This window comes from Helicobacter macacae MIT 99-5501 (assembly GCF_000507845.1).
Lineage (GTDB): Bacteria > Campylobacterota > Campylobacteria > Campylobacterales > Helicobacteraceae > Helicobacter_B > Helicobacter_B macacae.
Map to the genome: position 1 here is coordinate 115344 of NZ_KI669454.1, position 57671 is coordinate 173014.

General features: G+C 42.0%; 48 protein-coding genes (2 of these 48 cut by a window edge). 32 read left to right on the forward strand and 16 right to left on the reverse strand.

Going from position 1 to position 57671, the window contains the following annotated elements; translation table 11 throughout:
• Positions 1-271, reverse strand: partial view of a hypothetical protein gene (locus HMPREF2086_RS00535; RefSeq protein WP_148374448.1) — the 5' portion only. It extends 161 nt beyond the left edge of the window; 271 of the gene's 432 nt are visible here — the first part of the coding sequence; it begins with the start codon at positions 269-271; its stop codon lies beyond the left edge, outside the window.
• A gap of 53 nt (positions 272-324) precedes the next feature.
• On the opposite strand from HMPREF2086_RS00535, the gene HMPREF2086_RS00540 reads away from it, so the two are divergent.
• Positions 325-1260 carry an ABC transporter permease subunit gene (locus tag HMPREF2086_RS00540; RefSeq protein WP_023926769.1) on the forward strand — a complete coding sequence of 312 codons (936 nt, stop codon included), beginning with the start codon at positions 325-327 and terminating at the stop codon, positions 1258-1260.
• 334 nt (positions 1261-1594) lie between these two features.
• On the opposite strand, the gene HMPREF2086_RS12485 is transcribed toward HMPREF2086_RS00540, so the two are convergent.
• Both HMPREF2086_RS12485 and HMPREF2086_RS00550 read right to left on the reverse strand, forming a co-directional pair.
• Entirely contained in the window at positions 1595-3391 is a 1797-nt protein-coding gene (locus HMPREF2086_RS12485; protein WP_051397588.1) for an Eco57I restriction-modification methylase domain-containing protein, read from the reverse strand.
• On the reverse strand, positions 3339-5327 hold the full coding sequence (locus HMPREF2086_RS00550) for a type IIG restriction enzyme/methyltransferase (RefSeq protein WP_023926771.1): 1989 nt from the start codon (positions 5325-5327) through the stop codon (positions 3339-3341). The genes HMPREF2086_RS12485 and HMPREF2086_RS00550 overlap by 53 nt, the downstream gene beginning before the upstream one ends.
• Before the next feature lie 298 nt (positions 5328-5625).
• Between HMPREF2086_RS00550 and nikC the strand changes: the two genes are divergently transcribed.
• Both nikC and HMPREF2086_RS10495 read left to right on the forward strand, forming a co-directional pair.
• Positions 5626-6684, forward strand: coding sequence for a nickel ABC transporter permease subunit NikC (gene nikC / locus HMPREF2086_RS00560; protein ID WP_023926772.1), 1059 nt, complete (start codon positions 5626-5628; stop codon positions 6682-6684).
• The gene (locus HMPREF2086_RS10495) at positions 6681-9059 is read left to right on the forward strand and encodes an ABC transporter ATP-binding protein (RefSeq protein WP_023926773.1); all 2379 of its coding nucleotides are present in this window, start codon (positions 6681-6683) and stop codon (positions 9057-9059) included. Before nikC ends, HMPREF2086_RS10495 begins: the two co-directional genes overlap by 4 nt.
• 143 nt (positions 9060-9202) lie before the next feature.
• Here the strand turns inward: HMPREF2086_RS10495 and HMPREF2086_RS12240 are convergent, their stop codons facing one another.
• On the reverse strand, positions 9203-9334 hold the full coding sequence (locus HMPREF2086_RS12240; RefSeq protein WP_023926774.1) for a hypothetical protein: 132 nt from the start codon (positions 9332-9334) through the stop codon (positions 9203-9205).
• Entirely contained in the window at positions 9334-9612 is a 279-nt protein-coding gene (locus tag HMPREF2086_RS00570) for a hypothetical protein (RefSeq protein WP_034560204.1), read from the reverse strand. Before HMPREF2086_RS00570 ends, HMPREF2086_RS12240 begins: the two co-directional genes overlap by 1 nt.
• Positions 9613-9672: 60 nt before the next feature.
• On the opposite strand from HMPREF2086_RS00570, the gene HMPREF2086_RS00575 reads away from it, so the two are divergent.
• From HMPREF2086_RS00575 to HMPREF2086_RS11095, 3 genes are read left to right on the forward strand one after another with little or no spacing between them, the layout of a single operon-like run.
• Entirely contained in the window at positions 9673-11505 is a 1833-nt protein-coding gene (locus tag HMPREF2086_RS00575; protein ID WP_023926776.1) for a DUF2779 domain-containing protein, read from the forward strand.
• A gap of 49 nt (positions 11506-11554) precedes the next feature.
• On the forward strand, positions 11555-13249 hold the full coding sequence (locus tag HMPREF2086_RS00580; protein WP_023926777.1) for a DUF262 domain-containing protein: 1695 nt from the start codon (positions 11555-11557) through the stop codon (positions 13247-13249).
• 17 nt (positions 13250-13266) lie between these two features.
• A complete protein-coding gene (locus tag HMPREF2086_RS11095; protein WP_023926778.1) occupies positions 13267-13431 on the forward strand; it encodes an HTH domain-containing protein in 165 nt (54 codons plus the stop codon).
• A 357-nt stretch (positions 13432-13788) separates the two neighbouring features.
• Here HMPREF2086_RS11095 and HMPREF2086_RS00585 read toward each other — a convergent pair whose 3' ends face one another.
• The gene (locus tag HMPREF2086_RS00585) at positions 13789-14541 is read right to left on the reverse strand and encodes an outer membrane beta-barrel protein (RefSeq protein ID WP_023926779.1); all 753 of its coding nucleotides are present in this window, start codon (positions 14539-14541) and stop codon (positions 13789-13791) included.
• A 546-nt stretch (positions 14542-15087) separates the two neighbouring features.
• On the opposite strand from HMPREF2086_RS00585, the gene pseH reads away from it, so the two are divergent.
• From pseH to HMPREF2086_RS00630, 10 genes are all read left to right on the forward strand, one after another.
• A complete protein-coding gene (gene pseH / locus HMPREF2086_RS00590; RefSeq protein WP_023926780.1) occupies positions 15088-15726 on the forward strand; it encodes a UDP-4-amino-4,6-dideoxy-N-acetyl-beta-L-altrosamine N-acetyltransferase in 639 nt (212 codons plus the stop codon).
• Between the two features lie 104 nt (positions 15727-15830).
• Positions 15831-16988: a pseudaminic acid synthase gene (gene pseI, locus HMPREF2086_RS00595; protein ID WP_034560540.1), complete on the forward strand. Its 1158-nt coding sequence runs from the start codon at positions 15831-15833 to the stop codon at positions 16986-16988.
• A gap of 271 nt (positions 16989-17259) precedes the next feature.
• Positions 17260-18537: a UDP-N-acetylglucosamine 1-carboxyvinyltransferase gene (gene murA / locus HMPREF2086_RS00600; protein WP_023926782.1), complete on the forward strand. Its 1278-nt coding sequence runs from the start codon at positions 17260-17262 to the stop codon at positions 18535-18537.
• Positions 18538-18663: 126 nt separating this feature from the next.
• Complete coding sequence (locus HMPREF2086_RS00605; protein ID WP_023926783.1) at positions 18664-19578, forward strand: AEC family transporter; 915 nt, start codon at positions 18664-18666, stop codon at positions 19576-19578.
• A gap of 11 nt (positions 19579-19589) precedes the next feature.
• Entirely contained in the window at positions 19590-19832 is a 243-nt protein-coding gene (locus tag HMPREF2086_RS00610) for a hypothetical protein (protein WP_148374449.1), read from the forward strand.
• A 7-nt stretch (positions 19833-19839) separates the two neighbouring features.
• Positions 19840-19971, forward strand: coding sequence for a hypothetical protein (locus HMPREF2086_RS12245; protein ID WP_269549992.1), 132 nt, complete (start codon positions 19840-19842; stop codon positions 19969-19971).
• Positions 19972-20153: 182 nt separating this feature from the next.
• Complete coding sequence (locus HMPREF2086_RS00615; protein ID WP_023926784.1) at positions 20154-21374, forward strand: 2,3,4,5-tetrahydropyridine-2,6-carboxylate N-succinyltransferase; 1221 nt, start codon at positions 20154-20156, stop codon at positions 21372-21374.
• Positions 21375-21488: 114 nt separating this feature from the next.
• On the forward strand, positions 21489-22529 hold the full coding sequence (gene hemE / locus HMPREF2086_RS00620; RefSeq protein ID WP_023926785.1) for a uroporphyrinogen decarboxylase: 1041 nt from the start codon (positions 21489-21491) through the stop codon (positions 22527-22529).
• Positions 22530-22599: 70 nt separating this feature from the next.
• Positions 22600-23757 carry an asparaginase gene (locus HMPREF2086_RS00625; RefSeq protein ID WP_023926786.1) on the forward strand — a complete coding sequence of 386 codons (1158 nt, stop codon included), beginning with the start codon at positions 22600-22602 and terminating at the stop codon, positions 23755-23757.
• A gap of 282 nt (positions 23758-24039) precedes the next feature.
• Positions 24040-24339: a hypothetical protein gene (locus tag HMPREF2086_RS00630; protein ID WP_023926787.1), complete on the forward strand. Its 300-nt coding sequence runs from the start codon at positions 24040-24042 to the stop codon at positions 24337-24339.
• Positions 24340-24647: 308 nt separating this feature from the next.
• Here the strand turns inward: HMPREF2086_RS00630 and HMPREF2086_RS10500 are convergent, their stop codons facing one another.
• On the reverse strand, positions 24648-25421 hold the full coding sequence (locus HMPREF2086_RS10500; RefSeq protein WP_023926788.1) for an outer membrane beta-barrel protein: 774 nt from the start codon (positions 25419-25421) through the stop codon (positions 24648-24650).
• A gap of 239 nt (positions 25422-25660) precedes the next feature.
• Here HMPREF2086_RS10500 and HMPREF2086_RS11290 point away from each other — a divergent pair, with 239 nt between their 5' ends.
• Positions 25661-25840 carry a hypothetical protein gene (locus HMPREF2086_RS11290; RefSeq protein ID WP_148374450.1) on the forward strand — a complete coding sequence of 60 codons (180 nt, stop codon included), beginning with the start codon at positions 25661-25663 and terminating at the stop codon, positions 25838-25840.
• 129 nt (positions 25841-25969) lie between these two features.
• Here the strand turns inward: HMPREF2086_RS11290 and HMPREF2086_RS10505 are convergent, their stop codons facing one another.
• Positions 25970-27655 (reverse strand): vWA domain-containing protein, encoded by a 1686-nt coding sequence (locus HMPREF2086_RS10505; RefSeq protein WP_023926789.1) that lies wholly within the window; start codon positions 27653-27655, stop codon positions 25970-25972.
• 17 nt (positions 27656-27672) lie between these two features.
• Positions 27673-28938: an AAA family ATPase gene (locus HMPREF2086_RS00645; RefSeq protein WP_023926790.1), complete on the reverse strand. Its 1266-nt coding sequence runs from the start codon at positions 28936-28938 to the stop codon at positions 27673-27675.
• Between the two features lie 365 nt (positions 28939-29303).
• Between HMPREF2086_RS00645 and HMPREF2086_RS10510 the strand changes: the two genes are divergently transcribed.
• Both HMPREF2086_RS10510 and HMPREF2086_RS00655 read left to right on the forward strand, forming a co-directional pair.
• Positions 29304-30869 (forward strand): MiaB/RimO family radical SAM methylthiotransferase, encoded by a 1566-nt coding sequence (locus HMPREF2086_RS10510; protein WP_267902083.1) that lies wholly within the window; start codon positions 29304-29306, stop codon positions 30867-30869.
• Between the two features lie 13 nt (positions 30870-30882).
• The gene (locus HMPREF2086_RS00655) at positions 30883-32004 is read left to right on the forward strand and encodes a Gfo/Idh/MocA family protein (RefSeq protein WP_023926792.1); all 1122 of its coding nucleotides are present in this window, start codon (positions 30883-30885) and stop codon (positions 32002-32004) included.
• Between the two features lie 196 nt (positions 32005-32200).
• On the opposite strand, the gene HMPREF2086_RS00660 is transcribed toward HMPREF2086_RS00655, so the two are convergent.
• Entirely contained in the window at positions 32201-33409 is a 1209-nt protein-coding gene (locus HMPREF2086_RS00660) for a cytochrome-c peroxidase (protein ID WP_023926793.1), read from the reverse strand.
• A 263-nt stretch (positions 33410-33672) separates the two neighbouring features.
• Here HMPREF2086_RS00660 and HMPREF2086_RS00665 point away from each other — a divergent pair, with 263 nt between their 5' ends.
• The gene (locus HMPREF2086_RS00665; protein ID WP_023926794.1) at positions 33673-34014 is read left to right on the forward strand and encodes an LPD3 domain-containing protein; all 342 of its coding nucleotides are present in this window, start codon (positions 33673-33675) and stop codon (positions 34012-34014) included.
• 264 nt (positions 34015-34278) lie between these two features.
• Here HMPREF2086_RS00665 and HMPREF2086_RS11295 read toward each other — a convergent pair whose 3' ends face one another.
• On the reverse strand, positions 34279-34443 hold the full coding sequence (locus tag HMPREF2086_RS11295; protein WP_156921299.1) for a hypothetical protein: 165 nt from the start codon (positions 34441-34443) through the stop codon (positions 34279-34281).
• On the opposite strand from HMPREF2086_RS11295, the gene HMPREF2086_RS00670 reads away from it, so the two are divergent.
• Together HMPREF2086_RS00670 and fumC are read left to right on the forward strand one after the other, a co-directional pair.
• Entirely contained in the window at positions 34388-35812 is a 1425-nt protein-coding gene (locus HMPREF2086_RS00670) for a DASS family sodium-coupled anion symporter (RefSeq protein WP_051397589.1), read from the forward strand. The two genes, HMPREF2086_RS11295 and HMPREF2086_RS00670, sit on opposite strands and share 56 nt — an antisense overlap.
• Before the next feature lie 194 nt (positions 35813-36006).
• Positions 36007-37416, forward strand: coding sequence for a class II fumarate hydratase (gene fumC, locus HMPREF2086_RS00675; protein ID WP_023926796.1), 1410 nt, complete (start codon positions 36007-36009; stop codon positions 37414-37416).
• 161 nt (positions 37417-37577) lie between these two features.
• Here the strand turns inward: fumC and HMPREF2086_RS00680 are convergent, their stop codons facing one another.
• Complete coding sequence (locus tag HMPREF2086_RS00680) at positions 37578-38807, reverse strand: DUF1561 family protein (protein WP_023926797.1); 1230 nt, start codon at positions 38805-38807, stop codon at positions 37578-37580.
• 532 nt (positions 38808-39339) lie between these two features.
• Here HMPREF2086_RS00680 and HMPREF2086_RS10515 point away from each other — a divergent pair.
• The 4 genes from HMPREF2086_RS10515 (at position 39340) to tcuB (ending at position 45701) form a co-directional block, all read left to right on the forward strand.
• Positions 39340-41241, forward strand: coding sequence for a hypothetical protein (locus tag HMPREF2086_RS10515; RefSeq protein ID WP_023926798.1), 1902 nt, complete (start codon positions 39340-39342; stop codon positions 41239-41241).
• 318 nt (positions 41242-41559) lie between these two features.
• Complete coding sequence (gene tcuC, locus HMPREF2086_RS00695; RefSeq protein WP_023926799.1) at positions 41560-42870, forward strand: MFS transporter; 1311 nt, start codon at positions 41560-41562, stop codon at positions 42868-42870.
• A 50-nt stretch (positions 42871-42920) separates the two neighbouring features.
• Positions 42921-44384: an FAD-dependent tricarballylate dehydrogenase TcuA gene (gene tcuA / locus HMPREF2086_RS00700; protein WP_023926800.1), complete on the forward strand. Its 1464-nt coding sequence runs from the start codon at positions 42921-42923 to the stop codon at positions 44382-44384.
• Between the two features lie 60 nt (positions 44385-44444).
• Positions 44445-45701 (forward strand): tricarballylate utilization 4Fe-4S protein TcuB, encoded by a 1257-nt coding sequence (tcuB, locus tag HMPREF2086_RS00705; RefSeq protein ID WP_023926801.1) that lies wholly within the window; start codon positions 44445-44447, stop codon positions 45699-45701.
• A gap of 154 nt (positions 45702-45855) precedes the next feature.
• Here the strand turns inward: tcuB and HMPREF2086_RS00710 are convergent, their stop codons facing one another.
• The 4 genes from HMPREF2086_RS00710 to murJ form a co-directional block, all read right to left on the reverse strand.
• Positions 45856-46245 carry a type II toxin-antitoxin system PemK/MazF family toxin gene (locus HMPREF2086_RS00710; protein ID WP_023926802.1) on the reverse strand — a complete coding sequence of 130 codons (390 nt, stop codon included), beginning with the start codon at positions 46243-46245 and terminating at the stop codon, positions 45856-45858.
• Positions 46246-46268: 23 nt separating this feature from the next.
• Positions 46269-46511: an AbrB/MazE/SpoVT family DNA-binding domain-containing protein gene (locus tag HMPREF2086_RS00715; RefSeq protein WP_023926803.1), complete on the reverse strand. Its 243-nt coding sequence runs from the start codon at positions 46509-46511 to the stop codon at positions 46269-46271.
• Between the two features lie 298 nt (positions 46512-46809).
• Positions 46810-48267: a cysteine--tRNA ligase gene (gene cysS / locus HMPREF2086_RS00720; RefSeq protein WP_023926804.1), complete on the reverse strand. Its 1458-nt coding sequence runs from the start codon at positions 48265-48267 to the stop codon at positions 46810-46812.
• 169 nt (positions 48268-48436) lie between these two features.
• Entirely contained in the window at positions 48437-49969 is a 1533-nt protein-coding gene (murJ, locus tag HMPREF2086_RS00725; protein WP_023926805.1) for a murein biosynthesis integral membrane protein MurJ, read from the reverse strand.
• Positions 49970-50243: 274 nt separating this feature from the next.
• On the opposite strand from murJ, the gene fliW reads away from it, so the two are divergent.
• The 6 genes from fliW to HMPREF2086_RS00755 all read left to right on the forward strand — a co-directional run.
• Positions 50244-50657 (forward strand): flagellar assembly protein FliW, encoded by a 414-nt coding sequence (gene fliW, locus HMPREF2086_RS00730; RefSeq protein WP_023926806.1) that lies wholly within the window; start codon positions 50244-50246, stop codon positions 50655-50657.
• A gap of 33 nt (positions 50658-50690) precedes the next feature.
• Positions 50691-52040 (forward strand): glycosyltransferase, encoded by a 1350-nt coding sequence (locus HMPREF2086_RS00735; RefSeq protein WP_023926807.1) that lies wholly within the window; start codon positions 50691-50693, stop codon positions 52038-52040.
• A gap of 124 nt (positions 52041-52164) precedes the next feature.
• Positions 52165-53466: a glycosyltransferase family 2 protein gene (locus HMPREF2086_RS00740; protein WP_023926808.1), complete on the forward strand. Its 1302-nt coding sequence runs from the start codon at positions 52165-52167 to the stop codon at positions 53464-53466.
• A 53-nt stretch (positions 53467-53519) separates the two neighbouring features.
• Positions 53520-55433: a glucosyltransferase domain-containing protein gene (locus tag HMPREF2086_RS00745; RefSeq protein WP_023926809.1), complete on the forward strand. Its 1914-nt coding sequence runs from the start codon at positions 53520-53522 to the stop codon at positions 55431-55433.
• Positions 55434-55469: 36 nt separating this feature from the next.
• Positions 55470-56456, forward strand: coding sequence for a type I glyceraldehyde-3-phosphate dehydrogenase (gap, locus tag HMPREF2086_RS00750; RefSeq protein ID WP_023926810.1), 987 nt, complete (start codon positions 55470-55472; stop codon positions 56454-56456).
• A gap of 146 nt (positions 56457-56602) precedes the next feature.
• Positions 56603-57671: the 5' portion of a hypothetical protein gene (locus HMPREF2086_RS00755; RefSeq protein WP_023926811.1), read on the forward strand. The gene runs 383 nt beyond the window's last position; the window shows 1069 of its 1452 coding nt (coding positions 1-1069); its start codon is at positions 56603-56605; its stop codon lies off the right edge, out of view.

A 57671-nucleotide genomic window follows, 5' to 3' on the forward strand; every position in this document is an offset into this window, starting at 1 on the left:
TAAATGCTGGTAAAAACTCTTCTTTGACATTTTCGATAATAAGCGTCATCTGCCTCTCCAAAATGTGAATTTCCCTAGCATTATAGCGTAAAATTGTGCAATGCTTTGGATTGTGGCGAAATAGATAGCCAAATATCAAGCAATGACAAAAATACGCTAGAATGTAGCGATATGAATTATCAAATGCTTTGTGGATACAACGCAAAATCGCTAAATTGCCACGAAAAAATATCGCAAGAATAGCGCAAAAAACAACGCCAAAAAAAAGCATAAAAAGTAGCCAAATAGCGCGAAGTCCAAAAAAGAAGCCCAAAAGGAGTAAGTTTGAAAAAATATATCGCCCTGCGCCTGCTTTCCACTATCCCTATCGTGCTTGTTACTTCGTTTGTGATTTTTGTGCTTTTGCGCGTTTGTGGGAGCGACCCTGTGGCGAGCTACTTGCTAAACTCCCAGCTTCCTGCCACGCCAGAGATTATCGCGCAGCTTCGTGCGGAGTTTGGGCTTGATAAGCCGATTTTGCAGCAGTATGCCGCGTGGCTAGGGGGCGCGATAAAGCTAGATTTTGGCACTAGCTATATGAGCGGACGGGCGGTGGCTAGCGACTTTGCGGAGTTTTTGCCCGTGAGTGCGGCACTTATCGCGTGTGGGCTTGGTATCGTTTGTCTTGGCTCGGTGGTGCTAGGAATCCTAAGTGCGAGGTTTGCAAACACCGCGCTAGATTTCATAATCCGCGCGTTTTGCTTCATCGGCGTGTCTATGCCCAATTTTTGGCTTGCGTTTTTGCTTATGCTTTTTTTTAGCTTGCACTTGGGGTGGCTAGCCCCGCTTGGGCTTGAGGAGGGGGCTAGGAGCTTTATCCTCCCTGCGATAAGCATCTCGCTAATGTCGCTTTGCATAAACACGCGCCTTGTGCGGGCAAATATGCTCGAAGTGGCTAAAGAGCGACATATCCTCTATGCGAGGCTTCGCGGGCTTCCTAGTGGCGTTATCACTATTAAGCATATTTTTTATAACGCCTCGCTTCCCATCATCACGGCTATGGGTATGCACTTAGGCGAGCTGCTAGGCGCGGCACTCGTGGTGGAGAATATCTATGCCCTGCCCGGTATCGGGCTGTATGCTATCCAAGCTATCGCAAACCACGACTACCCCGTGATAGAGTGCTTTTTTGTGCTTATGTGCGTGGTGTTTGTGCTAAGCAACGCACTTATCGACATCATCTACGCGCTACTAGACCCAAGACTTGCTAGGGAGAGGTAAGGGGGCGGTGGTTTTTGCTGTTTTTGGGCTTTTATAATCTTGTTGTTTCTTTGTCATTTTGAACATTCGCAAAAATGCGAAAAAATCTCTATGTGGCTTTTGTCATTCTTGGTTTTCGTAAGAAAACGAAGAATCCACTAAATCTATGCCCTTTGAGATACTTCGGGCTTTGCCCTCAGTATGACAAGATAAAGTGTTGTATGTCAAAAGTGGAAAGCGTTATGACAAGGTGGAGTGTCAAGTGATAAAAAAACCTTAATTATGGCAAGAAGTGGTGTGTCAGTATGACAAAATAGTATGCTTTGGTTTGTGAGTCTTAATTTGCCTTAGTTTTTTAGTCTTTGGAATTTGTGCGGAATTCTAGCTCGTAGTTTATGATAAACTCCATTTCCTCCGTGCTTAAGCCATAGAGTGGGCAAATGAGCCTATCGATTTCATCTATGATATGTTTTGATTTTCTTATTTTGTAGGTTTTCACGCCGTTGCTATAATCGTGGTTTTTCTCAATATCTTTTTCGTATTTGCTACCTAGCTTTTCCAATAGCTTGATTTGTTCATTGCTAAATTTTGGTATAGGGAATCTCTCAAACTCGTAAATATAACTATCTCTATTGTTTGAATAAGCATTTCTAAACCAATAAAAAAGTGTGCTTGAAAGAATCGCTACAATAGCCTTAGAATTTATCGCGCTAAAGTTTGACTCGGTAGTTGATTTTATCGTTGAATAGCTTGTGTATAAATCGTAATATCCACCGCCTGTATTTCTAAAATACACCTTTTGTTTTCCACTCATAAGTTTCTTAAGCGTTTGTTTTTGGGCATAAACTTTTTGCATTATATCTTTTTCAATCGGCAATCCTATTTTGCAAAACGCTCCGTCTTGGACAAAATCAAGCGAATTTACAAAACTCATATCTTTCATAACATTTTCTATTGATTGGTTTGAGTATCGCCTATTTACTTTTGTCGTCATTAGATTTTTTGTCTTTGAAAATGTTTTTGTGCAACTTATGATAGAGGTTCTTTGCTCGGCGTGAGGAAATATTTTAACAGGGCGATGTCCATAGCTACTTACTTTTATAAACTCGCAATTTTCTAAAAGCATTTTATGCAAATCAATGTTTGATTTACTGCTTGTTATGGTAATTGGCACAATATAGCCAAGATTGCGATTTTGCGCTAGCAGAGTAAAGCCCTTTTCGATAAATAGCTTGTAAGTATCGCCCGTATCGGCGTATAGATAGCGTTTTTGTTTTTTGCAAAAGTCTTTTTGCTCCTTGCTAAGTAGATTTCCATAAGGCGGATTGCCGATGATTAAGTCAAACCCCATAAAATCGCCATTTGCGTCTAATACTTCGGGGAATTCAAATCGCCATTCAAAGTATTCTTTTGCTTGTGTTTTGATAGTTTCATAAGATTTCATAGACTCTACTAGGGCGATGAAGTCTTTTTCTGCAAATCCGCGCGGGTCATCTTGCTTGGGAATATCAAGGGTTTTGTGAAACTCAAATGCCTTAAACAAGTAGTCATTGAGCTTTTCTATCCATTCTTGTAGCTCTTTTTTGTTGGCATTTGGCACTTTTGCGTTATCCACTCCATTATAACCATAAGTCTTTAGATAGCTTGCAAAAATGCTTTTAAATTCTCGATATGTCGGGTGGGTTTTGACAAAGAGATTGAGTATGAAGCCTTTGGCAGAATTTATCTCACTCTTTAGTGAAGCCCTCAAATCATCGTCTTTTTCGTCTTTGTAGGCATTTGTCGCTTTTTTGTATTTCTCTATTTCTCTGGGGAGTTTGACTTTTAGGTCGTTTAGAATCGCTTTTATTTCAAGGGCGTTTATTTTGTGTCCCTCACCGCCTGATAATAGTGTGGCGTTGTCTTTGCTAAGCAGGTCTTTAAGCTGTGCTTCTAGCTTGTCTTTGCTGATGTTTAGCTCAATGTTTGAGATAAGGCTATTGCCACACTTTATGTTTATGTCGATATTTGGCAGGGTTTGCATTTGATGAATGCTTGAATCAAGATTTTTTGTGTAGCCTTTGTCATTTGGCAGTAGATAGTAGCTGTTTTTAAGCAATTCAATCCAAAGTCGCAATTTGCAGATTTCTACGGAATTTGGATTTATATCCACGCCAAAGAGGTTGTTTTCGATTATGGATTTTTTTTAAGCTAAAAAGTTCTTTTTGGATTTTGTGGCTTGGCTCAGTTTCGCTTTTGGGTTTAGTGTAGGAAAAATCGCTCAAGTAGAGCTCATCACCGATAATTTGTAGCTTGTTTTTCAAAATCTCATTGCTTAAAAGCCCCAAATCATAGTGGATTTTAATCATTTGGTTTAGGACAGAAACGAGGAAATGCCCGCTTCCCACCGCAGGGTCGCAAATAAGCGTGGTTTTTAGAAAATCTTTGTATTTTTGCTTTATGCTCTCTCTATCGCGACTTTGCCTCATTTCTCTTGTGATTTCAGACTCTATGTCGGCTATATTTTTGCACTGCCACTGCGGGTTTGCTTCGTTAAATTTGCGCAAAATGACTTGCTCTAGATTTTCCTCACACATATAGCTTGTAATCGCACTTGGCGTGTAAAAACTCCCGTCTTTATAAGCGTTTATGCGCTCAAAGACATTGCCTAGCACGCTTGCATTTATCAGCGTATCGGCTTCGTATTCTTCCCCACTACCGAAGTCATATCTATCCAAAAAGTCCAAAAGATAGCGCAAAAGCGGGATTTTATTTTGCACTTGGTGCTTTTGCCTTTTGTTGTATTCTTTGTAGGGGAGGAGTTCTTTATCGTTGCTTAGGGTTTGTATGCGGATAAGTTTGTGCTCTATTTGGCTTGGATTGAACAGCGATGAGTTGAGGTAGGGGAGATGAAAAAATGGCGAATCTTTATCGCGCTCATCGTGAGGCTTGGCAAATACCTTGAAAAATAGATTTTCTAGCGTTTGAAAATCTTGTATGTTTTTGGTGTTTAGAAACCTAGCGTTTGCTTTGCGGGATTCTTTGCCAGAAGTGGTTGGGCTAAAGCGAATGAGATTTGCCTCGATGAGTTTAAGAAAGAGGATTCTATTTAACCAAACGATGATAAGTGAGATAATGTTTTCTTGGGTTTTGTCCTCTTGGTGTGGTATGTTTTCATAGATATTTTCATACAACGCGCCACTTACATTGTTGGGGATAATTTTGTTTGTTTCTTTGTTGTCTTTTGTTTTTTCTACTTCTAAGCCAAGAATGTAGAGCAACTCTTTATAAAACGCTTCGTTAATCTCGCTTTTGTGGATATATTTATCAAGCAAAAATTCAGGCGCAAATGCTTTGAAAAAGGGCTTAATATTGCATTTATCATCTTTTAGGTGTTGCAGATTTAGTAGTAGGGGCTTAAGCTGTGCGCTGAAATTCTCGCTACCAAAATATTGCTTAAGCTCGGCATAAAAATCTTTGTTGCGCTTTTGGGATTCTTGGTCTAAATCGTTTTTGATTAAGGATTTGTATCGCTCATAAAAGCCCTTGATATAGTCATTTTGATAAAAATATTTTTCAAATTCTGCTTCATCAAAAAAGAAAAACTCATAAAAATCTGTGATGATGATATATTTCACTTCAGATCGTTTGTGTAGCTCTTTGGCTCGCTCCTTTTCTCGCAGATAATACAAAACGCACTCGTGCAAGGCAGTTGTGTTGGCATTATTTGCGCTTATCATTTCGCTACTTTTGGGCTTTTTGGCTTCAAGTATGCACGCGACATTCTCATCTTTTTTAAGCACAAAATCCACACTTCCCGCCACGCTACCAAAGTAATTTTGCTTATACCCTGCTTCAAACTCATCGCTTTGGTAATGGCTTAGCTTAAATGCTCTAAGTTTGCCAAAAAGCTCATCTATGAGGGTGTCTTTTAGTATGTCTGGCTCATCTTTGTGCAAGACTTGCTCTAGTTTTGGGAGATAGTGCTTTGTTATAAGTTCTTTGAAAGATTGTTGCTGCTGCTCGGGGATTTTTGAATTATAATACAGCTCGCCACCAAGAAAACTTTGGACTTCTTGTGGGCTTAGTCTAGGATTTATTTGCAACATTTTTTGCGCCCTTTTGTCAAGTTTTGCGCATTATAGCATTATTTTGTATGCTTTATTGGCTTTATGAGAGTTTGCTTTTTGCGTGTGGTTATGGCGGGTGAGCTTAGATGAGGTGGTGGGGTATTGTGGCTTAGGTAAAGTGATTTATTGTGGGGTGATTTTGCGGAGGCGTTGCTGTGGTGTGTTTTGATTTTGTGATTTTTGTATAGTAAAATGATGATTTTGTTTTGCAAAATTTGGCTCTAAATATGGCAAATAAACTCCCAAAAGCACAAACAAAGGCAATAAAAGGCAAGAAATGATACAACCAAACACACCGCAATCTAGCACACAAAGCACAAATCCCCCCGATAGTCCCAACAGCCCACATAGTCAAAAGGCTACACCCACACAAAATAAGCCCACAAATCCCACGCCACGCAAATCCTCGCAAAGCAAAATCGTGCAAGACAAAATCCCACCCAAAGCCACAAAAACCACACAAACTATGCTCCCCAAAACGCAAGCTAAAGCCACGACAAAAACAAATCACACCAAAGTAAAGCGGCTTAGCCTGCTTGGCAAATGCGCGTTTTTCGCGCTCGCAGTTATCGTGCTTGGTGCGGTGTTTTTGCCATTTTTTGCGCCTTATTCGCCTGATTTTATGGATTTGGATAGCATACTCTCTCCCGCCTCAAGTGCGCATATTCTGGGCACTGACCATTTGGGGAGGGATATTTATACGCGGCTTATTTTTGGTGCTAGGCTCTCACTTGGCTCGGTGGCGATTATCCTAGCACTTGTGCTAGCACTTGGCATCGGTATCGGCTCGGCTTGCGCGCTCTATGGTGGGCGCGTAGATAGTGTGGTTATGCGGGTGTGTGATATGTTTTTGTCTATGCCTACGGCGGTTTTGTCCCTGCTTTTTATCGCTGCTCTTGGCGTGGGGCTAGCAAATGTCATCATCGCCATCGCGCTTACGCACTGGGCGTGGTATGCCCGCCTTGTGCACTCACTTTGCTTAAGCCTAAAAAGCAAGGAGTTTGTGGCACTTTTCGCCGTGCAGGGGGCGAGCAAATGGCAAAGCTACAAGGCAAATATGCTTACTCCCATAGCGAGCCAATGCCTAGTGCTTGCCACAATGGATATAGGGCATTTTATGCTGCATATCGCGGGGCTGTCCTTTCTAGGGCTTGGCGTGCAAGCACCGCAGGCAGAATGGGGCGTAATGCTAAGCGAGGGCAAGGAGTATATGTGGAGCAATGCCGAGCTGCTGCTCTATCCCGGGCTAGCACTCTTTGTGTGCGTGGCGGTGTGCAATGTGCTGGGTGATAGCTTGAGGGATTACTTTGATGTGAATGTGTGGGAATCAAAATGAGAAAATCTAATAACTGCGCGGTGCGAAGTGAGAGTGCGACTAAGGGTGCAAATTCGCCCAAAAGCCTAGAGTTGCGCAATCTCTGCATAGCAAATGGCGATAGGATTTTGCTAGAGGGTGTGGGGTTTGAGATAGTCGCGGGGCAGACTACCGCGCTTATTGGTGCTAGCGGTTCTGGCAAATCCCTAAGTGCGCTCGCCCTGCAAGGAATCATAGCGCGAAACCTTAGGCGCATAAGTGGCGAGGTGCTACTAGATGGGCGTGTGCTAAATGAGCGCGAGATAGCGCAGGGGCGCGGGAAGCTCTACTCAAGTATCTTGCAAAATCCGCGCACTTGCTTCAATCCGCTTCTAAGCCTAAAATCCCACATAAAAGAGAGCCTAAACGCGCTAGGCAGGGAGTATGTGAGCGATGAGGTGGAGTCTGCCCTGCGCGAGGTGGGGCTAGAGAGTAGCGCACTTTTCCACTATCCGCACGAGCTAAGCGGGGGAATGCTGCAAAGGGCGATGATAGCTATCTCGCTACTTAGCGGGGCGCGATATATCATCGCTGATGAGGCGACTACGGACTTGGATATGGTGGTGGAGAGGAGGATTTTGGAACTACTAAAGAGGCTGCAAAAAGCGCGAGGACTAGGCGTGCTGCTGATAAGCCACGATAAGAAAGTAGTAGAGTTTATGAGCGATAGGGTGTGTAGGATTGAGCGGGGGAGAATGTGTGGGAGTGGGGGCAATTTGTCTGCGGGTATCCATTTGGCAAATCCCTCCGCCCCGCTTCACTGCGGCGCACACTTAAGTGCGCCTCATTCGCAAGGCGAAGCGATTTACCAAAGCAACACCTCACATACTTCGATTGTGGCGGGGGATGGTGGGCAGAATTTGCAAAAAAACACAATCTCTTGTCATACTGAGGCTTTAGCCGAAGTATCTCAAAAAAGCAAATCTAGTGAAGCCTCTTTGGAAAGCGAAGATTCTTTAGAAAGCAAACACGGCACGGATTTTTTGGAAGCCAAAAATAAGAGATATTTCACTAACACTCAATATGACGAAATTATTTGTTGCAATAGCGGAAACAAGGAGAGCGAAACTGCTAATGGAAATAAAGGGGACGGAAATAACACGCATTCTAGCCCCTCTGTGCGGGGGCTACACTCTTCCCCCTCCCTTGCGGAGGGGGTTAGGGGGTGGGTAAAATCCTGTGATAACAAGCAAAACGCACTCATCGCGCATAATGTAAGCAAATCTTTTTCGCGCTACACACTCTTTGGCAAGAGAGAAAAGCGCGTGCTGTCCTCCGTGTCTTTGCGCGTGGGGGAGAGGGAGCGTGTGGCACTGCTAGGCAAAAGTGGCTCGGGCAAAAGCACGCTAGCAAAGATTTTAAGCGGGCTAGAGGGCGTGGATTTTATGCCAAATACGCCTAAAAATGACAGCGCGAAATCTGCAAAATCTAGTGCGAAGTGTGAAGCCAAAACTCACGGTCTGCATAATGAAGATTCAGAATTTAAAGCAGATTTTGGTGGGGTTGCCCGTGAGTTTAGACAGAATTTTGGCAAGGAGTTTAGCGGGGGTTTGAGTGCGGATTGTTGCGCGGGACTAGGTGGAGAATTTAGCGCGGATTTGCGCGGTGGGGTGTATCTCAATGGCAAAGAGATTTGGCACACAAAGCCTCGATTTGCGCGGACAAAAAACACAGGGCGGAAAAACACAGGGCTGGAAAATGCGAGCGTAAAAAATGCGTGGATAGAAAATCCTAAAAATCTGCTGGCAAAGATTTTTAGCCCGATAAACGCGAGCACAAATAACGCCGATAAAAGCGAGCAAAGCAACGCGATTAACCTCTCAAACCTCGCACAGCGTAGGGAGTTTTATAAGCAAGTGCAAATCCTTTTCCAAGACCCGATAGGCTCGCTAAATCCGCGCCTAAAATTGCGCGAGTCGCTATGCGTGCCACTGCGCTACTTGCTAGGCTTGCAAGATAGGCAGGCACAAGAATCGCGGATTTTGCCTTTGCTAGCGCGTCTAGGGCTAGATGAGGGACTGCTAGAGGCTTATCCTGCTATGCTTTCTGGCGGGCAGGCGGCGAGATTTTGCCTAGCGCGTGCGCTGCTAGCGCGTCCCAAATACATCATACTTGATGAGAGCACTTCTAGCCTAGATGAGCGCGTGGAGGGCGAGATACTCGCACTTCTAAAAGAGCTGCAAGAGGAGGAGGGGCTAGGTGTGTTGCTTATCACACATAGTGCGAGGCTTGCGAGGAAGTTTTGTGAGAAAATCTACATAATGGAGTGCGGGGAAATCATCGAGGAAGTGCATAGTAGCGGGGCTTTTAGGAGTGATTTTGGGGCACAGCTTGATAGGCTTAGTGGGTTTGTGTAAGCGGGACTTGAAGTATAGAATTTAAAGGCAAGGCTTTGAAGTGCAAAATCGCTTTAAGTGCGAAAAAATCGCGTAAAAATTGCTTTGAGTGCGAAAATCAACCACCCCAAAACAATCAGCCTTAAGAAATCAGCCAAAACCCACTAAAAATCAGCTTTTTTAGAATCGGTGTCTTTTGGCTTTGGCATTCCTGTGGGGAACGCGAATGTTTTGACAATGATAGCAGACATAATCGCAAACATTGCAAGGCAAAACCATAGTGAAAAGGTTACCATTAGTCCTCCTTTAGTTGATTTAGGTATTTGTTATACCATAGGCATAGCACGGCTATCACAGCGCAAGCAAGCACCATACCGACCCACAAAATCACAAGTTTGGTAAGCGTGAGGTTTTCGGCATTGACAAAGAGATATGAAATCATACCAAGCAGGGCAAGCCCAAAGGCAGATATAACTTTCTCTAGGTTGTTTAGGATTCTCTCAAGTTTTTTCATAAGCGCGATTATAGCGCAGTTTTGAGTTTGATAGGATAATAAATTTGCGACTTTATTCACAAGCAAAATCTATCAGCGCACGCGGGATTTTGACAAAAATAGACAAAAACGGACAATCAAATGTCCATCTGCAATGCCACCAAAAAAGCACACAAAAATTTTAGCGGACAATCAAATGTCCGTTTTGCTCGGTATAATGTCTCTCACAAAAACAAAGGAGAGCAAATGCCACGCACAATACACACTCACAGCGCAACCAAACAAGTAGAAAACACCACAGCAAGTAAGACACACAATGCAAAGGCACGCGCAACCGTGATAGATAAAAGTAACCACGACAAGCAAACCCACGCAACAATCACAAACAAAAATCTAAGCCAATCAAATCAAGCCCACACAATAAAGGACACAACAAAACCCACAAAACCCACAAGCCAAATGCCAACCACCAAACCCCACTCCTTGCACCTCTCCAAGTCCCAATACCTGCGTGGCGTGCAGTGCCACAAGCGACTTTGGCTGTATAAATACAAGCGCGAACTGCTAGATGAGCCCACGCCCTCCCAACTAGCGCGATTTCAAGCGGGCAATGAAGTGGGCGAGCTTGCCCTAAAATTATTTGATTGCAAAGAAAAAATCGCCTTTAGCGAGGGGGACTTTAGCGCGAAAATCGCTAGGACAAAAGAGCTTGTGAAAAGCGGTGCGCACTCCATTGCCGAAGCAACTTTTTCGCACAACGGCGTTCTAGTAATGGTGGATATTTTGCAAATCACGGCGGACGGGCTTATCATAAACGAAGTCAAATCTAGCACGGGACTAAAGAGCGTGCATATCGATGATTTGGCGGTGCAGTATTTCGTGCTAAGTGGCGCGGGGCATAAAGTCATCGGTGCAAATCTCGTGCATATCGATAGCACATACACACGCAAAGGTGTGCTTGAAGTGGAAAAGCTATTTGCTAAAATCGATTGCCTGCAAGCCGTGCTTGAGAAGCAAAGCGAGGTAGAGCAAAATCTGTGTGAATTTGAGAAGATTCTAGAAGACAGCACAAACGCGCCAAACATAGCGATAGGCACGCAGTGTGATTGCCCTTATGAGTGCGATTTTAAGGGCGTTTGCTGGAGTGGCGTGGCAGATGAAAATAGCATTTTTGAGATTTCGCGCCTTGATTGGCGCACCAAATTCGCGCTCTATCATAGTGGCATTGCGCGTTTTAGCGACATTAAGGACTTTAGCGCGTTTAGCGCATCGCAAATCTTGCAAATACAATGTGCGCTAGATAACGCCACACATATCGACAAACCCGCGATTCAAGCGTTTCTAGCCACGCTCCGCTATCCCGTGTATCATTTGGACTTTGAGACATTCCAAGAAGCCGTGCCTAGCTTTGACTCGCAGTGTCCGTATATGCAAGTGCCCTTTCAGTATTCGTTGCATATCGATTATGGCGGAGGCGATGAAAGTATCGAGCATAGAGAGTTTTTGGCGGACTCGCAGGGCGACCCTAGAGTCGTGCTTGTGGAGTCGCTTGTGCGAGACATTCCGCGAGGTGCGTTTATTTTGGCGTATAATGCGAGTTTTGAAAAGGGCGTGATGAAAAGGTTAGCTTTGACTTTCCCGCAGTATGCGGAGATTTTGGAGCATTTTTGTGAAAATACGGCGGACTTGATGACGCCTTTTGCGCAAAAAGCCTACTACCACCCCGCTATGCGCGGGAGCTACTCGATAAAGGCAGTGCTACCCGCGCTTATGCCAGAAATGGAGCAGGCGTATAAGGATTTAGAGCTAGTGCATAATGGCGGGGAGGCTATGGAGGCGTTCCCCGCGCTAAAGGCTATGGATAGGGCAAATCGCTGGGCATATCGGCGCGCGCTTTTGGCATACTGCAAACTTGACACTTTGGCAATGGTAAAGGTGCTAGGGAAGCTACGGGAAGTGGCGGAAAATGATTAAGTTTGGTTTGATATAATTTGAACTTATATTAAATTTAAGGAGTAAAAAAATGGCGCAAAAAATAGATGCACAAGAAAAAAGCGTATTAGAGTATTTGTCAAAAAGTAAATTTTTGATACCTATGTATCAAAGACCTTATACTTGGGGCGAAGACGAGTGTGATGAGCTATGGAATGACATAGAAACCTTTTTTATGGAAAACAAGGATAAAGATGATGACGATATAAAATATTTTCTAGGTTCTATCGTTTTGTATGACAGCAATGGCAAGTTAAATATTATAGATGGACAACAAAGGACAACAACGCTAAATTTGTTTATTTGCGCTTTATATGACAAAGCAGTTCATCAAAAAGGCGATATTAAGCAATTAGTCTCGGATTTAGAATCTTGCTTGTGGAATCCAGACAAAAAAAGCGGTGAGGTGGATTATTCTAAATTTCGACTAGAAAGCGAAGTTATCAATGAAGCTGATGATGAAATGCTACACTCCATTTTAAGCAGAAAATATGTTTTATGTGATGAAAAAGATTTTGAAAAAACGATAAAAAATTCTAAATCAAATTACGAAAAAAATTATTTATTTTTTATTCAAAAATCCAATGAATTTGCAAAAAATAATCCAAAACTTTGGGAGGATTTTTGTTTAGCCGTATTGCATAAATGTTTTGTATTACCTATGGAATGTCAAGGTAAAAATGAAGACGATAGATTTGATAGTGCTTTAAGGATTTTTAACACTCTTAATAATAGAGGTATTCCACTTTCTGATGCAGATATATTTAAAGGAGAAATTATAAAAAATAAAAAATCTCAAGATGAAAGAAAGGAATTTATAGATAATTGGAAAGAAATTGAATTTAAATCAGACATACAATTTTTGTTTCAACAATATATGCACATTATTCGTGCTAAAAACGGTGAAAAGGATAATGTTATTGGTTTGCGACCTTTCTTTATGCAGAAATATAAAGGGATTTTGGCTAAACCTGAAACTATGGAGGATATTAAGGAATTAAGCGAATATTGGAGTGGCAGTTATGATGATAATTACACGCTAAAACATCATCAGTTTTGGGATATTCTTGGCGAATTCCCTAATGACTATTGGAAATATTTAGATTCCGCTTTATTTTTATATTGCAGAGATAATAAATTGAAGCATAGTGAAGTATTAGAAACTTATATGTCCAAAATTACCGCCAACATAATGGTAAAATTCATTGATAAGCCAACTATTTCTGTTGTCAAACCACTTATTTTTAGCGGATATGTCTCTCTTTATAAAAATGGTGTGTTAGATTTTGATACAAATACAAAACAAATTTTGGAAAATGAAAGTTTGTTCAAACAACAATTTTTTAGGGCTACTAAACTTATTCCGTCTCTTTTGTGTTTGTATAATTATTTAAAATATGAACAACACGAAATCATTCGTGGCGTGCATATAGAGCATATTTTTCCGCAAAAATGGCAGAATACAAATTACAATGGTTGGGATAGACAAGATGCCAAAGAGTTTTTAGAACATATTGGCAATAAAATGTGGCTTGAGGAAAAGATAAATATACAAGCAGGAAATGGTTATTTTGGTAGAAAAAAAGAAAAGTATAAAAAATCGAATTTATTGGAGGCGCAAGATTTAGCAAACTATCCCAAAGATGATTGGCTAAAAGAGGATATTGAAAAACGAGGCGAGGAAATTTATCAAAGACTTTTTAAATTCTTTAAAGAAAATATTTAAATAAAGGAATCTGTGCTATGAACTCTCCCCGCACTACGCGAATCAATCTCCTTTATGAGCGACTAAAAAGTGCGAATGGCGCACGACTAGGCGAACTAGCAAAAGAGCTTGGCGTAAGCACCAAAACACTACAACGCGATTTTAAAGAATTGCAAAAACTAGGCGCATACAAAGTTGGGTAGTTTGTGCTTTGATAAATCTTAATAAAAATGCGGACAAAAACGCGCGAGTGATGATTTGCAAGGCGATGCAATTAAGCACAAAATCTTGCTAGCGAAGCTATGCGAAGTAGAATCAACACTAGCAAAATTTGATTAAAATCTAATTTATGTTGCTTTTGTCCTGCAATGTTTGTGTGCGTAATAGCGATTGCGCTTAAGCGCGGAATCTGCATTGCTATATTTTGCGCTCATTTAGCACAAACTAAGCAAGCACAATCCCCCCAAAATCACTAAAAATGTCAAATCACTAAAAAGCCAACGCACAAAATCACAAAAATTGCAAAAACAGAAAGCTACCAAATCAACGAACAAAATCCACTAAAAGCTAAAAGTATAGCGAGCAGTTATGCTATATGGGTGGTGTATGCTGGTTTTTTCGCTCGAAGTCGATAAGTATGTATCTCCACCACCATTGAATCGCTCTTGGTATGTTTTATCAAACAGCTTCGTAGCTAGAAATGGCACGCGTGCGACTATCTCTACGCCGTGATTTTTGGCGATATTTGCTCGCAAGCCCACATTTAGCGCGACATCAAAGCCATTTTTGCTTAAGCTCCAGCCCTGCTGATAACTATCAATAAGTTTTTGGTAGTCATTTATGGATTTTCCTACCCAGCTTGTCCCGCCAATCCCAAGCCCTACAAACCCACCAAAATCTAGGCTTTCTTGTGCGATGAAATTCCCTAGAAAATCCACATTTACGCCGTAGTTTATCATCGTAGCGCTTACATTTTTCCATTGCGCAGATACGCCACTCCTTGTCGTGCTAAGCGAGGCGTGCATAGCACTTAAGCTCGCATAGTAGCGCAATCCAAGATAAGGGGTAAAAAATTGCTTATAGCCAGCTACAATCCCGTATTTCACTCCTCCTCCGCTGTATTTGAGGGTATATGGTCTGCCACCTTGAATCTGTCCTGTGGTTAGATTTTGTTCGCTATAAGAGGTTTTATACTCCACACTAGCTCCACCATATCCCACTTCAGCTCCTAGAAATACACCGCTTTGCTCAGCAAAAGCGACATTGCCTAAAGCAAGCGCGACACTTGCGACTATGATTTTACTTTGTTTCATCTTTTTCCTTTGTGAGTAGAATCTTAAGCCCACCCAAAGACAAATCTAAAAAAATCTAAACTCTTTGGATAAGTCATTTAAGGGGGCAAAAGTAGGGTTTGATTTTACCCCCCCCCCTTATTAAAAAATGCTTAAATCTATAAGATTTTTGACATTTTTTGGCAAAAAATATAAAAATTTTTAAAAGCCGTGATTTTTAGGGATTTTACAATGGAGGGGGTTTTTGGTAGTGAGTGGAGATTTTGGGGGAAGCGATTGGAGGTGGTAACGAAAAGTTAGTGTTATTGGATATGACAAGCGATAGCGCGTGATTGCCTTGCTACATTTTACCTTGCCATATCGCTTCTATTTGCTCTGCTAGATTTGACAATCTTTTATCCACTTGTGATAATGCTTTGGCTATAATTTGGAATCTAAAAGTGCAAAAAAGCTATGCTTAATTCACGCACAAAATCACATAGCCAAACAAAGCCAAATCACAAAAACCTACAAAATACAAGCATAATCAAAGCCTACAAATAGCCAAGATAACGAGGTGGTAGCCAAATGGCAAAAAACTTTTTTTATAATGAGATTTACGCCCTAGACTTTACTCTTATGGACAAAAAAGATTCTCTCTATGTCTTGCAAATGCGCAATCACGCGCAAGTCGCGCAGTATATGTATTCTAGTCATATCAGCAAGCAGGGGCATACAGACTTCATAAAGGGACTAAAAAACAACCAAAAATCCGCTTATTGGCTACTAAAAAAAGGGGGCGAGATTTTGGGTGTGGCTTCTCTCTCTCGTATCAATCTCACGCACAAAAACGCCTACATAGGAATCTATAAAAATCCGTTTTTGGACGCTTGTGCGCAGGCAAAAGTGTTAGCGAAATCTACTTGCACAGGGCTTTCTAGCCACGCTATTGGCGATTCTGCGAGTAACTCTAGTGGCACTTCTAGCGATAGTTTTGTAGGAATTTCTGTGGGTGCGGAGATTTTGGCGACACTAGAGCATATAGCATTTAGCGAGTTTTGCTTGCATTCCTTGCACCTAGAAGTGCTAGAGTCAAACGCAAAAGCGATAAGATTTTATGAAAAAAACGGCTATAAATACGGCGGTAAGCTAGTAGACTTCATCTACCGAAATGAGTTTTATCACAATGCACTGCTTTATAGCAAAATCTCGCCACTTGGTTTTTAGAAGGAATCTAGCAAATGCCACATATCACACAAACCACACAAAATCGCTCTACTAGCCACGCTAATCCCACTAATTCCGCTTGCTCTGCAAACCAAGCAAATCAAGTGCTAAAGCCACCCCTGCTAGTTGCAGAGATTTCAGCAAATCATAATCAAAATCTAGCCCTAGCCCTAAAAACCATAGAATCAGCCAAAAGAGCGGGTGCGGACTTTGTCAAGCTACAAACTTACACGCCAGATTCTCTTACCATAGATTCTAGTGCGCCCTACTTTCGCATAGATAGTGGCACGGCGTGGGATGGGCAGACGCTATATGAGCTATACAAGCAGGCGTATACGCCTTTTGAGTGGCACGAGGAGCTTTTTGCGCACGCTCGTGCTATGGGCATAGGGATATTTAGCTCGCCTTTTTGCGCACGCGGGGTGGAGCTACTAGAGAAGCTAGAGTGTCCAATGTATAAAATCGCTAGTTTTGAAATCACTGATATTGCCCTCATCTCGCTTGTGGCTAGCACGCGCAAGCCTATCATCATATCCACAGGCATAGCCACTCACGAGCTCATAGTAGACGCGCTAGAGGCGTGCGAGAGGGCGGGAAATAGCGACATTACGCTACTTCACTGCATAAGTGAGTATCCAGCCAAGCTAGAAGATGCAAATATCCTTGCTATGCCAAATCTTGCTAGATATGGCGTAAAATATGGGCTTAGCGACCACACTATCGGCTTAAATGAGGGCGATAGGGGGTGTGCGGATTTGTGTGCGATACTTGCAGCAAGTCTAGGTGCGAGTATGATAGAAAAGCACTTCATTATCTCGCGCTCTTTGGGTGGAGTCGACTCACATTTCAGTATGGAGGAAGTGGAGTTTGCCACTATGGCAAATCGTGTGAGGGCAGTTAGCGTGGCTATGGGTGGGTCTTTGGCTAAGCAGGATTTTGCAAATACGGATAATGTTTTTGCAAAATCTATAAAATATAGTGATTTTGCCAGCACTACAAAGGGAGCAAAAACCAAAAACAATCCCAAAAGCCACACCATAAGCCAAGATGAAATCATAAATTATAAGTCAAAAAGCCCCTTTGCTCGCTCACTATTTGTCTGTGAAGATATAGCAAAGGGAGGGGTTCTAAATACGCAAAATATCCGCTCTATCCGCCCTAGTGATGGACTGCCACCAAGATATTTGCCTAAGATTTTGGGTGCAAAAGCTACGCGTGATTTGAAAAGAGGCGAGCCACTAAAGATAGGGGATTTTGAGTAGATTTGAGCGGTGGTTTTGGTAAGAATTTATAGATAAGATTTCATAAATAGGGACATAAATAAAGGATTGTAAATAGAATCTAAAAGAAAATTTACATACAATTTTATGGCTTGCAATTTTTAAGATTTACAATTTCAAAAAATTCACATTTTTAAAACCCGCAGTTTTTACAAAATCTAATTCAAGCCTCATAAATATGAAAGCCTTATATCGTAGCACTGCTAATTCTACAACGCTTGCAAAACTTATAAAAATCCCAAAAAGGAGCAAAATGGACTATCTAAAGATACAAGGCATAGAAAATCCTGCCTCCGCGCTAAAAGGCGAAGTCGCCATATCAGGTGCAAAAAACGCCGCTCTACCGCTACTATGCGCTACCCTGCTAGCCAAAAACGAAGTCATCATAGATAACATCCCAAATGTCGCAGATGTAAAGACACTTGCCAAACTTTTGGAGCATTTAGGGTGCAATATGGAGTGGCAGGATTCTCATTGCTTAAAAATCGATGCCCATCACATTATCCACACAAAAGCGATTTATGACATTGTGCGCAAGATGCGTGCTTCTATCCTTGTGCTAGGACCATTGCTAGCGCGTATGAGAATGTGTGAGGTGAGCCTGCCCGGGGGCTGTGCGATAGGGGCTAGACCTGTGGATTTGCATATACTAGCTATGCAAAAAATGGGCGCGGAGATAAATTTAAGTGGTGGGTATATCATCGCAAATGCCAAAAAAGGACTAAAGGGTGCAAAAATCGTGTTTGATAAAATCACCGTTACAGGCTGTGAAAATGTGCTTATGGCAGCAGCACTTGCTAAGGGCAAAACCCAAATCATAAACGCCGCTAGAGAACCAGAGGTAGTCCAGCTCTGCGAAGTGCTAGCAAGCGCGGGCGTGGAGATAGATGGCATAGGAAGCGATGTGCTAGAAGTGAGGGGTGTAGATGGGGAGGCTTTGGAGCTAGAGCCATTTAGCGTTATCCCCGATAGAATCGAAGCGGGGACTTATCTTTGTGCGGGGGCGATTACCAATAGTCATATAAGCATAGCAAAGGCAAATCAAGCTCATCTCCAAGCTGTGCTTGACAAACTAAAAGAAATCGGCTTTGGCATAGAATGTGAGGGGGATAAAATCAGCATTTTACCTGCTAGGCAAATGAGTAGCTTTGAGGTAACTACGGCTGAATTTCCTGCATTTCCTACTGATATGCAGGCACAATTTATGGCACTAGCTACGCAGTGCAGTGGCACAAGCTCGATAGAGGAGAGGCTGTTTGAAAATCGCTTTATGCACATAAGCGAGCTAAAGCGACTAGGGGCAAATATCCGCCTAAAAGGCAATACTGCTTTGGTAAAGGGAAAGACAAATCTTGTGGGGGCAGATGTGATGGCGACAGATTTGCGTGCTTCTAGTGCGCTTGTGCTTGCAGGACTTGTCGCCAAAGGCGAAACCCGCGTGCATAGAATCTACCACCTTGATAGAGGATATGAATCACTAGAATCCAAGCTAAACGCACTAAACGCGGATATAACTAGAGCAAGTGAGTAGATTTGCAAGTGAGTAAAATGATAAAAAAGCTAAATGACATTGCAAAAATAGTGCGAAATCAAATCAAACGCACCAAATTTTGCACACAAAAGCCACAAATAGATTTTAGCATTTAAGAGGTGAAATATGCTTGTAGCAATTTATAGTGTTTTGCTTTTTATCGCGCTTGGATACTTCGCCAAGCGAGCGAGAATGCTAGGGAATCGTCAGGGCAATATCTTGCTGGGATTTTTGCTAAATTTCTCCCTGCCAAGCGCGATATTTAAGGGCGTATATCACTCTAGGCTTGATGTAGAGCTTATGCTAAGCCTTTTTGGTGCGCTTGCTTGCTCTATTTTGGGAGCTGTTTTGGTGCTGTGTTTGGCTTTGTATGTTTTGCGGTTTGGCAGGGAAGTGGCGATTACTATGTCATTTTTGACTTGCTTGCACAATACCCTGTTTCTAGGTGTGCCTATGGTGGAGGGTGCGCTAGGGAGCGAAGCTGCGCACAATGCGATACTCTTTGACCAATTTTGCACGGGACTACCTCTAGCCATACTTACCCCTATCATTATGAGCCTAAGTGGCAAAGGTGTCTTTAGTGTGCGCTCTGTGGGGATACGCCTTTTTCAAAACCCTCTTTTTCTAGCTATGCTAAGTGGATTTGCGCTAAAGGCACTTCCCTTTAGCTTGCCCCAAGAGATTTTCGCGCCGATATATGCGCTAGCGGCGTGTGCTACGCCTGTGGCACTATTTGCCATAGGGGTGCAGCTAAGCTTTGGCGATGTGCGGCTAGAGTGGAAAAAAGCGGGGATAATCCTAGTGGTTTCTATGCTAGTGATTCCTGCGATATATCTATGCTCGCTACATATATTTGGCGTAAATATCAACAGCAATCACAAAATGGCACTACTAGAATCATCTATGCCACCTCTTATCAGCTCCGCAGCGGTAATCGCCCGCGCAGAGCTAAACAACAAAATCGCCGTAGCAAGTATCGTTATGGGCATATTTTTTAGCGCACTTACCACACCACTTTGGGTGTATCTATCAGGACTCTAAGTGAGCGGGCTTTGTCATTGCAAGTTTTGAGAAAATCGTGGTTGTCATCATTGCGAGAATCTGCGTTAGCAGACTTAAAGCAATCCATTTTTGGCTTATGGATTGCTTTAAGCCGCTTCACTCCCTCACAATCACAAAGCCCTCGTCATTGCGAGCAAAGCCAAGCAATCCATAGAAATAAAATCACGCCACTTAGTCTAGCCAAAATCCTAAAAGCCGCCATTGCGATTGAGCGTGAGCTAGCGACTATCTAAACTAGTTATGTCTAAAGATGATTTTGCAGATAATGCTATGATTTTTAGACATTATGAAGCGTGGCTTAGTGTAGGCTTGTGCTATAAAATCACTAGGCAAACAACCAAAATCCAAAAATTACGCTACAATTTCGCCTAGCTTTTGGACAAAAGTCAAAGATAATTGTAGAAAAAGAAATGATAGGACTATTTACTTCAGCATTTGCGCTTTTTGGTGCGCTGTTTTGCGCTGTTTTTATCGGCAAGGTTTTGACTTCAAAAGAGTAATAACTAAGTCAGACCAAGCCAAAATCAAAATAATCTAAAATAAGGAGAAAAACGATGGGCAAACTTGATGAATTTAAAGATTTTGTAGCGGGGATTCAGCGTGAGAAAGGCTACAAAGCCCCACTAGGATTTGGGATTGCTAGGCTTGAGTATGGGCAAAAAAGTGGCGCGGTGCTAAGTGCGACTTATCCTACGATAAATTGGGGTGGGGAAAATCTAGGTAGCTATGCTGTGCTACTAGAAGCGGCTAGGCGTTCAAACCTCATCACAGAGAGTGAGAACGAAGCACTTTATGAGGTAAATGAAGCCTTTATCCACAAGGCTTTGGAGCTGTATGAGCCGTTTTTGAGTGAAGCACTAAACGACCCAAATGCTCACAAAAATATCCAAGTGATTTTGGCTCTACGCGAAGCTATGGCGGAATCTATGTTGCGCGATTCTCGTGGGGTGGAGAAGTTTAGGTTTTGCATAGTGTATAAAGATGTGGAGTGCGAGAGCGTGGAGAGCGCGTATATGAAGCTCCTAGCCCTCTCTCTTGGCAAAGCTCCTTTGCGCTCGCTAAACCTCAATGGAATCTTTGGACTACTTAGCAATGTCGCTTGGAGTGGCAATACTCCTTATGAGCTAGAGTATCTGCGCGAAGCTGAAGTGGCTTTGAAGATTCGTGGGGAGTTTCCCTCTATTGACTTTGTGGATAAATTCCCGCGCTATCTTATGCAGGTAGTCCCCCAATACGACAATATCCGCTTGCTAGATTCTGCAAAAACTCGCTTTGGTGCGTATCTAGGAAGTGGTGGCTATACGCAAATGCCCGGTGCTAGCTATGTGAATTTCAACGCAGGTGCGCTAGGCGCGTGTATGAATGAGGGCAGAATCAGCTCTAGTGTCATTGTGGGAGAGGGCACAGATGTGGGAGGTGGAGCTAGCATACTAGGCGTGCTTAGCGGTGGCAATAGTGCGCCAATCAGCATTGGCAAAAACTGCTTACTTGGTGTGAATAGCTCCACAGGGATTTCGCTAGGTGATGGCTGCATCGTAGATGGTGGGATTGCTGTGCTAGCAGGCACAATCTTTAGAATCGACAAAGCAGAAGCCGAAAAAATAGCAGAGGCAAACGAGCAAAATGGCGGGTTTAAAATCAATGACAATTCTCTGTATAAAGGGCGTGAGCTAAGTGGCAAAAACGGCGTGCATTTCCGCCAAGACTCCAAAAGTGGCGAGATGATAGCCTTTCGCTCCAATCGCAAAATCGAGCTAAACAAAAATCTGCACTAGATTTGAGTAAAAAGGCTAGTGAGATTTGACACAATTAAGACTATGCAAAATGTGCTAACCAAAAAACAAGTAAAAACAACAAGACTTCACACCAAAATCTAAAAAGAGCAACTTATGATTTTCATTGACGCGTGCTTGAGAAAAGAAACCCCTTATACTCCTGTATGGCTTATGCGTCAAGCAGGACGCTACCTTAGCGAATACAAAGCCACGCGCGCAAAGGCTGGAAGTTTCCTAGAGCTATGCCAAAGTGTAGAGCTTGCCACAGAGGTAACCCTCCAACCCATAGAAATCCTAAATGTCGATGCGGCAATCATCTTTAGTGATATTTTGGTTGTCCCGCTTGCTATGGGACTTCCACTAGAGTTTTTAGCAGGCGAGGGACCGCACTTTTTGCGAACTATAAGAGAATCTAGCGATATAGATTCTCTAAAGGTAAGTGCATACAAAGACTTGGACTATGTCTATGATGCTATCTCTACCACTCGTGCAAAACTGCCAAAAGACAAAGCACTTATAGGGTTTTGTGGCTCGCCTTGGACGCTAGCTACATATATGATAGAGGGGCAGGGTAGCAAGACTTATGCCTTTAGCAAAAAGCTAGCATATCAAAATCCACAGCTACTTCACACGCTTCTATCAAGGCTTAGCGATGAGCTAGTATCCTACCTAAAGTCCCAAATCCGCGCAGGTGCAAACGCTGTGCAAATCTTTGACTCGTGGGCTGCTGCGCTAGAGCCAAGCGCGTATATGGAGTTTAGCTTCAAATATATGCTAGCCATAGCCCGCGAAGTCAAAAAAGAGTATCCAAATACCCCTGTTATGATATTTCCTAAAGGCGTGGGAGGGCTGCTTGAATATATAGCAGATGAGTGTGCGACAAATGCGGGGTTTGAAGTGTTTGGAGTAGATTGGGGGGTGAGTATGGCTAGGGCAAAGTCGATTTTGGGAGATAGATTTGTGCTGCAGGGCAATCTAGAGCCCTCTCGCCTTTACTCTCGCACTTCTATGGAGGAGGGGGTAGAGGAGATTTTGCGCGTGATGGGCAATCGTGCAGGACATATCTTTAATCTAGGGCACGGAATGTTGCCAGATTTGCCTAGAGAAAATGCCATAGAGCTAGTCAAAATGGTGCAAGAAAAAACCAAACGATAGAATAAAACTACTTAAGAAAACTCCAAAACCTCCCCGCAAAAACTCCCTTAAAATAACCAAACTTAAAAAAATGCCAAAATCTACCAAAACCTCCTCTAAATCCCAAAAAGATACCAAGCCACATATCGCTATCCTAGCCACAGGTGGCACTATCGCAGGGCTAGCAGACTTAAGCACCAAAGAGTGCAGGACAAACCATAGCGATGAGTATAGTGCGGGTGTGCTTAGCATAGATGAGATTTTGGACTCGCTTGCAAAAAAGGGCTACAAAAAGCACAAAAAGGCAAAAAAATCCCTCCAAAACCTAGCCCACATATCCACAAAGCAAATCGCAAATATTGATAGCGCGGATATGGGCGATGAGGTGTGGCTAGCCCTTGCTAGAGAGATAGAGATGGCTTTTGAGGGCGAAGTAGATGGCATAGTCATCACTCACGGCACAGATACGCTTGAAGAGAGTGCTTACTTTCTCCACCTAGTAGCAAAAACTCAAAAGCCTATTGTCCTAGTGGGAGCTATGCGTCCTGCAAATGTGCCAAACTCTGATGGTGGCAAAAATCTCTACAATGCCATAGCCCTAGCCGCGCACAAAGACGCAAAAGGCGTGATGATAACTATGGCAGGGAAAATCCTATCCCCACGCTACGCTAGCAAAGCCCACACTCATAGACTAGATGCTTTTTGCGCACCTAGCGTGCTAGGAAGCGTGCGCAATGGTAAAGTGAAGTTTACCAAAATGCCAAAATCCCCAAATCTCTCAACGCTACCAAAGCTAGCCAAAAAATCCACCAATCTATCAAAATCCAAAAAACCCTCTAAGGCATTTTTGCAGCCATTTTTGCAAAATAGCGCGCCATTTTGCGTGCGTGATTGTCTAGCGTTGCCAAAGGTGGATATTTTGTATAGTTATAGCAATGACGGAAGCGCGGTAGCTGCAAAAGCATTTTTTGTGAGCGGAGTGCAGGGCTTAGTCATCGCAGGCAGTGGGGCGGGCAGTATCCACCAAGCACACAAAAACGCACTAAAAGAGCTTATTTTGCAAGGGGTTGTTGTCGTGGTTAGCTCGCGTATAAACGGGGGGCGCGTGGTGCTAAAAGAAGCTGATAAAAAGGCTGGATTTGTAAGTGCTGGGGAGCTAAACCCACAAAAAGCCCGCGTGCTACTAATGCTTTGCCTAACTCGCACTCGCGACAAAGCCAAAATCCAAGAATATTTTGAAAACTACTAAGATTTTGGCTATTGTTTGCAATCTTTTATATGACAAAATCTTGCAAAGTTTATTAGGATTTGATTTTGTATTTTGCGATTTGATATGCTTGAAATGCTGTGTATATCGAGCTTTTAAGAGTTGGAAAGAAATTTGCTTAGAGGCAAAGTGTCATAAATCAAAAAGAAACAAACAATAGGCAAACAAAAACAAAAATTTGCCGATAAATTATAAAGACTTTTTGACTAAAGGGCTAGACACAAAGGCTCTAAAAAAGAAGCAAAACAAGAAAGGAGGAGCTAGATGGCTGTCTCAACTATCGGTAACATAACCTATATCAACCAAAATATGCAAACCACCTCTGCCAACCTCGCAAATGCAACACAAAGGGGGGACTTTATCCCCCAAGAGTTTGAGAACAAACTAAAAGAAATCGCAGAAGTGCGCCCCACAGAAACCCTGCAAAAAGCTGATGAAAACGGCAAAAACGGCAAGCAAGAGCAAGAAGAAAGAGAATCACAAAATCCACAGGAGCAAAAAGAGCAGCCCGCTAAAGTGCTAGATTCTCCCAAAAGCAATGCTTTGCTTGATATTACGATTTAGGTAGATTTTGCATAGATTAAAATAGACTTTGGGAGGGGGTGGATTTGATTTGATAGATATGTGGCTATATTGTATATGTAGTGTGCTTGTGTCGTGCATTTTGCTTGGTAGGGATTGTGATACTTAGAAAATCTGGCTTGTGAAATCTCAAAATCTAGCTAATAAGCTACGCGCCAAAATAGCAGAAATGAGAAACAGCAGAATGAAAGAAGCACTTAGGCTTTTGCTTAAGCAAAGCCTAAGTGTGATTGTGAGGCAATACAAGAGATAAAAAAACTCTTTAGCTAGACTCCTAGCTAAAAAATATCTTAGAAGCTATAAATATAGCGCACGCTGACATTCCAAGGGTTGTAGAGTTTGACATTTGCATTTGCACTTACTCCAGCCGCCCCTATCGTCTTGTCATACACAGTAGTTCCTACAAATGGCACTTTTGCAACCACTTCGATTCCGTGGTGCTCTAGGAAGTTTGTGCGGACACCGACATTTACCCACGCATCAAATCCTGTGTAGGCTTTGTTGTCTTTAATGTCGTTATTTAGCTGTCCTTGCAACGCTTCTGGTAGCAAGTCAAAGTTTGGATTCGCGCCTATTTTCTTCTTTGCAGCATCTATGGCATTTGAAGCAAAAAATGTATTTGCACCTAGCCCAGCACCTACAAATAGCCCTAGATTTGCTTGCTGAAATGCTAGGACATTAAATAGCAAGTCTAGATTCACACCATAGTTTAGTGCAGAAATAGCTTGGTCTGTGGATAGGTTACTTCCATCGGCTTCTCTTATCATTTCTTCGTTAAGCGTGTGGATAAAGTTTAGATTCGCATACGCCCTTAGCCCAAACCAAGAAGTAAAAAACGCCTTGTATCCACCTACGATACCTGCATTTACACCATAAGTTTCAAGATTATCTGAAGCAGTTCGGCTTTGGTTTGTCGCAGTTCCTGTTATCTTTGCTTCTTGCAAGCCACCGCTTGCGCCTAGCTCTAGACCGATAAATCCAGCACTCTCTTCAGCTACTGCGCTTGCTACTAGCACACTTGCCACCGCCACGCTCAAAAACACTGATTTTGACAAATTTTTCATTGTCGTTTCTCCTTAAGGGGTTTAGATTCGCTTCACGCTTTGCTTCTAAGTAGATTTTATGACTTTGCGTTTTTTGCGCAAAACTTGCAAACCCCAAAATCTAGCCAAAAACAAACAAAAAAGCGTGTGAGAATTCTACCCCCCCCCCCTTATTAAAAAATGCTTAAATCTATAAGATTTTTGACATTTTTTTTACAAAAAATATAAAAATTTTTAAAAGCCGTGATTTTTAGGGATTTTTGTGGTTTTTTAGGGGGACTTGGGGGCGATATTTTTGTGGCGGTGCTTTTTGGCAGTATTTTTTGGGTGGCGGGCACAGTGATTGGGGGTGGGGTTTTAGGATATTTTGCGATATTTTTGTATCGTTTGGACTTGGAGGTGGTAGATTTATGGTGGCGATTGGAATCGGTAGGGGATAGTTGCGATTAGGGTGTGGAAGTGATAAGTGGCTACAAAAACATATTGCGCGTGGTGGTGGGGCTAAAGCTAGCTAGTTTGTTTGGCAAGCGATTGGGACATAGTGCTCGGATTTGCTTTGTTTATAAAAATCAAAGATGATTTTTTATTTGCACCAATTCATCTACACCGTGAGTATAACCATCATAGTAAAATTCTTTATCAAACAGTATTGATTTGCGAGATTTATCATTGCCAAAGTTACCCACATATAGAGCATAACACTTGTTTTGCTTATCTTTTGTCTTTGCCAAATCCCTAAACCCAGCCAAATTATAATCACTAAACACAAAATCACTTATCATTAGCAAATCTGCTTTTTTGTAGCCCTCTTCATTCATTTTTGTTAGCCCAGCCCTAAGCGCAGGTATCGCATCCGTCCCACCACTGAAGCTCATTTCTAAAAAACTCATTAGCTCAAAAAATCCATTTGGCGGGGTTAAATCAAGTGTGCTAATGCCTACGCTAAAGTTTATAAGATAGCATTTTCGCCTTGCCTCCATCGCTCTTTGCGCCATAAAAAGTGCTATGGCTTTGGCGATAGTCTCTGGCGTCCCGCTCATAGAGCCACTTGTATCTATACATAGGATTATGGGTCCTTTTTTGTCTTCTACTTGTTTTTCTCTCTCTTGGGAGATTTCTTCTACCATAGATATGTCCTCATATCCCTGCTTCTCAAAGCAAAATAGGCGATTTTCGGCAAATTTCAAATCAAACAAAATGCTAAAATCTTTATCATCAAGCAGGGTTAATTCTTGAGGTAGCACATTTTCCAAATCCCTGCCAAGTGTAACACCACAAATTTCCTCTTTGGCATAGGGAGTAGGGATAGTCGCGTTAAATGTTCTTTGTAGTGTGTATGTTTCTAGCTCTATTTTCTTTTGAGCTTTGTGTAGTTTTCCTAGCATATCACAAAGTTTTTTTATGGATTCTTGCTCCAAAAGCTTAAGCCATTTTGCAAAATCTATTATTCTTTTGCTTAGATTATCTGTGCCACCTACACCATACCCACCGTATCTTTGATTCCCCATCAAGTCATTTTCATTTACGCATTCACTTACTTTTTTGCCAGATTCCATACCTGCCTTTAGACTTTGCATAATATAGCCAGAAAACAAATCCGCACTTTCTTCCATAGACTTAAATCGTTGTTGAAATTTTTGCATTAGCTCTATCCACTCTTTTATACGCTCTATAAGCTCATCTTGGCTATCTTTTATAAGTTGTTTTTGTATTTTTGTCTCTTTAGATTCTATGAGTTTTTTCCAAGTTCTGATTGTGTTTGTATGTAGGATTTTAAGTAGCTTGTTTAGTTTTTGGTTATATTTGGCTTTTTGCTCTTTTTCATTAGATTCTTTGTCTTTTTTGGCAATAGTTTTTGCGTATTTTTGCCTAAAATCTTGCAGCTGTTTTTTATAAAAAACCTCTTCAAAGTCATTATTGTAGCTTTTTACTTTTCTTAGCAATCTATCTAAAGAAACTTCCGTGAAATTTTCTTTGTGCTTGGTTGTTATTTCTGCTTTGAAGTAGTCATTTTTTTCTTTTTCCAATTCTTTTGGCTCTTGCTCTAGATTGGATTTTAGTTTTTCGTAGTATGCCCTCACATTTTCGTCTAAACCTTGCTCTATGCCTAGCTCATCTTTTTGCAAGTCATAGTTACATTTTTGTGCCAAATCGCTAGTGCAAAAGCCAAAATACCCTTTGACTTTATCAAATTTGGTGATAAGATTTTGTTGGATAGCATTAAGAAAGCTAGGTTTTTCTTGGTTGCCTTGCATATTTATTTGCCTCCAGATTAAGCAATAGGAGCAGCTACTTTTGCATTCTTGACTTTATCTTGTAGTTTTTTTACTTCCAAAATATCTTGTTCCAAATTTTCTTGTGCTTCCTTAAAAGAGCTTAAAAAAATATCATATCCGCTCTTTGAGACAAATGGATTGGCATTTTTATCCTTAAAATCATTTGCCTCACTAAGACATTTTTGCAATTCTTGATATAGTTTATGATGAACATTAGCAATTTCTTTTAAAAGAGAATCTTTGACAACTTGCTCAACGGGATTTTTTATCGTTGATTCAATTTGTTTTGCTAGGTTTTTTATATCTATTCCGTTTTTGATAGCTTGTGGGCTATAGCTATCTAGGCATTCTTTTAGCATTTTTTCAATCTCTTCTTTTTGGCTCTCCTCACTCCATAGGCAATGTTTCAAAAGTGCCAAATCTATCAGCCCCACCGACTGCCTATCACTTAGCACGGCAGAAAATTTAAGTAGCTCCATAATAGCCACCCATCTACGCTCACTTACATAAATACTCTCTACATCATCTGCTTTTTTGTCATTGTAGGCTTCAATTTTAGAGCGCAAAAGCTCTAGCACATTCAGCACGGATTCATCTATTTTTGCGCTATCTACGAGTGATTTGATTTGCTTGAAATCTCTGTCATAAAACTTTAGCTCATCTGCTACATTTACATTCTCTTTTGCCCCAGAGCTTTGCAATAGCTTTTTAAAATTCGCCTTTTGCCTTAGTGGCGGGACAATAAGGCGCATTATAAATCTATCATACAACGCCTCTAAGCTCTGCCCCTTTTGTGGCAATTCATTACTCGCAGCCACTAGCCCACGAAGCGGGACTTTTATATTGTCTTTGCCGTTTCTAAACTGCTTTTCGTTGATGATTGTTAGCAGTGAATTTAGTATCGCAGGGGAGCTTTTCCATATCTCGTCCAAAAACGCAAAATCCGCGCTCGGCAAAAATCCCTCCACACTTCGCACAAGCCTATCTTGTCGCAATTCGCTAAGTTTTAGCGGTCCAAAGACTTCCTCAGGAGTGCTAAAGCGATTCATCAAATAATCAAAAAATCTATTGCTATCAAAGGCGCAAGATACGCGCCGTGAGATAAGGCTCTTTGCCGTCCCGGGCGGTCCATAGAGAAACACAGATTTCCCCGCTATCATACATAATAGCACTAAAGACACTATTTCATCTTTTTCTAAAAGCCCTTGTGAGAGCGTCTCTTTTAGCGTTTGGATTTTGTTTTTGTAGAGATTTTGTGCCATTGTTGCTCCTCTTAGTTTTTGATTTTCATTCTACAAAAAAAAAAAAAAACGGATTGTGAAGAGGGTGATAAAAAGCGAGCATAAAAATATTTAGCAATTAGATTGATACAACATTTACTTCTTGTCTAATGCAATGTTTGTGAGGAGTCGTTTTTTGCTAGGTTTGTTATTTAAGAATCTTTTTATCCACTTGTGATAATGCTTTGGCTATAATTTGAAAATCAAAAATAAATGCACAAAATATTTTTAAGGAGAATCACATTTTTACAAATTTTAGCGACACGCCATTTAGCAAGTCAGCGCAGCAAAAAGCAAAATCGCAAGCAAAAAACCACCAAAATCTAGGGCAAAAAAAACTTCATCTAATCTCGCTAGGCTGCACCAAAAATCTCGTAGATAGCGAAGTGATGCTAGGGAGGCTAAGTGAGCTAACACTAAGCGATGAGGTGAGCGAAGCAGATGTGATTATTGTCAATACTTGTGGGTTTATCCATAGTGCCAAGCAGGAGAGCATAGGCGAGATTTTGCGCGTGGCGGGGGAGAAAAAGGAGGGCGCGATACTCGTGGTGAGCGGGTGTCTAAGCGAGCGGTATGCAAAAGAGCTAGAGAGCGATATGCCAGAAATCGACATCATCATCGGTGTGCGCGACTATGACAAAATCGATAGCTTGCTTGCCAAAAAGGGATTTTTTGGCGCAGTGCCACACCTGCCAAATCCCCCAAAGCTAGCAAACCCCACAAAAGTAAGCCACACAAGCCACATAAACTCTGCAAAAATGCCAAGCCCCACAAACTCTATAAATCACGCAAAATCTGCAACTCCTCCAATCACTTCAAGCACTCAAAACCCACTATCTCAATCCCCACAAGAAAGCACAGCAAAAAGCCACACAAGCCAAAATATTGCAAGCCAAATCCCCACAAATCCGCCTAGCCAAAATATAGGCAAAAATCTTGCAAGCCAAGATGAAGTGTTTTTAAGCGATGAGCACTCAAAGCGGGTTATTAGCAACTCCGCTATACACGCATATATCAAGCTATCAGAGGGCTGCAATCAATCTTGTTCTTTTTGCTCTATTCCTAGCTTTAAGGGGCGGCTTCGCTCGCGCTCTATCGCTAGCGTGCTAGCAGAAGTAGAAAATCTCGCCCAAAAAGGCTACAAAGATTTTAGCTTCATCGCGCAGGATTCTAGCTCGTATTTGCTAGATTTTGGCGTGAGAGATGGGCTTGTGGCGTTGATAAAAGCACTAGATTCTAGTGGCGTGGCAAAATCTAGCAGAATCCACTATCTCTACCCCACCACGACTAGCTACAAGCTAATCGAAGCGATAGCTAGCTCGCCTAGCGTGCAAAACTACTTTGATATGCCAATCCAACATATAGATGACAAAATGCTAAAGCTAATGAAGCGCGGTGCGGGGGAAAAAAAGCTAAGAGAAATGCTAAATCTTATGCGCTCACTGCCAAATGCTTTTTTGCGTAGCACGATAATCATAGGGCATCCTTGCGAGGGGGAGGAGGAGTTTGATAAATTAGCGGATTTTTTGGGTGAGGGGATATTTGATAGGCTAAATCTTTTTGCCTTTTCTAGTGAGGAGGGCACTCTAGCGCATACGATGAGCCCCAAAGTCCCCACAAAAGTGGTAAATGCAAGACTAAATACGCTAAATAAAATCCTAAAATCCCAAGATAAGATTCGCTACCGCGCACTAAAGGGCGTGCAAATCCCTGTGATAGTAGAGGGCAGGGCTAGCATAAGTGAGCATTTTTACTCTGCTAGGGACATTCGCTGGGGGCTAGAGATAGATGGCGAGATTCTTATCAATGACAGCGAGGTAGAGGATATAAGTGTGGGCTACTATGAGGCAAAAATCACAGAGTATAAAAATGGGCTTCTTTTTGGGAAAATCCTCTCCAAACTAAAATCGTAAAAAGGCATTGAAAATGACAAAGCACGCAAAGCTAAAGTGCGCACTTGTGGGGTATGGGTATTGGGGGAGAAATGTGCTAAAGGCATTGTGCAATCAGCATAGATTTTGCCTAAAAGGCGTATATGATAGCGATAGAGTGCAGCTACAAGCCGCGCTTAGTGATTTTGCCACACTTACTAAATCTGTGCATTTGGCAAATAAGCACACTACCAAAAACGCAAATCCAAAATCCACCGCGCAAAGTCAAAATCCACATACGAAAAATAAAGACTTACCTACTCAAAATAAACCGCAAAATCCTCCACAAAATCCACTAATAGCATACACTTCTTATGATGAGATTTTGCGTGATGATGAGATAGAAGCGGTATTTATCATCACACCTCCGCATACGCACTTCCCCCTTGCTTCCCTTGCGCTAGAGGCTGGCAAGCACGCGTTTGTAGAGAAGCCACTAGCTCGTAGCACAAGTGAGGTTTGCGCCCTCTATGAAATCGCCTCTAGGCAAAATCTAACGCTTCATTGCGACCATATATTTCTCTACTCTCCTGCTGTGGTGTGGCTAAAGGACAATCTAGCAAGTTTCGGGGATATACTCTATGTCCAAGCGCGTAGAATCAATCTAGGGCTTTTCCAAAACAGCGTAAATGTCATTTGGGACTTGGCATTGCACGATTTGAGTATTTTGGATTTTCTTTTTGGGCTAGAGATTTTATCTCATAGCTTGGTTTCTCGCCGTTATGAGGGGTTTGAAGCATTGGCAAATATACAGCTTGAGTGCAAAAGATTTAGTGCCAATCTCACCGCTTCGTGGCTATCGCCTATCAAGGTGCGTGAGATGATGATAGGAGGGACGCAAAAAACTGCGATATATGATGAGACAAAGGAGCGCAAAATCGCGCTTTTTGACTGCGGAGTGGTGGTAAGCGATAGTGTAGAGAAGTCATCACTATACCAAAAAATGGTGCGCTATCATTTGGGTGAGGTAAGCTATCCTATGCTAGATGATGAGCTACCGCTTGATAGCTCGATACGCGCTTTTGGCGAGCAGATATGCAGGGGCGGAAGTGATAAGTGGCTGCAAGAGCATATCTTGCGCGTGGTGGACGCGCTAGAGCGGATTTGCAAAAAATAATTCAAACAAAAGCGCAATCAGGTGCAAACTACCTAAATCCCCACTAACCGCGTCCTGCTAACCGTGAGCTCCTGACAATCGCAAGCTCTCACAACCGCACCAAAATCAAAATCTAGCGATAAAATAGCGATAAAATCACAAGGCAAAATCAAGTAGTGCTAGATTTGTAGATTTTGCTAGAGTTTCGCTAGATAAATCACAGCGCGTTTAGGAATGCTTCTAGTGCGTTTAGCTCATCTTGGCTTAGCTCAAGTTTTTTTAGCAGCTCATCAGGGCTAGGGAATGGTGGATTATAGGTTGCGCCCTCTTTTGGGATAGGGTTTGCCATACCTGCGTTATATGCGTTTAGCACTCCGCGTAAGTGTGGGAAAAGCCCGTTGTGCATATATGGTGGGGTTTTTTTGACACTGCGTAGGCTTGGGGTTTTGAATTTCCCTACATCGCTATTTTCGCGCGTGATTTCATACCTCCCCAAATCTTCGTATTTGTCCCTACCATAGTAGTGCAAGCCTAGATTGTGAAATCTATCATCGCTTAGGGCTACGCCGTTGTGGCAGTTCATACACCTAGCTTTGGTGCGAAAGAGATGAAGCCCTAGCACTTCCTCATCGCTCAAATCCTCTGCCTTGCCGTTTAGGAATCTATCAAAGCGGTTGTGATGAGGCATAAGGCTTCTCTCATAGGTGGCAATCGCTTGAGAGAGTAGCTCTTTTGTGATTTTGCGCGTGCCAAAGGCAGCATAGAAGTCATCTTTGTATTCTTTGATTTTACTTATTTTTCTGACAGCCTTATCCGCGCTAAAAGCCATTTCTTTGGGGTCTGCTATGGGGAAAAGGCTTTGGGATTCTAGGCTGCTTGCGCGTCCGTCCCAAAATTTGTGCGTGCCAAAGGCACTCATTACCACACTTGGGGAGTTGCGAGAGCCTTGCGCTCTATCGTGTCCATAGCTTACACTTTTGTTATCGGCAAACCCTAGCTCTTTGTCGTGGCAAGAAGCGCACGCGATTTGGTTTGATAGCGATAGTCGCGGGTCGTTAAATAGCTTTTTGCCCAAATCTGCTTTTTCTTTGGTGTAGGGGTTTTCTTGTGGATATGGTGGGGTAAGTGGGAGGGGCTTTAGCTCTAGGTGGGAGAGAATCTTTGAGCGATTTTCCTCACTTGTGGCGTCTACTAGCCCTAGCTCTTTTGCGAAATCCTCTAGCACGGATTTGTCTATATGTGGGGCTTCCCACTTGGTAGAGTCCCTATTGCTATATATTTGGCGTAGATTTTGTGTGGCGAGATGAGCAGCGGCTTTTTGGCTTACTTTGCTTGCGGATTTCGCGCTACTTATGTAGATGATTACCCCGCTTACAAATATAAAAAATAGAGCGAAAAATAGCTCCCCATTTAGCAGTTTTTTCATTTTTACTCCTTGTATTTGGTTTTGCAGATAGCTGATATTATAGCGACTTTTGATTAAAAAGCATTATTATTACATTTCATAAAATGGGAATTTACATATAAGAATCAAATTATGAACACATTTTTTGCTAAAGATTTTGCAGATAGAGAGATAGAGAGTCTCACAAAGAGGGTTGATAGTTTTGGGTATATAAGGAAAGTAAAAACAATGCTAGAAATATTGATATAATTGCAGATAAGAATCTAGCGCAAGGCAATAATAAAATGATAAAAATTGAAGTTTTGGCAGAAAATAAAGATAAAAAAGCCTATGATTTGCGTAGCGATGCCTTAAAAGCACTAAAAACTATAAGAAAACCAATCACAAATAAACACGATGGGCGAGTGGCGATTGTCAATAAGGCAGGGCGACTAAAAATGACAAGTGATGAGGCAGTGCGCGAAAGTGTTAAACACGGATTTACTGCTGCTGAACACATACAAGAGCTTTATGAGGAAGCAAAACTGCGCGAGATTCAGCCTGATTTGAAGCACGGGTATACAAGCGTGCAGATACCACGCTATGAGGTAATGTTTGATTTAAAGGCTTGCAAGTGCAAGCACTGATAACATTAAAGGAGACTTTGAAAGGAGTGCATAAGGGAAACAGGATTTATTCGATAGAGTTGAAAAGTATCGCTAGGTTGAAGCCTACCGAGCCATAAGCCCTAGCGTGTAATATGCAAAGTCAAAAAGACCCAAGAGGCTCGGCTCATTGAGACGCCCTTTGCAAATCAATGGGAATCCTACTAAGTTTTTGTAAATTTGTCAAATTTAAACCTCATCATTTGTATTTTTTATTTAATATTACAATGCTTTTTTAAAATTTCTTCAAAAAGGAGTTTGGAATGAGTTCTCAAGCAAGTAGCACTTCTTCTTCCACCCCCCCCCCCCCCCCTCACAGTTTTCTCTCACTAAAAGCCTAAAGCTTTTTTCTCCCATAATCGTAGCATTTGCCATATTTGTCTGTCCCACACCTGAAGGACTTAGTAGCAATGCTTGGACTTATTTTGCGATTTTTGCAGGCGTCATCGTAGGGCTTATACTAGAGCCTGTGCCACCTGCACTTGTCGGGCTTATCGGTGTTGGCGTATGTATATGGCTAAAAGTCGGTCCAAAAGGCAGTGGCAATCCCGAAACGGTTATCAAGTCTGGCGAAGCTGTAAATTGGGGACTTGCAGGATTTTCTAACGCTACTGTGTGGCTTATATTTGCTGCATTTATGATAGGGCTTGGCTACCAAAAAAGCGGGCTTGGCAAGCGAATCGCTTTGTTTTTACTAAAAACACTTGGCAAAACTTCACTAGGGCTTGGCTATGCTATTAGCATTGCTGATGGGATTTTAGCACCATTTATCCCGTCAAATTCCGCTAGAAGTGGTGGAATCATCTACCCTATTGTAAGTCAGATTCCTCCTATGGTGGATTCTCACCCTGATAAAAATCCTAGAAAGCTAGGTGGCTATCTTATGTGGGTATCTTTGGCAGCTACTTGCGTAACAAGCTCTATGTTTTTCACAGGACTTGCGCCAAACTTGCTTGCTATGGAGACGGCAGTAAAAAGTGGTGTAGAGCCCATTAGTTGGTTTGGGTGGTTTATGGCATTTTTGCCTGCGGGCGTTATTCTTTTTATCGCCACACCATACCTCACTTATGTATTTTACCCACCTACTTCCAAAGGCTCGCCTGAAGCATCCAAGTGGGCAGGCGATGAGCTATCAAAACTCGGTGCTATCACAATCAAAGAGTGGCTAATGGTAGCTCTAGCTGTGTTTGCGCTTGTGTTTTGGATATTTGGTTCAAAATTTGGTGTAAATGCTACTACGGTAGCTATAACGGTAGTCATCGCTATGGTATTGCTACAAATCATCTCTTGGCAAGATTTGCTTGGTAATAAACCCGCTTGGAATGTGTTTGCTTGGTTTGCTACGCTTGTTACACTTGCGGGTGGGCTAAAAAATGTAGGATTCCTAGATTTTATCGCAGGACTTGCTGGAAACTATCTAGGCAATTTAGAGCCAACGATTGCATTTGTGGGGCTTATCGTGTTTTTCTATGCTGTGCATTATTTCTTTGCAAGCACTACTGCGCATGTAACCGCGCTTTTGGCACTTTTTATTACTATTGCAAGCGGAATCAACGGCATAGATGTCAAGCAACTTACCCTATTTCTAATGCTTACTCTTGGTATAGTGGGCATCATCACTCCTTATGGCACAGGTCCTTCTCCTGTGTATTATGGTGCTCACTACATAGAGGGCAAAGACTTTTGGAAGCTAGGGTTTATTTTTGGGGTTATTTACCTCGTGGTATTCCTTGTGGTGTGTATCCCTTGGGTTAAATATGTAGCACACACTTGGATTTAGATTTGTGGATTTTTCATTAGAATTTATAAGGCATAGATTCTAAGCGTGATTTTATGCTTACGAAGCCTTATGTCGTAAGCATAAATTTTTGTTTTTGTGTTAGATTTTTTCCTAAGAATGTAACCAAAACAAGCTATACTCTTTGATTAGTCTTTTAATAGGCTTAAAACCAAAACTAAAAACGGAGGTGCAAAATGGCACAGGATTACAGAGTCGAGCACGACACGATGGGCGAAGTCAAAGTCCCAAACGAGAAGTATTGGGGTGCGCAAACACAGCGCAGTTTTGAGAATTTCAAAATCGGCATTGAGAAAATGCCAAAGGAGCTGATTTATAGCTTTGCGAAGCTAAAACGGTCTGTGGCGGTTGTAAATAATTCTCTAGGCAAACTTAATGATGAGAAAAAAAAGGCAATCACGCAGGCGTGTGATGAGATAATCGAGGGCAAGTTTGATGATAATTTCCCACTAGCGATTTGGCAGACAGGGAGCGGCACACAAAGCAATATGAATATGAATGAAGTCATCGCTAATCGCGCTAGCGAGATACTAGGCGGGGATTTTCGCAAGGACTCAAAAGAGGGCAAAAAAATCCACCCAAATGATGATGTCAATATGAGTCAAAGCTCAAATGATACATTCCCCACAGCGATGAGTATCGTAAGTGTGATACAAATCGAAAAAAAGCTACTCCCCGCACTGCGTGAGCTAAAAGCGACATTTGAAAAGAAAGTCAAAGAGTTTGACTCTATCGTAAAAATCGGGCGCACACACTTACAAGACGCTACACCGCTGACTTTGGGGCAGGAGTTTAGCGGGTATCTCTCTATGCTAGCTCATAGCGAGGAGCAAATCACCGCTTCACTCCCTACACTACGCGAGCTTGCTATCGGCGGGACAGCCGTAGGCACAGGGCTAAACGCACACCCACAGCTAAGCGAAAAAGTAAGCGATGAGCTTAGCAAATTTACAGGCGTGAAGTTTGTCTCAAGCCCAAATAAATTCCACGCGCTAACTTCCCACGATGCGATTACATTCACACACGGCGCGATGAAAGGCTTGGCAGCAAACCTAATGAAAATCGCAAATGATATTCGCTGGCTAGCGAGCGGTCCGCGCTGTGGGCTAGGGGAAATCCTAATCCCAGAAAATGAGCCCGGAAGCTCTATAATGCCGGGCAAGGTAAATCCAACGCAATGCGAAGCACTCACAATGGTGTGCGTGCAGGTAATGGGAAATGACGCAGCTATCGGATTTGCAGCGTCTCAAGGGAATTTTGAGCTTAATGTCTTTAAGCCTGTGATTATTTATAATTTCTTGCAAAGCCTTGATTTACTTGCCGATGCGATGAGGTCGTTTAATGAGCACTGCGCGGTAGGCATACAGCCAGATAAAGAAAAAATCGACCACAACTTGCACAACTCACTAATGCTAGTAACTGCGCTAAATCCGCATATCGGCTATGAAAACGCTGCAAAAGTGGCAAAAAACGCGCACAAAAAGAGAATCTCGCTTAAAGAGTCTTGCTTGGAGCTAGGATTGCTTAGCGAAGCGGACTTTGATAAGTATGTCGTGCCTGAAAATATGATAAAACCAAAGGCGTAGAATCTAGTAGAATCTAGGTAAGAAAATCTAAGTGGAGGGGAAGTCTTACGCAGAAAGCCAGAATGTGCAAAATCTAACGCATAAAGTCCTAAATAGGACTTTATGTAGGTAAGATTAGCGCGAGTTTGCTCCCCAAGCAAATCTAGCAAAATCTTGTGATTTTATTGATTGCACCTGCCACTAGCGCATTGATTTAGTGCGCTAGCAGTTGGGATTCTTGCATTTCCTCTCATACCCTCCCCCTCCCCACTACAATCGCTAAATGAAAGTGCGCTAGCAAATGGTAGCGCGTATCGCCCGCTTACTTCTACAAGTCCTAGTGCGGCGATTTGTGTCCCTGCGCCCATAGTGTTGGCTATGGCGTTTGTCAGCTCATAAAAATCCGTGTTTAGCCTAGCGATATTTGCGATTTCTTGTGGGGTGGCGTTTATGATATTTGTCGCTAGCACACGCACACCACCACTAGCACGCACTAGCACTACTCCGTGCTGTCCTAGCCCCCTCCCCTCTTGATAGTGAATCATCGAAACCACATATAGCGTGCCTACCCTAGAAGCTAGCACGCCCTCCAAAAGCCTGCCTACATCATCTGGCTCTACCCCATACCCCACAAAACGCCAATCAAACTGCGGAAGTAGCGAGATAGCACTAGCATAGCTTAGTCGCACCGAGTTGGCAAACCTCTGGCTTACATCATCTGCAGGCAAGACATAATACTCCGCAATATCATCTAGCGTATCATAAAGAAGCGAGTGCCTAGCCCTAAAGCTCAAAAACGGATTTACATTTGGTGCGGTGTCAAAAAAGTAACCACCTTGCGTGGGAGGGGTGTTTCCATAGAATAGGATTTCAGCGACTATCTCATAGGAGTGCAAAAGGCAAGTCCCACACACACCTTGATGAAAAGCCGAACCATCAGTGCTAGAAGCAATCTGGGCTAGCCTAGATACCCAAGATTCTAGGCTAAAGTCAAAGACATTGTTTAGGCTTAGAGGGCTTGTTAGATTTGGTGTGGTTGTTAGTGGTTTGGATTTTTGGGTGGATTTTTTGGCGATTGCAAGGGTGGATTTTGGGGTTTTTGGTGTGGTATCAAGGATTTTTAGCTTGCGAGTTTTTAGCAGCTTGGAGTTTTTTGGCATATTTTTGGGAGCTTTTAGAGATATAGAGTCTAGCTTAGATTCTATATATCGCTCGTTATTTACTAGATTTTGTGGCAGATTTTTTGGTGGATTTTGTGGTGGATTTTGTGGTGGGGTTTGTGGGGAGGCTTGTGGAGAGTGTAGAGCGAGTAGGCTTTGGGATAGGCTTATTAGCAGTGCAAATAGCACAGAAGCCATAGAAATTATAGAAGTTATGGAAGCTATGATAAACTTTATAGTTTGGAGTGGCATACTATCTCCTTAGAAGAATCTATTTTCACACAAAATATATCGTTGCAAAATCTCACAAAACGCCATAAAACTATGCACATATCATAATAGCACAAAAACTTTAAAAGCGATTCAAACTTCAAAATCTAAGCCCTGCGATGCGCATATTTTGCCAAAAAGCTAGGATTTGAGTTTCGCATTTAAGCGTAGCAAATGTATCAATAAAGTAGCGGTGATTTCCTTACTAGATTTGATATAAGCTATTTTTTATATATTTTGGTATGTTTATTGCAAGTCAAAACCAAATGATAAAGGCATATATGAGAGAAAATATAATATAATATCCAAGCAAAATTCCAAAGTAAAAAATCCAAACAAAAAACTAGATAAGTAAAATCTAGCACCAAATCACGCTACGCAAAAAGCATAGCCCATAGATAAATCTAAAAATGCCAAAAAAATAGGAAATGTAATTGTATGAAAAGGTTTTTGCTCCCCCCCCCCCCTGTTAATATTATTGCTTAGTGTTTTTTGCAATGTGGCAAAAGCAGGTATGAGTTGCACAGGTCCAAATGAGACGGGGGATTGCACTTTTAATGGTGGTAAATTTTGGGGCAATATCAATGCAAATACTCTAACTTTAAAAAATGACGGCTATATAAATTATGAGTTGCTGTTTTATGGCAACACGACAATAAACACTCTTATCATAGATGTATATGATGGTAAGAGAATCTATTTTAGTCAATACATTAGAGATAAAGCTACAATAACCATAAACAATATAATCATTAAAGACAAAACCAAACCAAACCCAGCTTCCATAGGGCTAGCAACAAACAAAGAAGGACTTCAATCAACACTAAAAAACCTAAATGATACAGGGGGCGCAACTGTCAATATAATTGATTTGATAAATAACACCGACACTACCATAACTCCTACTCCACAAGGCAATGCTTTTGTTAAAAGAAAATATAAGTTTGGTGGTGGTGGCGAAATCATAAGCATAACGGGACCGGGTGCGTCATATCTCACAGGTGGAGGTGGCTCTAGCGGTGGTGGTAGCAGTGGAAGTGGGGGTAGTGGCAGTAGTGGCGGTGGCGGAGAAAATGGTAGTAGCAATACACCCAAACTAACAAGAACGCAAAAAGACACAATAGATTGTATCTCTAAACTTGGTGGGACACTACAAGCAGTGCAGCTATGTAGAAATACAATGTGGGAAAGAGAACACCTCGAATCCACCAACACCCTCATACTCTATAACATTCTTAATAACTATGATGGCACTTATATAAACTATGATTATGGATTAGGACATCAAGTAGGAATTGGTGCGTTTAATAACGGAGGATTTGCTCGCTATTATAACTACAACTCAAAAAATGGCTTTGATATAGGAGCTAAGCTAAAGATAGCAGTTGCAAATAAACTTTATCTAAGAGGAGTGGCTTATTATACTTACTTTGGTTCTAGCACGCTAGCTAGTCATTCACTTGTATTTGGGCTAGGAGTGCTAAAGAACTTTGATTTTGCACTAGGAAGTAGTGGTAATGTCTTTTGGGTGCTAAATCCTAGTGCAAATCTCTACTATGCCGCTACACTTAAAGGCACATATATGCCTGCTAATCATTTAGGATTTGGCAATGTCGCACTTGATACGGGGTTGAGGATAAAAAACACTTCACTTCTCTTGCGAGGAAGTGCAGGAGGAGTGCTAAATTCTTTGAAATCTATTGGTATTGATTTGGGTAATGGAGCAAACTATAAAAACACTACATTTTTTAATAATGCTATATATTCTGCTAGCTTTGTTTTTTCTCAAAAGTTTCCTTTGCAAAATCATAATGGTAGATTTTATCTAAATGCTGATATAGGTGGAGTGTTTGTCGATAGAGTGCTAGATAGCATAACTAATAAACCCTACATTCTAAAAGCTGGAATGCTACTAGGGTATGAGTTTGGGGGGGATAGCAATAGAGCTACAAGACAATCTAGCCGATACCAAAAGCTAAAAAACAAAAACGCAAGAAAAACTCTATCTACTCCTACAAGTAATCAAACAACTACAAACAACAAACGAGCTACAAGCCTAGCACCTAAGGCTGATAGCACAAATAATGCAAAATCTACACCACTAGCTAAAACACCTGCTAAAGATTCTAATAAATCTCAAAAACCTGAACTAACTAAAGCAGAGAAAAAAGCTCAAAAACAAGCCCAAAAAGAAGCACAAAAAGCACAAAAGAAAGCTGCTAAAGCTGCTAAATCAACTCCACCCAAATCAACTCCGCCAAAGATAAACCTACCTAAAGTGCCAAAATCTAGTGCTAAACAATCTGCTAAGCAAAATACTAAGCCTACTAAGCCTACCACAAAGCCAACTAATGCAAAGCCAAGCACTCCAACTAAGCCAACTAAGCCAACTAAACAAACTAAAGCTAAGAAATAAACTTGCACTAAAACAAACCCAAGCCAAACAAACTCCAACCAAACAAACAAAACAACTCGCCACAAAACAAACCTAAGCTATAAAAAGCTAGATAAATCTGTGGGAGAGGTGTATGGTGGGGGTGGGGTTTGGACTAAAATCCTAGTCTTAGATAGCAAAAATATTTTTTCTTACTTTTCATAGAAAAATGCAAAAATTTATATAAAATTTGACAAAACTACAAAATAAACTTGTAAAATGAGTGCTTCTTTTGAATCAACTAAAACAACTTCGCAGCAACTACACAAATTGCACCACAACTACACACAAGGAGTAAAAATGTTTTCTCAAAAAGCAAAGCAAGATGCCAAAAATATCTGCAAAGTCGCAGGTGGCAATTTCTTAGAAATGTATGATTTTGCTGTGTATGGATTTTATGCAGCTATCATTGCAAAAGTTTTTTTCCCTGCAGAGAGTGAGTTTGTCTCTATTTTGCAAAGTTTTGTAGCGTTTGGGCTAGGGTTTCTTATGCGCCCGCTAGGCTCTATACTGCTTGGAGCGTATATGGATAAGCACGGGCGTAAGCAAGGGCTTATGCTTACTTTGTCGATAATGGCAGCAGGCACGCTAATCATCGCGCTTTGTCCGGGCTATGATACTATCGGCTTTTTTGCGCCACTTATCGTGGTGTTTGGTAGGCTTTTGCAGGGATTTAGTGCTGGAGCGGAAGTAGGCGGGGCAAGTGTGTATCTATCTGAAATCGCCCCTAAGCATTTGCGTGGATTTTATGTTTCTTGGCAGAGTGGCTCTCAACAAATCGCTACGATTTTTGCAGGAGCGATAGGAATCGCACTGCACTATTTCATAGGCGATGCGCTTGTAGAAGCGTGGGGGTGGAGAGTGCCTTTTATCATTGGTTGTTTGGTTATCCCTTTTATCATCTATATTCGTAGGACACTAGATGAAACACCAGAGTTTAAAGACAAGCTACACAAGCACAATGCAGGCAAAAATATCGGCGCGATAGTCAAAAATATGCTTGAGAATTATCCTATCATCATACTAGGGATTATGTTTGTTATGATGACTACGGTTACATTTTATTTCATCACTTCTTATACGCCTACTTATGTCAAAAATATCTTAAACTTCACTCGGCTAGATGGATTTATCGTTACGGCGATTGTGGGGCTTAGCAATCTTTTTTGGCTACCTGTTTCGGGGTTTTTGGGGGATAAAATCGGGCGCAAGCCTATATTGCTTACGATGACATTTTTGGGAATGATTAGTGCATATCCTATGCTTACTTTCCTTGTGAATAATGTATCTTTTACCAATCTCGTGCTTGTGGAGCTGTGGTTTAGCTTTATCTTTGGTGCGTATAATGGCGCGATGATAGTCTCTCTATCTGAAATAATGCCAAAGCAAGTTAAGGCACTTGGATTTTCTTTTTCTTATTCGCTAGCGGTTGGGATATTTGGCGGGTTTACACCTACTATGGCGACTATCCTTATCGAATACACAGGTAGCAAGGCTTCTCCTGCGCTGTGGCTTAGCTTTGCGGCAGTTTGCTCATTTATCTCCGCGCTTATTTTGTTTAGAAAAGGTGGAATCTATGAGCGCAACAACCCCAAAAACACAAATGAATAACCTCGCTTCTTAAAACGCTTTATACAAAATCTATAACTTAAGGAGCAAAAATGGAATGCAAAGAATTTGACATAGTCATCATCGGTGGGGGAAATGCCGCGCTATGCGCTGCTATAAGTGCCAAAGAGCAGGATTCTAGCCTAAGGGTGGCTTTGCTAGAGAGTTCGCCTAGAAAATGGCGCGGTGGCAACTCACAACACACGCGAAATCTGCGCTCTATGCACGATTTGCCTACCGATGTGCTTACTTCTAGTTATAGTGAAGATGAGTTTTTTGATGATGTGTTTAAGGTTACCAAAGGGCAGACAAATGAAAAGTATGCGCGCTTTGTCATCTCAAAAACCCCTCAAATCGTAGAGTGGGCGAAAAAAAATGGTGTGAGATTTCAGCCCTCTATGCGAGGCACGCTTCATCTTGGGCGAACAAATGCGTTTTTTCTAGGTGGGGGCAAAAGCCTTGTAAATGCGTATTATTTCACGGCGCAAAAGCTGGGAGTAGAGATTTTTTATGAATGTGAAGCGGTGGAGATAATCCCAAAAGAAAATCAAGTCCAAGAAGTCATAGCACTAGATAAAGTGCGAAATGAGAATGTTAGATTTCAAGCGAAATCCTTTGTAATCGCAAGCGGTGGGTTTGAGTCAAATTTGGAAATGCTAGAAGAAGCGTGGGGGGAATGCGCTAGGAATTTTATCATTCGTGGGACGAAGTTCAATCAAGGCAAAATGCTACAAGCCCTAAAAGATATAGACGCTAAAATCATAGGCGACCCCACGCAAGGACATATGGTAGCAATCGATGCTCGCACGCCAAAATATGACGGCGGTATCGCCTCACGGGTGGACTGTGTCTCGCTAGGAATCGTAGTAAATAGTGCTGGGGATAGGTTTTATGATGAGGGGGAGGACTTTTGGCCAAAGCGATATGCGATATGGGGGAGGCTAGTGGCACAGCAAGAGGGGCAAATCGCGTATTCTATCACTGATGCTAAAGTGCAAAGCGCGTATATGCCATCACTTTTCCCACCCATAGTGGCAAACTCCATAGCCGAGCTAGCAAATAAGATAAATAGTGATAAAAATCTGCAAATGAGCATAGATGAAGCGCGGCTGACAAAAACTATCAATGAGTATAACTCCAAAGTGGTGGAGGGGAAGTTTGACCACACGATACAAGATGAGTGCCACACGCAAGGGCTAGAAGTAGAAAAAACGCATTGGGCGTTGAAAATCGACACTCCGCCATTTTATTGCTATCCATTGCGACCGGGCGTTACATTTACCTATATGGGTGTGAAAGTCAATATGGACGCACAGGTGCATAGGGCTGATGATAGTTTGTTTGAAAATCTATTTGCTGCAGGGGAGATAATGGCTGGAAATATCCTCACTCAAGGCTATGTAGCGGGGTTTGGTATGAGTATCGGCTCTGTGTTTGGCAGGCTATCTGGGGCAAATGCCGCAAAAGTCGCCATAGCAAAAATGCCACCAAAACCACTTGCCGAGCAAGCCAAATAATCCACCCAAAATCTAAATAGACAAATACGCAACCATAAATACGCAACCAAAGGAAACACAATGCAATCACAGGTATTTAACAAAGTCATAGGCACAAGTGCGTTTGAAAAGCTAAGCAAAAATGACGCTAGCCAAACAAGCCAAGTTGGCGATACAAATCAAGTAGATAAGGGCACGATTTCCAAAATGTGTGCTAAGACACAAGAAGCCTACACAGACGCGCTTCAGTCCTGCATAATCTGCAATTCTTGTCGCTATTGTGAGGGGCTGTGTGCAGTATTTCCTGCTATGGAAAAAAAGCGAGAATTTAACCTGCAAGATATAGACTATCTAGCAAATCTCTGCCACCAATGCAGTGAGTGTTTTTATGATTGTCAATACGCACCACCGCACGAATTTAATGTATCTATCCCGCAGCAGTTTGCCACCATTCGTCAAGAGAGCTACAAGAAATACGCGTTTTTGCGTCATTTGAGTGTGGCGTTTGAAAAAAACGCGCTTATCAGTGGCATAGTGTTGCTTGTGCTACTTTTTTTGGGATTTTGCCTTGCAAGCGCGTTTGAGCCAAGCGCAAGTGTGGCGGCTAGTGGTGTAGGTGGCGAAGTGGCTAGTGCGGCAAAAAAGGGCGATTTTTTTGCTGTGATTCCTTATGGTTATATGGTTGGGATTTTTATGATAGTTGGGTGCTTTAGCTTTGTGGCATTAGCCATTGGCTTTGTGAGATTTGGCAGGGCAATAGAGCTAAAGAAGCCACCACTTGAAGTGATAACACAAAGCCTAAAAGATACGCTATCTTTGCGCTATCTAGGAGGGCATAAAAGCGAGGGGTGCACCTATCCTAATGCCTTGCGAAGCAACGCTCGTAGAATCTATCATCATCTAACCGCTTATGGATTTTTGTTTTGCTTCATCGCTACAAATCTAGGTGCGATATGGATGCATTTTTTGGGGCTAAATGCTCCTTATGACATTACCCAAGCTCCTAAAATCTTTGGGCTTGTCGGTGGGATAATGCTTTGTGTTGGCACACTAGGGTTGCTATTTATCAAACTAGAAGCAGATGATGAAATCAAGGATTCTCAAAGTGTGGGAATGGACTATGTGCTTATCGTTATATTGTTTTTGTCAAGCTTTAGCGGGCTATGCCTAATGGTGTCTAAGCAAAGCCTGCTACTTGCGTATATGCTGTATTTTCATCTAAGCACTGTGCTTGCGTTTTTTGTAATGATGCCCTACTCAAAATTCGTGCATATTTTTTATCGCTTCATTGCGTTGCTAAAATATAATACTGATGAATACGAAATGGAGCATAAGTAGAGAAAGTGGCTGTGTTTGCAAGTGTAGTTGCTTGATAGAGTGGGGCGAAGTGTGGCAAGCAAATATAGCGGGCAAGTGTAGCAAGCAAAGTGTAGCAGGCAAGAGGACAAGCCACACATAAGCTATGCTTAGAGCGGAAGTGCTTTGGCGATTTTTAGTTTAGTGCGAATTGTAGTCCTAAAAGGCTTGCTAGAAGTTTTTTGATTTGGTAGATTTTGGAGATATGTATTTTTGTGATGGGGGTGGCGTTTCTTTGGGCAAAATCCACGCTTTTTATTTGGTCAGCTAGAATCATCATTTTTGTTTTGAGTGTGATAGGCACTTCAAATGGATAATCCCTAATCTGGCTTGTGATAGGCACGCATACGCATAGCCCGCTAGCTTTGTTGTAGGTTATGGGACTTAGCACGACTGCTAGTCGCTGCTTTGGCTTTATGTCTTTTGCTTCTTGAGGGTTTGCTTCACTTGTGTTTGTCTCTTCGCTTGGGATAAAATCTAGCGACACTACATCGCCTAAATCAGGTGTATATTTTTTTGCTATCATTTTTTCTCCTTATTTTATTGATGTTACCACTCTTTGCTTTGAGTGTTGTCGCTATTGCTCCATTGGGCTGCAATATTGAGATTTGTAGAGTTTATACCTCTGCATATTTCCTCGATACTTTTGTGCTTTTGCATTATGATTCCGCTTCCATCTAGCACAAATACATCTAGCTCGCTATCTTCTTTTAGGTTTAGCTCTTGAGCGATTTCATCAGGGATACGAACGATGAGAAAATTGCTCAATTTTTTTAGTTTCACTCGTTTCATTTCAAGTCCTTGCAGAATATTAAGGCTTAGTTTTTGGTTATTTTCAAGCGATTGCCAAAAAGCAATGCTAATAACGCTACTAAGTTTAAGTCAAAGATTCTATCTAAAAAATTTAACTAAATCATAAAAATTATTGTTTGTTTGAAAATTTTGCCAAATAGATTTTGATAAAGCATAATAAATAGCAAGTATTTTTAAGCATATCTATAAAAACACCAAGTGCAAATGAGAAACATTGCTTGGCAGTAGGATTTAGCGTGTGCTTTTAGTGCTAAATGCTCTAATGCCAAGTGCTATCTTAAAGTGTCTCTACCTTTTCCCACACGCTTCCTTGTGGCGTGTCTAGAAGGGCGATTCCCATATCTGCTAGCTCATCACGCAGTGCATCTGCTAGGGCGAAGTCTTTGTCTTTTTTTGCTTGCGCTCTTTGAGTGATTTTTGATTCTATGATAGATTTTTGTGCTTCATCTATGCCTTGCTGAAAATATGCCACTTCATCGCCACCACCGATACCTAGTAGCTCTTCGACAAAGGCTAGATTTTGGAGTATTTGGGATTTTAGATTTTTGTCTTTGGGTGTTTTATCTAGGCTTGCATTTGCGCTAGTTAGCATTTCCTCTAGCACGCTTAGGGCTTTTGATATATTCATATCATCACTCATTGCTTCTAGCATTTCTTTGCAAAACTCATTTTTGGGCGTTTTTGGTAGAGTTTGGCTAGATTCTTTGGAGGATTGTGCTTTGGCAAAATCGCTTACGCGCTTTTTTAGTCGGTATATTTTATCTAGCCGTTTTTTGCTAAAAAGCAAATCCTCCTCACTAAAGTGTAGCACAGCCCTATAATGCACGCCAAGCAAGTAGTTTCGTAGCACTTCGCCACTATATGCCTTTAGCGCGTCTTTGACAAAAAAGCTATTGCCAAGCGATTTGCTCATTTTTTCGCCATTGATATTGACAAAGCCATTATGCACCCAATACTTTGCTATCTCTCTTTTTGTGGCGCAGCGCGTTTGGCTTGCTTCGTTTTCGTGGTGTGGGAATAGCAAATCTGCACCACCTCCGTGAATGTCTATGGCAAAATCAGGGCTTTCTTCTATGCTGTATGCAAGGCTAGATTCTATCATCGCGCTACACTCGATATGCCAGCCCGGTCGTCCTAGCCCTAGATGACTTTCATAGCCCTCATCATCTGCGCCTTTGTAGCTTTTCCATAGTGCAAAATCACGCTCATCTTTTTTATGGCTGTCATTTTTGATTCTAGCTAGATTTTCATCATCTTGGCTTCCTCTCGTGCTTATAGAGCCGTATTTTTCATCTTTTTCTACGCTTAGGTAAATATCGCCGTTTTCTAGCTTGTAGGCTACGGAAGAGTCTAGTAGCGTTTGGATAAGATTAGAGATTTGAGCGATATTTTGGCTTGCTTTTGGGGTGATGTCTGCGGGCAAGACATTTAGTGCGTCCATATCTTTGAGGTAAGAATCTGTGTATGTTTGGGCTAGGGTTTGTATAGAGATTCCTTGAGAGTGAGCTTTTTTGATGATTTTGTCATCTATGTCGGTGATATTTTTGACAAATAGGACTTCATAGTCATTTAGCATAAGTGTCCTGCGGAGCAAGTCAAAGGCAATCGAGCTTCGCGCGTGCCCTAGATGTGCATCATCATAGACTGTGGGACCGCAGACATAGATTCTAGCTTTGCCTTGTTTGATTGGCTTAAAAGCGAGCTTTTGTCTTGCTTTGCTATCATAAATTTGCATAAATTTCCTTTTGGTAAATCCGCCTAAATGTCGCTTAAAAATGTGAAAAAAAGTGCTTGTGTGGCTTGTCCTAATCTGCCACAAAGCCCTAAATGATTTGACAAAATCTAATGCCTTGCTAATCGTTTGTCCTGCTAGCTGTTTATAAAATCTCTACATAAAATCCCCACTAGGGAATCTCTTGGGGAATCTCTACAAATGCTAGCCAAAGCCACAAAATAACCACCTCTACACTTACAAATGCCACCAACAATGCACCCAATTTAGAATCTGCAATTATACCCCAAAACTTAGCAAACCCAAATGCTTTTATCGTTAGCCAAAACAGCACAAACCCACTCAAACTCCCTGCCAATGCCAGCCCAAAAGCTCCCCAAAACTGCATAAAAATAAGCGAAAATACCACACCCACAGCTAGCGAAATCGCCGAGATTTTGGCAGCTAAGGCTTGCCTCATAGTCGCATACAGATATAGAGAAAAAATCCGCGCCAATCCAAAAGGCACAAGCCCCACCATATAGCCAGCAAATACTAGCGCACACTCCAAAGTATCAGCCCTAGCAAATTTTCCGTGCTCATAGAGTAGCCATATTATTTGCTTATCCAGCATTATCCCACCGATAGCGCAAGCAATGAGCGCAAAGCACAAAAACCAAAAGGATTTTTTAAGCGATTGTAGGGCTTTGTCTTGCTGATTTGCTTTTATGGATTTTGCTACCATAGGAAAAAGCGCGGTAGAAATAGCGATAGCAAAAATGGCTAGAGGGAGCTGAAAAATGCGATTGGCATAGTAAAGATAAGAAATCGAGCCACTTGCAAGAAATGAAGCTAGAATCGTGTCGATAAAAGACGCGATTTGCGCGGTGGAGCTACCAAGCATAGCGGGCAAAAATTGACTAAAAAATGCTTTTAGCTCGGATTTGATTTTGGTGGCTAGGGATTTTGCTTTGCTTGCCTCATTTACCTTACTTGACTTACTTGCTTCATTTTTTGCGCACTCTAGTTTGTCTTTGCTCGTGCTTATAGATAGATTGCTTCCCAAAAATGACTTTTTGATTTCTAGCACCCCGCATACAAATACTTTGCAAAATCCCAATTTCCACAATGGATAAAAATGTAGCCCCACTTGTGCTACCCCACCTAGTAGCACCCCAAAGCTCACAAAATACACTATTTCTAGCTCATCTTTGCCTTTTGCTAGAAATAATGCCACAATCATTGCGATATTTAGTAGCGCGGTATTATACGCGCTTACCCAAAAATGCTGCTTATACTGCAAAAGTGCGCTAAAAAAAGTTACCCAAAACACAAGGAGCAAATACCAAAAATGTATCGCCACAATGGGACTTGCAATCTCTATGAGAGAGGAGTCAAACCCAAGTGCTAATACGCGCGTAACGCCACTGCTAAAGCAAACAACAAATAGGCTTAAAAACAGCAATATAGAGCTAAAAATCACTAGCACAAGCACGCTAAACGCGCCTTTTTTGCTAGAAGCGATGAGGTTTGGCAAAAAGCTCTGCGTGAAAGCCCCCTCGCCAAAAACTCTGCGGAATAGATTTGGGAATTTAAAAGCGACAAAAAATATATCGCTATAAATCCCCGCACCCAAAATATTTGCCATACTCAAATCCCGCAAAAATCCAAAAATGCGCGAGCATAAAATCCCACTACTATTTGTTAAAAAGGCTTTTTTTAGCACGAATTTCCCTTTGGATTTTTAAGATTGTTTTTTTAAATTTGCTTGCTTAGTTTTAGTGCTTATCTTGGTGTAATGTGTGATAAAAGACAAAAAAGGCAAATAGATTGATAAAGGGTTGATTATAGCATATTTTGACATATATTGCATTGGCACAAAGTTTGCTTTCTATCTCTCCTAATGCTAAGCCAAAAGATTTGATAAATCTTTAGCAAGTGCAAATAGGGCGTCCCACAGCCAAATTTAAGTTTGTAAATCAAGTTTAAGGAGAGAGTTTATGCGTTATGCTATCAAAGCACCTATTTTAGGGTTTGAATACATTTCAAGTGTCGAGATTGTCAAAATCGATGAGTATTTCTCAAAAATCATCGCTCAAAGCGATGACACAAGTCGAGAAGTAGCTCACAACATAGAAATGATGCTAGTAAATCCCTACACGCTACGAGAATACAGCTTCATAATCCCAAAATATATAGAGAGCCTGCTAGAAATTGATAGCACTTCAAGACTAGAGGTGTATTGTATCGTGGTTTTGCAACGAAATGTAGAGGATTCTATGGTAAATTTCCTAGCCCCTCTTGTGTTTAACACTGCTAATAAAACCGCAGGGCAAATCGCACTATCAATGATAGAATACCCAGATTTTGGCTTCAAAGAAAGCCTAAAATCCTTTATGCGACAAGGCGCGTAAGTCGTGCTTTAGGCGATTTATAAGGCTTAAGATTTGGCTTTGCTTATCACGGGTGGAGGCACGGGGGGGCATCTTGCCATAGCGCAGACATTGGGAGAGGAGCTAGCTAAGCGTAAGGGGCAAAATGATAGTTTGGTGGAGGTGGTGTATGTGGGGTCTATAAGTGGGCAAGACAAACAATGGTTTGAAATAGATTCACCTTTGGGTGATTCATTTTTGCAATCTCCTAACTGCGCTTCACTGCGGTGTATGTATGATACACCTCATTCGCACAGCGAGGAGATTGCAAAAAGCAATACCGCAAATGCTAGAATCTCTAGTAAAAATGCAAAGAGCGATGGAGCAGACACCAAAGCCCTAGATTCTCACAAAAAATCTATTTTTAGTGCGACTTATTTTTTGTCAACTTCAGGGGTGGTAGATAAGCGCGGAATCGCAAAAATCCTCTCCCTACTTCATCATCTAAAATCCCTAAAAACGATTCGCACCATTTTTACTAAGCACGATGTAAAAGCTGTCATTAGTGTGGGTGGCTTTAGTGCTGCGCCTGCAAGTATAGGTGCGATAGTGTTTGGCAAGCCGTTGTTTATCCACGAGCAAAACGCCATAAAAGGCAGGCTAAACGCGCTTTTATCGCCATTTGCAAAGCGTGTCTTTAGCTCATTTGGAAAAAACCGTGTGCCCTATCCTATCAAATCTCAAGCCAGAGAAAAAGCAAGGGTGCGAACAGAGATAAAAACCATAGCTTTCATCGGTGGCTCACAAGGTGCACGCACGATAAACCACCTAGCTATAAGCCTAGCCCCTACGCTTTTATCGCTAGGATTTAGGATAATCCACCAATGCGGGCAAAACGAGCTAGAATCCACCAAAGCCAAATACGCAGAGATTGGGATTGGCACTTGCACACAAACAGAAGCGCATAGCGATGTGGATAACAAAAAGCTAGAGCTTTTTGGATTTAGCACGGATATTTTGTCTCACTTAGAAAGTGCTGATATTTGTATAGGTAGGGCGGGGGCTAGCTCTGTGTGGGAAAACGCTGCGCTAGGATTGCCTATGATATATGTGCCATATCCCTATGCTGCTAGCAATCATCAAGTGCATAATGCGGAATTTTTCGCTAGTAAGGGGCTTGGGCTTGTGCTAGTGGAATCAAAAAATAATACTTCACAAAAAGATGCGCAAGAAAAAGCACGAAAGCAAGCTCAAAAACAAGCCCAAATAGAAGCGATGAAAGATAGGATTTTGGAGTATATCGCTAGCTTTGGTAGTAGTGAGGGCAAAAACGCACTAGAATCTATCTCAAAGTCGCTTATTTCCCTTGCTAAGCAAGATGGGGCGAAGCTCATTGTTGATGAGATTTTGGGCGAGCTAAATTAAGGATTTAATATTAGTTTATCTCTACGAATTACAATTTCACACATTTTAAGGTTTTGCAATACATTAAGTGATTATTGCTTGTTGCTTGCCGTTTTGGCATATTTTATATTGAAGTGAGTTTGCTATGAGCATCTATGATTCAAACACTTTAGACACAAAAACGAGAAATTTGGCAAATCCAAACGAAAATCTAGCAAGTCTAGTAGGGCTATCCATAGTCGTTCCTTGCTACAACGAGGAAGTATCTTTGCCACTTTTTATGGAGGAAATCACAAAGGTTATGAGCGGGGTTGTCCCACTGCTTTTGGACAATGTCGCGCTTATCGCACCTATGGAAATGCCTACAAAAAACGATTTTGCAAGAAGCGATTTTGCCAAAAATGGAAAAAATACTAGCGGATTTTTGCCCTATGAGATTATTTTTGTAAATGATGGCAGTAGGGATAAAACCTTGCAAGTCCTAGATAATATCGTAGCAAAAGAATCTAGCGATGAAGCCAAAGCGCGTAAAATCCATATTCACTCTTTTTCGCGCAATTTTGGCAAAGAAGCGGCGATTTTGGCAGGACTAGGCAAGGCGCAAGGGCAAGGAGTGGTGCTAATTGATGCGGATTTGCAAGACCCACCAAGACTTATAGGCGATATGGTGCGCATCTGGCTAGAATCTAAGCGAGAGACAAAAATCATCTACGCTCGCCGCACCACTCGCGCAGGGGAGTCCAAAATCCGCGCGTTTTTGAGCGAGATGTTTTATAAAGTCTCAAATTTCATAAGCGAAGTCAAAATCGAATCTGGTGTGCGGGATTTTCGGCTTATGGATAGGGAAGTCATCGCTTCTTTGCTACAAATGGGCGAATATCATCGGTTTTGTAAGGCTATGTTTGCTTGGGTGGGATACAAGAGAGAGTGCCTAGAATACGAGTATATCCCGCATATCAAAGAATCATCTAGTTGGAGTTTTTGGAAGCTGTTTAAATACGCCATAGAGGGAATCGTAAGCTTTAGCACGATGCCTTTGCGCATAGCATTTGTGCTTGGGTTTATCATTTCGGCATTTGCAGCGGTGTTTGGTGTGTATCGCATCATAGATACGATTATCTATGGCAATGCGGTGGCTGGCTACCCTAGCCTTATTGTCATCATCACTTTTATCGGGGGCATTCAGCTAATGATACTTGGCGTGATAGGGGAGTATATCGCTAGAATCTATGAGCAGGTAAAATCCCGCCCGCACTTTATCCTAGAGCATCGCAATGTCTATGAGGGAGTGGCATATAATCCTAGCACTCAACCTAGTGCTACTGCAAAATCTAAAGATTCTAGCAAAGACTTATCCCAAGACTTGTCCAAAAACCCTCCCAAAGTGTCTAAAACTCCCTCGCAAAATCTAGTGCAAAATCAAAAAGAGAAAACTTCGCTATTTTAGGTAGCCTCGCATAAAAAGCACGCAAAAGTAAGCGTGAAAATAAAGGAAAAAAGATGAATACAAATGCTTCTACTGCTTCTACTAGCCCTACTAGCCATTTGAATGATAAGCAAAATCCCAAAAAAGGGCTTTTATCAACGGCTTTTTTTAAAGTCCAAACGCTTCTCTCTCAAGTCTTTAGCGAGTTTCGCACCGCTAGTCTAGCACTTTTTCAGACGCAAGGGTTTTGGAAATATTTTTTAATCGCTTTTTCTGTGTATTTGCTTGGGATTTTGAGCCTTATTCGCGCTGATGTGTATTATATCGATGATTTGGGGAGGGCAGCGATTGGCTATAAGGAGTGGGATAATTTCTCGCGCTATATTAGCTGGTTTCTCTCTACGCCTATGCATATGAGCACTACGCTAAGTGATATTGCGCCCTTGACACAGCTTGTAGCGATTGCATTTCTTAGCTTTGCTTCTGTGATACTTGTGTGGAGTGTGCGCGAAATCATTTGGAAAAACGAGGATAGACTATGGGAATCTAGCGAGATTCCCTACAAAAAGCGACTAACCGTGCTTGGCATCATCGCTTCGATTCCTATCGGGCTATCGCCTTATTTTTTAGAAGAGCTATCTTTTCGCTTTGATTCGCCGTATATGGCTTTGTCTGTGCTTTTTAGCGTGATACCATTTGTATTTATCCACCATATCAAAGCCTATATTCCTGTGAGTTTTCTTTGCTCGCTTGGTATGTGTATGACTTATCAAGCAAGTAGTGGGATAGAGATTATTTTGGTGTCGTTTTTTGCGTTTCTTATGCTAAATCAAACCAACGCTGGAATCAAAAAGACGCTTGTTTTTGTATGTGTGTCTATGTGCTGCTACTTGCTTGCACTTGGGGTGTTTAAGCTATTTATTATGCATCCATTTGCGCACGACCAAGCAAGCACAGAGATATATCATCTAAGCGATTTAGCAAGTGGGGTGCTAAAAAATATCATCGTGTATGTGGGGTATTTGTGGAATGACTTTGGGTGGAGTGGGATAAAAATCTGCTTTTTTGGATTGCTAGGGTTTTTTGTGCTCTCTAGCATATATCAAGCGAGGGTAAATAAAGCCATTTCAGCCCTGCTAGCTCTTAGTGTGCTTGCTATTGGGATTGTGTTTTCTTATGGGACATACTTGGTGCTAGTAGAGCCGTTGACGCGTCCTAGAGCGTTTATCGGTATAGGCGTGTTTAGCGCGACTATAAGCGTGTATGTGGTAAGCGCGTGGAGAGGCTGGGCGCACAAGCGTGAGGAAGTGGCGAGGGCAAATAGCGGGAATCTCATCACTAGAAATGTGCCTCAAAGAGTGTTTTTTGTGTTTAGTGCGATTGTGGCTGGATTTTTCTCGTGGTCGCTTGTGGTGTTCGCAAACTCTTATGGCAACGCACTTGCAGCCCAAGATAAGTATCTTGATTTTCGCTTCACGCTATTGCTAAATGATTTGGTAAATTCTGTGCCAAAAAAGGCAGCAGACTACCAAGATTACCTCTATCGCATAAAAGGGTGGGTAACAGCCGCTCCAATCGTAGAAAACTCCTCAAAAGATAACCGCATAATGAAGCGACTTGTGGATATTACTGATAGCAAGTATTGGGTAAGAATGGCGATGAAGCACTATGGGTGGGGAGATGTGCCCGAATCTCAAGTCTTTGTAACCCCTGATAATGAAGACCACCAAAAGCTAGCTGAAAATCCCCACTGTATCCCCGAATCTGCGGGGAGGTTACTAAAGCGCGTAAGCAATATCTATCATCAAATTGATGTCTATCCTCGTTGCACGATTATCGAGTTTAAGGGCAAGGAGCGGTATCTACACGAATATAGAGAAGAGCTAAAAATGCAAGAGGAGCAAAAGCTAGAAGAGCAAAGGCTTGAGGAAGAAAAAGCCAAAAAAGAACAAGCACAAAAAAATGCCAAAAAGCAAGCTAAAAAATAGCCATAGCATTTATACAACGACTAAGGAGAGCAGGCAATGAAAAAAGTAGCCATAAATGGCACGGGCAGAATCGGGCTTTGCACAGCGCGTATCATAGGGGCGCGTGATGATGTCGAGCTAGTGGGGCTAAACACCACCGCAGATATTGACACACTCTTGCATTTGCTGAAGTATGATTCTATTCATCGCAGATACGATGCTGAAAAAATCGATGAAAATCATCTACGAATCGGCAAATCAAAAAGGGTAAGAATCCTAAGTGATAGAGACCCTAAAAATGTCGATTTTTCCTCACTAGGAGCGCAGGGTGTGATAGAGTGCACAGGCAAGTTTAACTCGCTTGAAAAGTCAAGCGTGCATTTGCGAGATAACATAAAGCGCGTAATCATCTCTGCCCCTGCAGAATCGACACCTACTTTTGTCTATGGAGTAAATCACACAGATTATAAAGGAGAGGAAGTCATCTCAAATGCTTCTTGCACGACAAACGCGCTAGCCCCCATAGCAAAGGTGCTACACAAAAAGTTTGGCATAGAATCCGCGCTAATGACAACCGTGCATAGCTATACAAATGACCAAAATGTGCTTGATGTCAAGCACAAAGACATTCGCCGTGCGCGTGCGTGTGCACTAAATATTATCCCCACTAGCTCGGGTGCTGCTAAAGCTGTGGGGCTAGTTATACCCGAGTTAGTGGGCAAGTTCAATGGATTTGCCGTGCGCGTGCCTACGCCTGATGTGAGTTTGGTGGATTTGAGTGCAAATCTATGTGTGGAAGTGAGTGCAGAGGAGATAAATCAAGCCTTTAGACACGCTCAAACTTGCGTGATGAAAGACATAATCTATGTCGATGAGGAAAAATGTGTCTCAAGCGATTTTATCGGCTCGCCATATAGCGCGATAATCGTGCCTGATAAAACGCTAGCAATAGGCAAGAGTGTGAAAGTGCTTGCGTGGTATGACAATGAAATGGGGTATTCTACGCGGCTTGTGGATATGTCCGTGTGGGCATTGTCGCACTAGATTTGTGCTAGATAAGTGGGTTTTTGCAAATCGTGCTAGATTTTGCGTGCTAAGTTTGCGCTAGATTTTGTGGCTTGGTATAAAGGTGGCAAGTAGTTTGTTTAGGCGGGTTTAAGCCACTCTGGCATTAAAAGTAAAGGAGCTTTATGCTAAGTTTTGGATATGATTTCTATGATTCTCTCTCTTCTTGCTACACTTGTGGCGATGAGATTTTTGCCAAAGTGCAGCGCGAGCGCGAAAAGGGCGTAAGCGGGTATTATGCACTACCTTTTGAGAATCGTGCTTGTGAGGACTTGGCAGGGTTTGTCTCAAAAAATGAGGAGCTACTTACCCACATAGAAAATCTCGTCCTTATCGGTGTGGGCGGAAGCTCACTTGGAGCAAAGGCGATTCATCATCTACTACGATACACACCTCTCTCAAGCCAAAATCCACAAAGTCAAGCGCAATCCACAAATCAACCTACAAGTGCGAAATCTCAAACAAAATCTACAAATCAAGAAAAAAATAGAAAAGCTACATCTCACAAAAAAGCCCCAAAAATCTATTTTTTGGAGCATACAGACGCGCTTAGTATCCCTCATATTCTCTCAAAAATTATGCTAGATTCTACGCTGTTTATTGCGATTTCTAAGTCTGGTGGGACGATTGAAACTTCTAGCTTGCTAAAGTATGTCATTTCTAGATTTTCCTTGCTAGATTCTAGTGAGGGCAAATCTCACTTGCTTTGCATAACCGATGAGGGCTCTGCATTGCAGAGTTTTGCCAAAAAAGAGGGGGTAGAGTGCATAAGCATAGCACCTAGCGTGGGGGGGAGATTTTCTGTGCTTAGTGCGGTGGGGCTTCTCCCGCTTGGACTTTTGGGCTATGACATAGCACAGATATTGCGCGGAGCTAGGGAGTTTATGGAGAGATTTTTTGCGCGAAAAGAGGAGCATATCTTGGCAAAAGCGTCTTTTTTGGCAAAGAACTATGAGTGCTATCCCATCACTACGCTTTTTTCTTACTCAAGCATTTTTAGGGAATTTAACGCGTGGTTTGTGCAGCTGTGGGGGGAGAGTCTAGGCAAAATAGACAAAGATGGCAAGCGCGTAGGGCTAAGTCCTGTGGGGCTTATAGGGAGTATAGACCAGCACTCATTTTTACAGCTTATCATCGAGGGTAGGACGGATAAAACCGTAACATTTCTTTCCATAGCTCCTAGTGCCTTGCCAA

What these genes read in the sequence shown, in the direction of transcription:
- HMPREF2086_RS00645 (WP_023926790.1), bottom strand. Translation starts at nt 28,938, where the DNA reads ATGGCACAAAATCTCTACAAAAACAAAATCCAAACGCTAAAAGAGACG.
- HMPREF2086_RS00740 (WP_023926808.1), top strand. Translation starts at nt 52,165, where the DNA reads ATGAGCATCTATGATTCAAACACTTTAGACACAAAAACGAGAAATTTG.
- nikC (WP_023926772.1), top strand. Translation starts at nt 5,626, where the DNA reads ATGATACAACCAAACACACCGCAATCTAGCACACAAAGCACAAATCCC.
- HMPREF2086_RS10500 (WP_023926788.1), bottom strand. Translation starts at nt 25,421, where the DNA reads ATGAAAAATTTGTCAAAATCAGTGTTTTTGAGCGTGGCGGTGGCAAGT.
- HMPREF2086_RS00745 (WP_023926809.1), top strand. Translation starts at nt 53,520, where the DNA reads ATGAATACAAATGCTTCTACTGCTTCTACTAGCCCTACTAGCCATTTG.
- cysS (WP_023926804.1), bottom strand. Translation starts at nt 48,267, where the DNA reads ATGCAAATTTATGATAGCAAAGCAAGACAAAAGCTCGCTTTTAAGCCA.
- tcuC (WP_023926799.1), top strand. Translation starts at nt 41,560, where the DNA reads ATGTTTTCTCAAAAAGCAAAGCAAGATGCCAAAAATATCTGCAAAGTC.
- HMPREF2086_RS10495 (WP_023926773.1), top strand. Translation starts at nt 6,681, where the DNA reads ATGAGAAAATCTAATAACTGCGCGGTGCGAAGTGAGAGTGCGACTAAG.
- tcuA (WP_023926800.1), top strand. Translation starts at nt 42,921, where the DNA reads ATGGAATGCAAAGAATTTGACATAGTCATCATCGGTGGGGGAAATGCC.
- HMPREF2086_RS00625 (WP_023926786.1), top strand. Translation starts at nt 22,600, where the DNA reads ATGCCAAAATCTACCAAAACCTCCTCTAAATCCCAAAAAGATACCAAG.
- HMPREF2086_RS00665 (WP_023926794.1), top strand. Translation starts at nt 33,673, where the DNA reads ATGATAAAAATTGAAGTTTTGGCAGAAAATAAAGATAAAAAAGCCTAT.
- HMPREF2086_RS10515 (WP_023926798.1), top strand. Translation starts at nt 39,340, where the DNA reads ATGAGTTGCACAGGTCCAAATGAGACGGGGGATTGCACTTTTAATGGT.
- fumC (WP_023926796.1), top strand. Translation starts at nt 36,007, where the DNA reads ATGGCACAGGATTACAGAGTCGAGCACGACACGATGGGCGAAGTCAAA.
- murA (WP_023926782.1), top strand. Translation starts at nt 17,260, where the DNA reads ATGGACTATCTAAAGATACAAGGCATAGAAAATCCTGCCTCCGCGCTA.
- HMPREF2086_RS12240 (WP_023926774.1), bottom strand. Translation starts at nt 9,334, where the DNA reads ATGGTAACCTTTTCACTATGGTTTTGCCTTGCAATGTTTGCGATTATG.
- HMPREF2086_RS10505 (WP_023926789.1), bottom strand. Translation starts at nt 27,655, where the DNA reads ATGCAAGGCAACCAAGAAAAACCTAGCTTTCTTAATGCTATCCAACAA.
- HMPREF2086_RS00615 (WP_023926784.1), top strand. Translation starts at nt 20,154, where the DNA reads ATGGGCAAACTTGATGAATTTAAAGATTTTGTAGCGGGGATTCAGCGT.
- hemE (WP_023926785.1), top strand. Translation starts at nt 21,489, where the DNA reads ATGATTTTCATTGACGCGTGCTTGAGAAAAGAAACCCCTTATACTCCT.
- HMPREF2086_RS00585 (WP_023926779.1), bottom strand. Translation starts at nt 14,541, where the DNA reads ATGAAACAAAGTAAAATCATAGTCGCAAGTGTCGCGCTTGCTTTAGGC.
- HMPREF2086_RS00660 (WP_023926793.1), bottom strand. Translation starts at nt 33,409, where the DNA reads ATGAAAAAACTGCTAAATGGGGAGCTATTTTTCGCTCTATTTTTTATA.
- fliW (WP_023926806.1), top strand. Translation starts at nt 50,244, where the DNA reads ATGCGTTATGCTATCAAAGCACCTATTTTAGGGTTTGAATACATTTCA.
- pseH (WP_023926780.1), top strand. Translation starts at nt 15,088, where the DNA reads ATGGCAAAAAACTTTTTTTATAATGAGATTTACGCCCTAGACTTTACT.
- HMPREF2086_RS00655 (WP_023926792.1), top strand. Translation starts at nt 30,883, where the DNA reads ATGACAAAGCACGCAAAGCTAAAGTGCGCACTTGTGGGGTATGGGTAT.
- HMPREF2086_RS11095 (WP_023926778.1), top strand. Translation starts at nt 13,267, where the DNA reads ATGAACTCTCCCCGCACTACGCGAATCAATCTCCTTTATGAGCGACTA.
- HMPREF2086_RS00580 (WP_023926777.1), top strand. Translation starts at nt 11,555, where the DNA reads ATGGCGCAAAAAATAGATGCACAAGAAAAAAGCGTATTAGAGTATTTG.
- HMPREF2086_RS00630 (WP_023926787.1), top strand. Translation starts at nt 24,040, where the DNA reads ATGGCTGTCTCAACTATCGGTAACATAACCTATATCAACCAAAATATG.
- gap (WP_023926810.1), top strand. Translation starts at nt 55,470, where the DNA reads ATGAAAAAAGTAGCCATAAATGGCACGGGCAGAATCGGGCTTTGCACA.
- HMPREF2086_RS00575 (WP_023926776.1), top strand. Translation starts at nt 9,673, where the DNA reads ATGTCCATCTGCAATGCCACCAAAAAAGCACACAAAAATTTTAGCGGA.
- HMPREF2086_RS00550 (WP_023926771.1), bottom strand. Translation starts at nt 5,327, where the DNA reads ATGTTGCAAATAAATCCTAGACTAAGCCCACAAGAAGTCCAAAGTTTT.
- HMPREF2086_RS12245 (WP_269549992.1), top strand. Translation starts at nt 19,840, where the DNA reads ATGTCTAAAGATGATTTTGCAGATAATGCTATGATTTTTAGACATTAT.
- tcuB (WP_023926801.1), top strand. Translation starts at nt 44,445, where the DNA reads ATGCAATCACAGGTATTTAACAAAGTCATAGGCACAAGTGCGTTTGAA.
- HMPREF2086_RS00710 (WP_023926802.1), bottom strand. Translation starts at nt 46,245, where the DNA reads ATGATAGCAAAAAAATATACACCTGATTTAGGCGATGTAGTGTCGCTA.
- HMPREF2086_RS00680 (WP_023926797.1), bottom strand. Translation starts at nt 38,807, where the DNA reads ATGCCACTCCAAACTATAAAGTTTATCATAGCTTCCATAACTTCTATA.
- HMPREF2086_RS00715 (WP_023926803.1), bottom strand. Translation starts at nt 46,511, where the DNA reads ATGAAACGAGTGAAACTAAAAAAATTGAGCAATTTTCTCATCGTTCGT.
- HMPREF2086_RS00605 (WP_023926783.1), top strand. Translation starts at nt 18,664, where the DNA reads ATGCTTGTAGCAATTTATAGTGTTTTGCTTTTTATCGCGCTTGGATAC.